Origin of the sequence: Pseudomonas sp. NFACC05-1 (genome assembly GCF_900100135.1) — a bacterium.
In the GTDB taxonomy this organism is placed as follows: Bacteria; Pseudomonadota; Gammaproteobacteria; order Pseudomonadales; family Pseudomonadaceae; genus Aquipseudomonas; species Aquipseudomonas fluorescens_Q.
Window position 1 is genome coordinate 113120 of sequence record NZ_FMTR01000002.1, and the last position, 55295, is coordinate 168414.

A 55295-nucleotide genomic window follows, 5' to 3' on the forward strand; every position below is an offset into this window, starting at 1 on the left:
GCCCATCGCGCTGTATCCTCTTTGGCCTGTCGGGAATTCCCTACATCCCTGGTGAAGTGTCTGCGCGGGCCTGCCTTGAAAGGCCCGAGGGCTTTCCTCTACCGTAACTGCTTGTCTCTTCTGTTACGGAACCGCCATGTCTTTGGCCAGCTCACGCTTCTTGTTTTTCATGGCTTCCATCGCCGCAGCCCTGGCTTTGGGCATTGCCACTTATCTGGAGTATTCGGTCGGCCTGACGCCTTGCAGCCTGTGTGTCTTGCAGCGGTTGTGCCTGACGCTGTTCCTGGTGAACAGCCTTGTGGCATGCGTACACGGTCCAGGCCAAAGAGGCAGTCTCTTCTATGGTGCGGCAGGGTTGGTTTTTGCGACGGGGGGAATGACCCTGGCATGGCGTCAGGTCTTGATGCAAAGCCATTCGTTCGAGCCGTTTCCTGATTGTGTTGCCCAGCCCAAGCTGATGGATTCGTGGTGGTGCGCGTTGCATCGCGTCCTCGACGGCGCGGTCGATTGCGCGAATATCACCTGGACGCTGTTCGACCTGAGTATCCCCGAATGGAGCCTGTTGTTTTTTCTCGCGGTGTCCAGCGCGATGGCCTATCTACTGCTGCGCCTTGCCTGGAGTGCTCTGGTACGACCGCTCAGCGGCGATACGTCGCAGATGCTCCGGGCCGTGGATTAAACACTTGTATGAACTTTATCTCCTGCGTACCTTGAAGCCATTGTCGTGCGGGCATAATCTGGCCCGCACGTGTTATTGGAATTGTGCCGCTCGATCATGTTGTGTCTGGCTTGTCCCTGATCATCAGGCGTGCACAGGCTGCGAGTGGCATGACCCACAAGGGAAGAAATCACCATGCTCGAAAGTTGTCAGAATGCTCAGGAACGCTGGGGTGGGGTGCATCTGCTGATCGATCGCTGGTTGCAGGAGCGTCACGAACTGGTTCGGGCCTACGATGCCCTCGGCGATAAGCCTGAAGCGCTGAGCGAAAGCCGCAAACCCTTGCAGGAGTTCTGCGGTGTGCTGGTCGACTATGTGTCTGCCGGTCATTTCGAGATATACGAACAACTGACGGGCGAGGCCAAGGCCTTCAACGACAAGCGCGGCCTGGAACTGGCCGAGCAGATCTACCCGCGTATCGACGTCATCACCGAAAAGCTGCTGGCGTTCAACGACCTGTGCGATGAAGGCAAGTGCGTAGCGGAAAAATTCAAGGAGCTGGGCGGCTTGCTGCACGAACGTTTCGAACTGGAAGACTGCCTGATCGAAGTGCTGCACAACGCTCACAAGGAAGAAGCCGCGGTCCAGGCCTGAGGGTTTCGCGGTCATGAAAAAACGGTGCGCAGTGCGCACCGTTTTTTATTGAGTCGGCGTCAGGTCGTCGCGCCCAGCAATTCGATTTCAAACACCAGTGGTGTGAACGGCGGGATCACATCTCCCGCCCCTTCGGCGCCATAGGCCAGGGTCGACGGAATCACCAACCGCCATTTTGCGCCTACCGGCATTTGCGGCAATGCACTGCGCCAGCCGTCAATCACGCTGTCGAGGTTGAACCATTGTGCCTGGTGGTTGGAATCGAATACGGTGCCGTCCGGCAATCGACCGGTATACAGCACCTGGACCTTGCCGTGAGGGCCGGCTTTCGCGCCGTGGCCTGGCTTGATCTCGGTCAGCAGGATGCCGTCTGCGAGTTGCTGGACGCCTGGACGGTTCTTTTCTTCATTGAGAAATTTCTGCTCCGTTTTCAACGCGGCTTCGATCTGTGGCGTTGTCGATTGCGAATTCAGTCGTGCCTGGTGCTCGGCCAGGATCTGTTCGATGCGTTCATCCTTGAGGGCCAGCGGCTTGCCCAGGTAGGCCTGTTGCAAGCCTTCGACCAAGGCTTTGATCTGCAGGTCCGGCACGTCCTGGCGCAGGCGTTCGCCGAGGCTTGCGCCCAGGCTGTAAGCCAAATCGTGGGCATCGTTTGCGCTGGTTTTTTCAACGGCCTGGACCGTGGAGCAAACCATGCACAGGAATAAAAACAGGTGACGCGACATGTGTGCTCTCCGGCCTCGAATCGAGGAATTATGCCAGTGCCGATATCTATAGAGGTGGATTGCCAAGGCACTGGCGCAGAAGATTTTTCGTCCCTTGCAACGCAACGTCTTGTGTACTGTCAACATGCCCTAGCGGCGGTTGAAGCAGAGGTCTAGTATGAGCCGCACTCACGTCAGTCAGGAGGTAAACCATGTCGGCCACCAAGAAGCCTGTAAACACTCCGTTGCACTTGCTCCAACAACTCTCGGGCAGCCTGCTCGAACATCTGGAAAATGCCTGCTCCCAAGCCCTGGCTGATGCTGAAAAACTGCTCGCCAAACTTGAAAAACAACGCGGCAAAGCGCAGGAAAAACTGCACAAGTCGCGCACCAAATTGCAAGACGCAGCCACCGCTGGCAAGGCCAAGGCGCAAGCCAAGGCCAAAGATGTCGTGAAAGAACTCGAAGACCTGCTTGATGCCTTGAAGGATCGTCAGTCCGAGACCCGCGCCTACATTCTGCAACTCAAGCGTGATGCCCAGGAAAGCCTGAAACTGGCCCAGGGTGTCGGTCGCGTGCAGGAAGCCGCAGGCAAGGCGCTGACGCTTCGTGCTGCCAAGCCTGCCGCTGTATCGGCCAAGAAGCCGGCGGCTAAACCCGTCGCGGCAAAAGCTCCGGCCAAAGTCGCTGCCAAGCCTGCGGCGAAAGCACCGGCCAAAGCTGCCAGCAAGCCAGCTGCCAAATCGGTCGCTGCCAGTGCTGCAAAACCTGCGGCAAAAAAACCAGTTGTCAAAGCTGCGGCCAAGCCCGCCACAAAAACGGCAGTTGCAAAACCTGCTGCCGCCAAGCCTGCTGTAAAAGCTGCTGCTAAACCGGCCGCTAAACCTGCGGCAAAAGCTGCAGCCAAACCTGCCGCTAAAACCGCCGCCGCAAAACCTGCTGCCAAAGCTGCGGTAAAAGCCACCGCAAAACCTGCTGCCGTTAAGCCTGCTGCCAAACCAGCAGCGAAGCCTGCGGCAACCAAAACGGCTGCGGCCAAGCCCGCTGCGAAAACGGCTGCCAAGCCTGTCGCTGCCAAAGCCCCCGCCAAAGCGGCGGCTAAACCCGCTGCCAAACCGGCTGCGGCCAAGCCTGCTGCGGCGAAGCCAACGGCTGCCAAACCAGCCGTCGCGAAGCCCGCTGCCGCCAAACCAGCCGCCAAGCCGGCAGCGAAACCGGCCGTGAAAAAGCCAGCCGCTGCAAAACCTGCGACTGCGCCAGCCGCCAAGCCAGCGACACCGGCTCCGACCACGGCACCGGCTCCAACCGCCAGCACTCCGGCCGCGGCGACCAGCCCATCCGCCGCCGTTGCGCCGAGCATCAGCAGCACCCCAACCAGCGCTTCCTAAGTGCCGGACACCGCGACGCGCAGCTGATGCAGCGCGTCGCGGCTCGCTGGCCCGGCATTCGCCGCCAGCCCTTGCAGCCATTGCGCTGAATCGTTCTGTTGTGTCCCAGGCCAATCCTTGGCCAGCGCTTCCAATCGCCCCAGCAATTGCCGTTCGGCCGCCAGCTCCAGCTGCTTGACCTGCTCGCGCAGGCCATTGAGTGCCGTGTCCTGGAGGGCGCTGGTTTTCCATTGGCTGCGAAGCGTGCGCAGTGGCCGCACCACCTCGGCATCCCAGGGCTCGGCCAATAGTCGAAGCTGCCGCAGCCTGTGTTCATTGCAGGCCACGCCACGCTGCGCCAGCCACAGGCCACACAGCAGCAGGCAGACGTTGGCGCCGGCGTCTTGTGATGCCAGGCACGCAGGCTCTACGCCAGGCTTGGCATAGAGGTCGAGGGAAAAGCTCCACAGGTCTGGGGACATCGTGCTACTCGCGCCAGTTGCGAGCGAAGCTGGTAGACTCCGCCGCCATTATGATCCGACTTCAGAACCTGACTTTACAGCGTGGCCCGCAACGTCTGCTAGAAGACGCCGAGCTGACCCTGCACGCCGGCCACAAAGCCGGCCTCATCGGTGCCAACGGCGCCGGCAAATCGAGCCTGTTCGCCTTGCTGCGAGGCGAGCTGCACCCGGACTCGGGTGATTGCCTGTTGCCGGCTGATTGGCGCATCGCCCACATGCGCCAGGAGGTCGACACCCTCGAGCGTCTGGCGGTGGACTACGTGCTCGATGGCGACCTGCGCCTACGCCAGGTGCAACGCGACCTGGCGGCGGCCGAAGCGGCCCACGACGGTGCCGCACAGGCCCGTCTGCACGCGGAACTCGACAGTGCCGACGGCTACACCGCCGATGCCCGTGCGCGCAAATTGCTCGCCGGCCTGGGCTTTACCAATGAGCAGATGGATCGTCAGGTCGGGGACTTCTCCGGTGGCTGGCGGATGCGCCTGAACTTGGCCCAGGCCTTGATGTGTCCTTCGGATCTGCTGTTGCTCGATGAGCCGACCAACCACTTGGACCTCGACGCCATCATCTGGCTCGAAGACTGGCTCAAGAGTTACCCGGGCACGCTGCTGCTGATTTCCCACGACCGTGATTTCCTCGACGCGGTGGTGGATCACGTGGCCCATGTCGATCAGCGCAAGCTCACCTTGTACCGTGGCGGCTACAGCGCCTTCGAACGCGCGCGTGCCGAACGCCTGGCCCAGCAACAGCAGGCCTACGAGAAGCAGCAGGCGCAACGTGCGCACATGGAAAGCTACATCGCCCGCTTCAAGGCCCAGGCCACCAAGGCCCGCCAGGCCCAGAGCCGGATCAAGGCATTGGAGCGGATGGAAGAGTTGTCGGCGGCCCACGTCGATTCACCGTTCGATTTTGTCTTCCGCGAATCGACCAAGATTTCCAGCCCGTTGATCGACCTGTCCGACGCGCGCCTGGGGTATGGCGACAAGACCGTGCTGGAGAAGGTCAAGCTGCAACTGACCCCGGGTGCGCGGATTGGTCTGCTGGGCCCCAACGGTGCCGGTAAGTCGACCCTGATCAAGAACCTTTCCGGCGAACTCGAGCCTCTGGCCGGGCGCCTGACCCGGGGCGAGAACACGGTGGTCGGCTACTTCGCCCAGCATCAGCTCGATTCCCTGGACTCCAAGGCCAGCCCGCTGTTGCACCTGCAACGCCTGGCACCGACCGAGCGCGAGCAGACCCTGCGGGATTTCCTCGGCGGTTTCGATTTCCGCGGGGCGCGCATCGACGAGCCGGTGCTGAATTTCTCCGGTGGCGAAAAGGCACGCCTGGCGTTGGCACTGATCGCCTGGGGCCGGCCGAACCTGTTGCTGCTCGACGAACCGACCAACCACCTGGACCTGGAAATGCGCCTGGCCCTGACCATGGCCTTGCAGGAATTCAGTGGCGCGGTGCTGGTGGTGTCCCACGATCGGCATTTGCTCAAGAGCACCACGGATAATTTCTTCCTGGTGGCCGACGGCAAGGTCGAGGAGTTCGACGGCGACCTGGAAGACTACGCCCGTTGGCTGGTGGAATACCGCCAGCGCAACGCGCCGGTCAGCAGCACGCCGGTCAACCCGGACAAGACCGACAAGAAAGCCCAGCGCCAGGCCGCCGCCGCATTGCGCCAGCAACTGGCGCCGCACAAGCGTGAGGCCGACAAACTCGAAGCCGAGTTGGGCAAGCTGCATGAAAAACTGCAAAAGATCGAAACCAGCCTTGGCGACAGTGGTCTCTACGAGGCGGCGCGCAAAGATGAGTTGCGCGACCTGCTGGCCGAGCAGGCCAAGCTGAAAATTCGGGAAGCGGAACTCGAGGAGGCTTGGATGCAAGCGCTGGAACTGCTGGAAAACCTGCAAGCGGAGCTGGAGGCGTTGTCCTGATGGAAGCGTTGGCGTTGCCTATACCCGTCATGTGGATCGAGCCGATCTGGCTGGGTGTGCAAATCCTGCTGATCCTGTTGGTGGGATATGTCGCCCAGCGGTTCGTTGCGCGTGCGCTCACGGGCCTCGGCGAGCGCTACCCACTGCCGACGCAATTGGTGATCATCCTGCGCGGTGTGCTGCGCTGGCTGATCATGGGCAGCGCCGTACTGGTGGCGCTGGAGCGCCTGGGTGTCTCGGCCACGGTACTCTGGACGGCGATCTCGGGTTTCGTGGCGGTGGCGGCGGTGGCGTTCTTCGCCATCTGGAGCGTGCTGTCCAACCTGTTCTGCGCCGTGTTGATCTACACCGTCGGACCGTTTCGCCTGGGCGATGTGGTCGAGCTGGTGGACACCACCGACAAGCCTGGCATCAAAGGACGCGTGGTGGCGATCAATCTGCTGTACACCACGCTGATCGAACCCGAGGAACTCGGCACCGGCAGTGCCATGGTGCAAGTACCCAACAGCCTGTTCTTCCAGCGTTCGGTACGGCGCTGGCGTGGCAGCGAAGCGTTTCCGGTGGGTGGGTTCGTCGAATAATCCGGCTTCGCCGATTGGCTTTTTTTTGCAAAAAAGCGATGGTCAATCCTTCAGCGGCGCATTAGCTTAGTCGTTTTCGACGAATTCGAGCCGAGGTGTGCAATGGTGCTGGAAACATGGCTGGCGTTTTTCGCCGCCTGTTGGGTGATCAGTCTTTCCCCGGGCGCCGGTGCCATTGCATCGATGTCCAGTGGCTTGCGCTACGGGTTTTGGCGCGGTTACTGGAATGCCCTGGGCCTGCAACTGGGCCTGGCGCTGCAAATCGTGATCGTCGCCGCCGGTGTTGGCGCTATCCTCACGGCCTCGGCCACCGCGTTCTATGCGATCAAGTGGTTCGGCGTGGCCTATCTGGTTTACCTGGGTATCAAACAGTGGCGAGCCATCCCTGGCGATATCAGCGATGATTCCGTCGTGCGGCCCATCGGTAACCCTTTGGCGCTGGTGTTTCGTGGCTTCCTGGTCAACATCAGCAACCCCAAGGCGCTGGTGTTCATGCTGGCGGTGTTGCCACAGTTCATCAATCCCCATGCACCATTGATCCAGCAATACCTGATCCTGGGCGTCACCATGATCGTCGTCGACCTCATCGTCATGGCCGGGTACACCGGGTTGGCGTCCAAAGTCCTGCGGCTGTTGCGTACACCGAAGCAGCAACGGCGGATGAACCGCACGTTTGCTGGCCTGTTCATCGGGGCGGCGGGCTTGCTCGCGACGATTCGCAAGGCTGCGGTGTAACCGGCTTATACACAACACCTGTGGCGAGGGAGCTTGCTCCCGCTCGGTTGCGCAGCGACCGCAAGATCTTGGGGCCGCTTCGCGACCCAGCGGGAGCAAGCTCCCTCGCCACAAAAAGCGTCTCTACTATCCAGCGGCGTGGCTCAGCGCAAGATCACCGGCGCCGTATCCCGTGGCAGGTTATTGCGCTGCATCGGCTCGCCGGGCTGTTGATAGCTCGGGCCGCCGAGCTGTTCGCTCAGTTGCCGCGCCACGTCTTCCCCCAGGGCCTTGGACACATCGCGCACCACCCGCGGCCGGTTGAGGCTGATGCGCACGTCCCGGTGGTTCAACAACTTGGTGTCCTGGCCTTCGCCCATGGCCGTAAAGGCCGAGGTGATTTCGTAGGTCTTGGTGTTGATCAGGCTGAAGTCTGCCACCAAGGTCAGCGCCAGTACGGCCGAATAGCTGTCGGTATTGGCCAGCTCGTTGATGTCGCGGGTGAAGTCGATGTCCGACACCGTGCCGAACAGCACATAGTCGGCACCCTTGAAGTTCCCGGCCTTGATGCGCTTGATCACGTCATAGACGTCGCCCTTGGACGACGCGGTGTGCGGGGTGCCCTGCACCAGCTGGAACATCCCGCTGCGCAGGATCTCGCCCTTGATGTCGCCAGTGAACTTGCGCAGTTCGCCCTGCTCGATATAGCTGCTGGTGGCTTCCATCTCGTCGTAGCTCGAGGAAGCGCTGGCGCTGTAAGGGTTCGCCTGGAAGTTGCTCTGCGCTGAGACGGTGTGGATGTATTCCTCCACCCGCTCCTGGTATGCAAGGTCGGTCACTGCGACTTTCGGGGCCGCCTGCGCGCCAAATGCGCAGGCCAGGGCCATGATGCCTATCCATGTGCGCATGGCTTAACGCTCCGTGGTCTTGCGGATTTCTTTTTCGTCCATCCACTCGGCCAGACCGCTTTCGACGTCGATCAATTGCAGGCTGAATTTGTAGAAGACGTCCTTGTAGTCGCTGCTGCGCTTGACGATCGAGCTGATGGAGCCTTCGAGGCGGTACTTGGCAGCGATCATGTTGCCGGTCTTGGCCACGGTGCTTTTCTTGTACAGGCCGCTCTGGTTCTGCAGCTTGAGCTGATCGACCTGGCTGTCCATGGCGGTGTTGTCGCTGGCGAAGCGAGCAGCGCCGGTCTTCATCAGCTGGGTCTTGATGCTGGTGGTGATTTCACGGGTGTCGATGTATTCGCTGGTCTTGTTCTTCACGTCATAGACCTGGACCACCGGGCGACCCTGCAGGATGCCGGACTGGGCCAGGGAGCGGGTCATGGACTCGGCGATCATTTGCAGGTCGGTGGAACCGAACTCGTTGGTCACGGTTTCCACGGCCTTGGTGTCGCCGTAGCTGATGTTCTTGTTGCCCAGGACCGGCGAGTTGTTGGCGCAACCGCTGACCAGCAGGGCGGCGAGGGCGATGGAGGAAATGCGTACGAACATGTGGGTGCTCTCGAAAACTGAATGAAATGGGGCTAAGGCTTGATGCCGATCAGTAAAGGAACTTGTGCCGGCGATCCCCGTGGCGAGGGAGCTTGCTCCCGCTGGGTCGCGAAGCGGCCCCAAGATCTTGCGGTCGCTGCGCAACCGAGCGGGAGCAAGCTCCCTCGCCACAGGTCTGGTGTTGGCTTGACCGACCGGGATCAGGCTCAAGGGGTATTGATTTCCAAACGGAAATCCACCGCCTTGGGGGTCGGTGCGATGGCCGGCAGGAAGCTGGTCTGTTCGCCGTACAGCGTCAGGCTTTTCCAGGTTTCTTCCTCGGCGATCGGAAAGCCTTCCGGCCCGAGCCAGGCAAAGCGGTAATACATCGTCTTGTTGTTGTAGCTGGTATTGCTCAACTGGACATTGACGGTCATGTAGCCGTTTTCCCGGGCCACGCGCATGGCGCCGACCACAATGTTCTTGGTCTTGCCCATCGCCACGACCTTGCTGGCGGCGCTGCCCGGCTCCGGTGGTGGCGGGGTGGCGCAACCGGCCAGCAAGGCCAGGGCGCCGACGGCGATCAGTTTTAAACGCATGTGAACAAGACTCCGTTCTTAAGGTTGCTTGAGGGCAATGGCGGTCGGGTTGGCGCTTGGCATCACCTGGGCCGCCAGGCCACCGGCGAACACCTGATTACCCACCGCACGCAGGCTGATGACCTGGTAGCGCTGGTCGACGGTGACCTTGACCACCGAGCCGCCCACCGCGCTTGGCAAGGTGACCTGGTGCTCGCCTTTCTTCAGGCGCAGGCGCACCACCTGGGTGTAGTCGGGCAGGGTGCGCCAGGTTCGGGTATCGGCACCTTCGAGTACGGCCGAGGTGAGGCCGACGGCCAGGCCGGCCAGGGGATTGGTGTCGTTGATCTGCTTTTGCGCCACGCCACGGGTGACGGCGCGCACGGTGGTGCGCAGGATGATGCCCGGCATGTCGTCGCGCAGGGCCCGACGGGACATGGCGGTGGTGCTGTTGAGTTGGGTCAGGTCCAGCTGGCGGCCGTCGACACCGATCTGGCCGAAGGTGGCCGTGGAAGTGTCGGGCTTGATCAGTGGGAACGACAACGGCGTGATGACCAGGTTGCCGCTGATTGGCAAAGGCAAGGGAATGCGGATCGAGTCCCGGGACGGCGCCAGGCCACTCTGCACCACGATCAGGATGTCGCTGTCGTCGCTCTTGGCGGCGGGCTTGTCGAGGTCACGCAGGGCCTGCTCCAGCAGCGGTGTGTTGGGGCGCAGTTCGGCGGCCTTGCGATAACCCGGTGCGGCCAGGTCCTTTTCACCCAGGGCTTCGTAGACGAAACCGGCCAGGTAATGGCTGAACGCGCTCTGGTAACTGTTCTTGAGGCTGACCACTTCCGGGGCATCGAGGCTGGCCACCGGGTAACCCTGAAGGTCCTTGTATTCGGTCTTGACCCCTTGTTTCTCGGCTTCTTCCTCGCGCTTGAGGTATTCCTTGTCCCGCAGGTCGGCGATCACCGCTTCGCGTTCGTGGGTCTTCTTGATCTGGGTCCGTGCGCCGTCGAAGTCATTCACCGCCAGCAGGTTCAGGGCCATCTGCGTGGTCAGCATGACCTTTTCGTAGTCGTAGCCTTCGTAGCGGCGGACTTTATCGTTGACCAGGAAACTGCCGAACTGGGCCAGGTACTTGGCCGTGTCGAGCTTGACCGCATCTTCCCACTGGGCAACTTGTTGGTCGGCGCTGTTCCAGGCGGTCTGGCTGCCGGACAGGTCGCCCTTGGCGCGCAGCAGCTCACCTTTCTCGAAGTAATACAGCAGGTCCTTGTCCTGGCTGGTGTTGTTCTTTTCCAGCAGCGTCAATGCGGCGTCGACGTTGCCGGAAGCCAGTTGCTGGTTGGTCTGGGCCAATTCGCTGTCGTAGTTGCGAAAGGCCGAACAGCCGGACAACAAGGTGATCGCACCGAGGGCGATCGGAAAAACGGCACGGGATGCCATGAACATTTCTTCCCTGAGAAACAGCCGGGGTGTGCGGGTCGGGCTGGGGCGATCCCACGGACAAGCGTTGGTACGCTGTCGGTTCCTCATAAAAAGAGGAGCTTTTATGCCATCGAATGATAAGAAGGCGGCGGGATTATAAACATGGCTCTTGGCTATGTAATGGCTTTTCAGTGTCTAAATGCCGTTTTTGTGACATCACCTCCAAAGCATGAAAATCCGATGAAAATCGGCTCCCAAGTCATATCCGCCCTTGAGCCGAAGCCATTGGAAGTGAACAATGTGTTACTTCTTATTACCAACTGAGAGTCATTCATGACTGTGCCGTTCCGTTTCCTGGCCTGGCTTCTACTGCCATTGCTCGCTTTGTGCAGCACTGCGCTGCAGGCCGACCCCCTCGAGAGTGCCCCCCAGGCGCTGCATTTGTTGGATTACATCGGGGCGGATTACCCGGCGACGGTCGAGGCGGGCAAGGTCATCGACGAGGCGGAGTACCGCGAGCAGCTGGAATTTACCCAAGCGCTGGAAGGGTTGGTCGCCGGGTGGCCGGCCAAGCCAGAAAAGACTGAGCTGGTCCAAGGCATCGGCACCCTGCGCACGGCGATCACCCAGCGCCAGGACGGCGGCGATGTTGCGCGCCTGGCGCGGCAACTGGGGGCCAAGCTGGCGGTGGCATATGAGGTCAGCCAGGCACCGGTCATCACGCCCGACCCCACCCGCGGCGCGCCGCTGTATGCGCAAAATTGCTCGGTGTGCCACGGAGCCAACGGTGCCGGCGACGGTCCTGCCGGTGTCGGCTTGGAACCGCCGCCCGCCAACATGCGGGACGCCCAGCGCCTGGATCGCCTGAGTCTCTATGCGATCTACAACACCGTCGGCATGGGCATCGAAGGCACGGATATGCCGGCCTTCGCCGATCAGCTCGACGACCGTCAGCGCTGGGACCTGGCGACCTACATCGCCAGCTTCAGCGCGGACCCGGCCGCCGCCAAAAGTGAACAGGTCTTCAACCTCGCTGACCTGGCGCGCCAGACCCCGGCCGAAGTCCTCGCCGCACAAGGCCCGGCAGCGGCGGCGACGTTCCGTGCCCAGCGTGCCCAGCCGCCGCAAGTGCAACGTGGCCCGGCGCAGTTGCTCGACTACACGGCGGCCACCCTGGATAAAAGCATCGCGGCGTACCGTGCCGGTGATCACGACCAGGCCTATGACTTGTCGGTAGCGGCTTACCTGGAAGGTTTCGAGCTGGTGGAAAGCTCGCTGGACAACGTCGATGCCAACGTGCGCAAGGACACCGAAAAGTCCCTGATGGCCTACCGTCAGTCGTTGCAGGACGGTTTGCCGGTGGAGCAGGCGGTACAGCGTCTGGACGCGGCCAAGGCCAAGTTGAAGGAGTCCGCCGGCCTGCTGGGTGGCGATGGCTTGAGCTGGTCGCTGAGCTATATCTCCGGGTTGCTGATCCTGCTGCGTGAAGGATTGGAAGCGATCCTGGTGCTGGCGGCGATCCTGGCGTTCCTGCGCAACACCGGCCAGCAGTCGGCGGTGCGCAGTGTCAACGTCGGTTGGGGGCTGGCGCTGGTGGCCGGCCTGGCGACCTGGGGCCTGGCGGCGTATGTGATTGACGTCAGCGGTGCCCAGCGTGAGCTGCTTGAAGGCGCGACGGCGTTGTTCGCCAGTGTGATGGTGCTGTGGCTGGGTGTGTGGATGCATGACCGTCGCCACGCAGCGGCCTGGCAGGACTACATCAAGAGCAGCCTGGTGGGCGGCGGTGGTCGGTTTGGTTTTGCGATCCTGGCGTTCTTCTCGGTCTATCGCGAACTGTTCGAAGTGATCCTGTTCTACGAAACCCTGTGGTTGCAAGCGGGCCCCGCCGGGCACAACGCGGTGCTGGCCGGCGGCGCGACGGCGCTGGTGTTGTTGGTGGGGTTGGCCTGGGTGATCCTGCGCGGCTCGGCGAAACTGCCCCTGGCGCTGTTTTTCAGTATCAACGCCGGGTTGTTGTGCGCGCTGTCGGTGGTATTCGCCGGTCACGGCGTGAAGGCGTTGCAGGAAGCCGGGATCTTCGGCACCCATCCGGTGGCATTCTTCGAATTCGACTGGCTGGGCATTCATGCCGATGCCTATTCGCTGGCCGCTCAAGTGGTGGCGATCCTGGCGATCATGGTGCTGTATGGGCGCAGTTGGGTGGTGGAGAAGCGTCGGGTTCAGGTTTCCTGAAAAGCGTTCGCTGCGCTCATTATCGCGAGCAAGCTCGCTCCCACAGGATGTAGGCTGTCCTTGTGGGAGCGAGCTTGCTCGCGATGCATTTTAAAGAGGAGCAACCCCAATGCGCGTATGGATCGACGCCGATGCCTGTCCCAAGGCGGCGAAAGAACTGGTGGTCAAGTTCGCCCTGAAGCGCCGGTTCGAGGTGGTGCTGGTGGCCGGTCAGCCGCAGATCAAGCCGGCCCTGGCTTGTGTGAAGCTGATCGTGGTACCCAGTGGCCCTGATGCGGCGGACGATTACCTGGTGGAACATGCCGTGCCGGGTGAGTTGGTGATCTGCAGCGACGTGCCCTTGGCCGACCGGTTGGTGAAGAAGGGCGTCGCGGCCCTGGACCCGCGCGGCAAGGAGTTCGATGCCCAGAACATGGGCGAGCGGCTGGCGGTGCGCAACCTGTTCACTGATCTGCGTGAACAGGGCCACATGGGCGGCGGCCCGGCGGCCTACAGCGAGCGAGACAAGCAGGGGTTTGCCAATGCCCTGGATCGGATCCTGACGCGCCTGACCCGATTGCCTTGAATCATGCCCAAACCTCTGTGGGAGCGAGCTCCCACAGGGTTAGTGGTGGTGGGGTCAGGCGTCGTTCTCGTGCGTCAATTCCAACACCCGATCCACCAGTTTGTTGATGCCGGAAGCCGCTTCGCTGATGTTCTGCGCCAGCATGTAGGCCGGGGTGCTGACCAGTTTGCGCGCTCGGTCTTCAACGATGTCGGTGACGGTGCACTCTTCGTGAGTACCCCCCATTTTGGTCACAGCGGCGGCAGTGTCGACGTCGTTGCCGATGGTGCAGACCACGCCCGGGCCGTAGATTTTCGCCGCCAGGGCCGGGGAGATGCAGATCAGCCCGACCGGTTTGCCGGCCTCGGCAAAGGCCTCGGTCAGCGCGAGGACCTCTGGCTGGACCGTGCAAGCCGCGCCTTCGACGGCAAAGTTGGAGAGGTTTTTCGCCGAGCCAAAACCACCAGGTACGATCAGGGCGTCGAAATCCTCGGCCCTGGCTTCACGCAAGTCCTTCACGTTGCCCCGCGCGATCCGCGCCGATTCCACCAACACGTTGCGGCTCTCGGGCATTTCCTCGCCGGTCAGGTGATTGATCACATGCAACTGGGCAATGTTGGGGGCGAAGCACTGGACGTGAGCCCCACGCTGATCAAGACGCAGCAAGGTGATCACGCTTTCGTGGATCTCGGCGCCGTCATAGACGCCACAGCCGGAAAGGATCACTGCAATTTTTTTGCTCATGGGCTTTTCTCCAGATTCATGGCGTTAAATGTCTACTAATTTGTCACTCGTTGCCATAGGGGGATCGGCCAGCTACACCTAATCTGCCGACTATCTCCCTGCCTCGCATGCCCGGGTTGCGTCATGAACTTCATCCTGTATGCCGTGCCGTTCTTCTTCGTGCTGATCGCCGTCGAGTTGCTGGCCGATCGCTGGCGGGGCGTGAGCCACTACCGTGTGGCCGACGCGATCAACAGCTTGAGCACCGGCGTGCTGTCGACCACAACGGGCCTTTTGACCAAAGGCGTGGGGCTGGTGACCTATGCCTTTGCGTTGAAACACCTGGCTATCATCGAGCTGCCTGCCGACCGGGCCTGGACCTGGGTGGTTGCCTTTGTGCTCTACGACTTCTGCTACTACTGGCTGCACCGCATGGGCCATGAACGCAACATCCTCTGGGCCGCTCATTCGGTGCACCACCAGAGTGAGGACTACAACCTTTCCACGGCATTGCGCCAGACCAGTACCGGGTTCCTGTTGAGCTGGATCTTCTACGTCCCGCTCGCCGTATTGGGTGTGCCACTGGTGGTCTTCGTCAGCGTTGCGGCGTTGAATCTGCTGTACCAGTTTTGGGTCCACACCCAGCACATTCCCAAGCTCGGCTGGCTGGAGTGGTGCTTCGTGACGCCGTCCAATCATCGTGCCCACCATGCACAGAACCCTCTCTACATGGATCGCAACTACGGCGGGGTGTTCATTATTTGGGACCGTCTGTTTGGCACCTTCCAGGAAGAAGACGTCAACGAACCGGTGATTTTCGGCGTGACCACGCCGCTGGAGAGCTGGAATCCGTTGTGGGCCAACCTGCAGTTTTATGCGCAGCTGTGGGCCGATGCCAGGCGGGCCGGGCGTTGGTGGGACAAGCTGCGGATCTGGTTCATGCCCACCGGTTGGCGTCCGGCGGACGTCGCGGCCAGGTACCCGCTGAACAAGTCGGACTTGAGCCAGTTCCGCAAATTCGACGTGCCGTTGGATGTTCGCCAGCAGTGGTACGTGGGGCTGCAGTTCTGCGCCTACATTGCCTTGGGCAGTTATCTGATGAACCTTGAAGCCAGCCTGCCGGTCGTCGCCCTGATGCTGGGTTGGGGCGCGGTGGCGTTCGGTCTGTTCGTGTTGGGCGTGGCCCTGGAGAATCGCCCGTGGGCGTTGCGGCTGGAGCTGTTGCGGCTGGCCTCGAACCTGCCGCTGGTATGGCTGGCGCCACTGGCCGGGTTGTGGCCGGCCAACCCTGTGGCCTGGGCCGGGCTGCTCAGCTACAGCCTGCTCAGCGGCATCGGGCTATATTGCTGCCGTACCCGGTTTACTCGGTTGGCGTCGTAGGTTCGCCGGACCTGGCTTGCTCCAGGCGCTCGGCTTCGAGGACTTTCCTGGCCAGGCGTGCATTCTTGATGCGTCGGCGCAGCCACAAGACCAGGCCCAGCACCAGCAGTGCGCCGAGTACCCACAACTCATACTTCTTGATGCTGCCCAGCATGCCTTCGAGCACTGCGCCAAAGTGGTACGCGGCCGCAGCCAACGCCGTGGCCCAGATCGCCGCACCGATGCCGTTGAGCAGCAGGTAGCGACCCGGCGGATAGCCTGACAGACCGATCGCCACCGGCATCACCGTGCGCAGGCCATAGACGAAACGGAAGCTCAGGACCCAGATGTCCGGATGCCGGCGGATGTGCTCCAGCGCCCGATCCCCCATCAACTGCCAGCGTGGCTTGCGGGCCAGCAGCTTGCGCCCGTGCTTGCGTCCCAGGAAATACCACAGCTGATCGCCCGCGTAGCTGCCGCAGAACGCCACGACGACCACCAGGTTGATGTCCATGTAGCCACGGAACGCCAGGAAACCTGCGAGCACGAGGATAGTTTCGCCTTCGAAGAACGTGCCGATAAACAGGGCCAAGTAGCCGAAGTCATGCAGAAATTGTTGGAGCATTGTCTGGGTGCTGGCGAAATGAACGCGCAGCCTAACCCTTCAGGCACATTCAGGAAAGTATCGAAATGTGTCTCGACGTGAACAATTCCTACAATGACAATAACTGCGACGACAGGACGCAGGTGCACATAACTGTAATGTCTTCGTCATAATGGGCGCTTATAACTGTCACGCTCGCCCGTCAGCACGGGCTCAGGAGTCTGCCGTGAGCTTTACCCCCGCCAATCGTCTGTTCCCTGCTACCCGCCTGCGTCGCAACCGTCGTGATGAGTTCTCTCGTCGGCTGGTACGTGAAAACGTGCTGACCACCAATGACCTGATCCTGCCGGTATTCGTGCTGGACGGTGAGAACCGTCGCGAAGCGGTGGCGTCGATGCCCGGGGTGGAACGCCTGACCATCGACCTGCTGCTCGAAGAGGCCGCCCACTGGGTCGAACTGGGCATTCCGGCGCTGGCGCTGTTCCCGGTCACGCCGCCGACACTCAAGTCCCTGGACGCCGCCGAAGCCTGGAACCCGGAAGGCATCGCCCAGCGCGCGACCCGCGCCTTGCGCGCGCGCTTCCCGGAGCTGGGGGTGATCACCGACGTGGCGCTGGACCCGTTCACCACCCACGGGCAGGACGGTATCCTCGATGAAGAAGGCTACGTGCAGAACGACATTACCGTCGATGCACTGGTCAGGCAGGCCCTGTCCCACGCCGAGGCCGGCGCCCAGGTCGTGGCGCCGTCGGACATGATGGACGGGCGCATCCAGGCGATCCGCGAAGCCCTCGAGGTGGCCGGTCACGTCAACGTGCGGATCATGGCCTACTCGGCCAAGTACGCCAGCGCCTATTACGGTCCGTTCCGCGACGCGGTCGGCTCGGCCCTGAACCTGGGCAAGGCCAACAAGGCCTCTTATCAGATGGACCCGGCCAACAGTCAGGAAGCCTTGCACGAAGTGGCGGCTGACTTGTCAGAAGGGGCAGACATGGTCATGGTCAAGCCTGGCATGCCCTACCTCGACATTCTTTGCCGGGTCAAAGACGAATTCAAAGTGCCGACCTTTGTTTATCAGGTCAGCGGCGAATACGCGATGCACATGGCCGCGATCCAGAACGGCTGGTTGGGCGAAGGGGTGATCCTGGAGTCCTTGACCGCTTTCAAGCGCGCAGGGGCTGATGGCATCCTGACTTACTTTGCCGTGCGCGCCGCCCAATTGTTACGAGAGCAGAAATAGCCTCCCAGGAACTTGCGATGAATACCGAAGGACTCTCCGAAGTTGCCGTAAAAGACGCTCAACCCGTGGTCGAGCAGATTGCCGAGACACCGCCGACGCTGGAGCCTGCTGCCCCAGCTGTCGTCGAGCCCGCACCGGCCCCGGCGATTGTGATTCCCAACCTGGATGACAGCAGCCTGTACATCCATCGGGAGCTGTCGCAACTGCAGTTCAACATCCGCGTGCTGGAGCAGGCGCTGGACGAGTCCTACCCGCTGCTGGAGCGGTTGAAGTTCCTGCTGATCTTTTCCAGCAACCTGGATGAGTTTTTCGAAATCCGCGTCGCCGGGCTGAAGAAGCAGATCACCTTCGCCCGTGAACAGGCCGGTGCCGACGGCCTGCAACCGCACCAGGCCCTGGCGCGCATCAGCGAGCTGGTCCACGGCCATGTGGACCGGCAATACGCGATTCTCAACGATATCCTGTTGCCGGAGCTGGAAAAGCACCAGGTGCGCTTCATCCGCCGGCGCTACTGGAACACCAAGATCAAGACCTGGGTGCGCCGCTATTTCCGCGACGAGATCGCACCGATCATCACGCCGATCGGTCTCGATCCGACGCACCCGTTCCCGCTGCTGGTCAACAAGAGCCTGAACTTCATCGTCGAGCTGGAGGGCATCGACGCCTTCGGTCGCGATTCCGGCCTGGCGATCATTCCGGCGCCACGCCTGCTGCCGCGGATCATCCGCGTGCCGGAGGACGTCGGTGGCCCTGGCGACAATTATGTGTTCCTGTCGTCGATGATCCACGCCCATGCCGATGACCTGTTCCAGGGCATGAAGGTGAAAGGTTGCTACCAGTTCCGCTTGACGCGTAACGCCGACCTCTCGGTGGACACCGAGGACGTCGAAGACCTGGCCCGCGCCCTGCGCGGCGAGCTGTTCTCCCGTCGCTACGGTGATGCGGTGCGCCTGGAGGTGGCCGATACCTGCCCGAAACACCTGTCCGATTACCTGCTCAAGCAGTTCAACCTGCATGAGACCGAGTTGTACCAGGTCAACGGCCCGGTCAACCTGACCCGACTGTTCAGCATCACCGGCCTGGACAGCCATCCGGAGCTGCAATATCTGCCGTTCACGCCGCAGATCCCGAAACTGCTGCAAAACAGCGAGAACATTTTCAGCGTGATCAGCAAGCAGGACATCCTGCTGCTGCACCCGTTCGAGTCGTTCACACCGGTGGTCGACCTGCTGCGCCAGGCCGCCAAGGATCCCCACGTCCTGGCGGTGCGCCAGACCCTGTACCGCAGCGGCGCCAACTCGGAAATCGTCGATGCCCTGGTGGACGCGGCGCGAAACGGCAAGGAAGTCACGGCAGTGATCGAATTGCGCGCGCGCTTCGACGAGGAATCCAACCTGCAACTGGCCAGCCGCCTGCAGGCGGCGGGTGCGGTGGTGATCTATGGCGTAGTCGGCTTCAAGACCCACGCCAAGATGATGCTCATCCTGCGCCGTGAAGCCGGTGAGATCGTGCGTTACGCCCACTTGGGCACCGGCAACTACCACGCTGCCAACGCCCGCCTGTACACCGACTACAGCCTGCTGACCTCTGACGATGCCTTGTGCGAAGACGTCGGCAAGCTGTTCAGCCAGTTGATCGGCATGGGCAAGACCCTGCGCATGAAGAAACTGCTGCATGCGCCGTTCACCCTGAAAAAGGGCATGCTCGACATGATCGCCCGGGAAACGCAGTTCGCCTTGGACGGCAAACCGGCCCACATCATTGCCAAGTTCAACTCGCTAACCGACCCGAAGATCATTCGTGCGTTGTACAAGGCCAGCCAGTCGGGCGTGCGCATCGACCTGGTGGTGCGTGGCATGTGCTGCCTGCGGCCGGGCATTGCGGGGGTGTCCCACAACATCCATGTACGCTCGATCATCGGGCGCTTCCTGGAGCATACGCGGGTGTTCTACTTCCTCAACGGCGGTGAGGAGCAGATGTTCCTGTCCAGTGCCGACTGGATGGAGCGCAACCTCGACAAACGGGTCGAGACCTGCTTCCCGGTGGAAGGCAAGAAGCTGATCCTGCGGGTCAAGAAGGAGCTGGAAAGCTACCTCACCGACAACACCCACAGCTGGAGCCTGCAGTCGGATGGTCGCTACATCCGCAACACCCCGACCGGCAACCAGAACCCGCGCAGTGCCCAGGCGACGTTGCTGGAGCGCTTGAGCAGCCCGGTGTTGGCGGTTCGTTAAGGTTGGGGTGATGCAGTTCTGATGGTTTAAGGATATCTGTGGCGAGGGGATTTATCCCCGCTGGGCTGCGAAGCAGCCCTGAAACCTGCGGGCCAGTTGTGTCAGGTTGATTACCTTCCAACTCTTTGGGGCCGCTTCGCGGCCCAACGGGGATAAATCCCCTCACCACAATAGATCTGGGTTGTGGCGGGGCTTAGTGAATGTTCAGCACAATCCCGACCCGGGTGAGCCAGTCGGCTTCCTGGGCGAAGTCGGCCTGGGTCAGCTGGTTTTCTTCCAGCCATCCGTCGGGGAACATCACGTCCAGTTGATCGCCGTCGGCATGCAGGGCCACCTGGGGCATTTCCTGGGTGCCACGGATGTGATGGAACAGGATCGCGAAGCGCAGCAGCACGCACAGGCGAATCAGCTTGATGCCGTCATCGCCGAACTCGGCAAACTTATCCTTGGGAATATTGCGTCGGTGGCCGCGCACCAATAGCGCGAGCATTTGCTGGTCTTCCCGGGAAAACCCCGCCAGGTCCGAATGCTCGATCAGGTAGGCGCCATGCTTGTGGTAGTGATAGTGGGCGATGTCCAGGCCCACTTCATGGACCTTGGCGGCCCAGCCCAGCAATTCGCGCCAGACTCCGTCGTTAAGGTCCCAATCGTCGGCCACCTGGTCGAAGGCATGCAGTGCCTTGCGTTCGACCCGTGCGGCCTGCTCCAGGTCGACGTGATAACGCTCCATGAGCGAGCCCAGGGTGCGCTCGCGCACGTCTTCGTGATGATGACGCCCCAGTAGGTCATACAACACGCCTTCGCGCAGGGCGCCTTCACAGTGGTCCATGCGGTGCAGTTCGAGGGCGTCGAAAATCGCCTCGAGGATCGCCAGGCCCGCGGGGAAAATCGCCCGGCGGTCGGGCTTGATGCCTTCGAAGTCGATCTTGTCGGCATCGCCGAGCTTGAACACCCGTCGCTTGAGCCAGGCCAAGCCCTCGGCATTGACCTCGCCGGTGCCATGCCCGCCGGCCTTGAGGGCCAGGCCAATGGCGCGAATGGTGCCCGAGGAGCCAATGGCTTCATCCCACGTCAGGCGGTGCAGGGCGTGCTCGATGCTCATGATCTCCAGGCGCGCCGCCGTATAGGCCTGGGCATAGCGGGCCGGGGTGATCTTGCCGTCGCGGAAATAACGCTGGGTGTAGCTCACGCAGCCCATCTGCAGGCTTTCGCGCAGCAGCGGTTCGAAGCGCTGGCCGATGATGAATTCGGTACTGCCGCCACCGATGTCCGCCACCAGGCGCTTGCCTGGGGTGTCGGCCAAGGTATGGGAAACGCCCAGATAGATCAGGCGAGCCTCTTCACGGCCGGAAATGACTTCTACCGGATGCCCGAGGATTTCTTCAGCACGGCGGATGAACTCGCCACGGTTGCGCGCCTCGCGCAGGGCGTTGGTGCCCACGATCCGCACCGCGCCCAAGGGCATACCATTGATCAGTTGGGCAAACCGCTTGAGGCAGTCAAGCCCGCGCTGGATGGATTCTTCGCTCAGCTGGCGTTCTTCGTCGATACCGGCGGCCAGTTGGACTTTCTCGCCGAGCCGCTCAAGAATGCGGATTTCCCCGTTCTGGGCCTTGGCGACGACCATGTGGAAACTGTTGGAGCCCAGGTCTATGGCGGCGATCAGGGACAGATTCTTGGCTTGGGATGGCGGCATGGTCAAAAAGTCTCGGTCGATAACCTTACCATCCTGCCACGATCGACCGCCTACGCCAACGCACCTGAACCAAACCCTTGAGCCAGAGCAGTTCCCTGTGGCGAGGGAGCTTGCTCCCGCTGGGCTGCGAAGCGGCCCCAAAGCCATTCAACGCGGTCCATCAGGAAAACTCGGCTGGCCGGTTTTACGACTGCTGCGCAGCCGAGCGTGAGCAAGCTCCCTCGCCACAAGAGCTTTTTGGCTGAGAAAATCAGGCCGGCTCGACGGTCCCGATAAAGTTCGCCAGCTCCGCCGTCTGCGGATTGGCAAACAATATCTTGGGATCCCCCACCTCATGCACCTTGCCCTGGTGCATGAACACCAGTTTGTCGCCGACCTCCCGGGCAAAACGCATTTCATGGGTGACCATGATCAGCGTCATGCCTTCCTTGGCCAACTGCCGCACCACGCTGAGCACTTCATTGACCAGCTCGGGGTCCAGGGCCGAGGTGATTTCGTCGCACAGCAGCACTTTCGGCGACATCGCCAGCGCCCGGGCGATCGCCACCCGCTGTTGCTGACCACCGGACAAGCGGTCGGGGAAGGCATCGAATTTCTCGCCAAGCCCGACCCGTTCCAGCATCTGCCGCGCCAGCACGGCCGCCTTGGCCTTGGGCACTTTTTGCACTACCTGTGGCGCCAGCATGACGTTCTCGCCGACCGTCAGGTGCGGGAACAGGTTGAACTGCTGGAACACCATCCCGACTTTCTGGCGCAGGCTGCGCAGGTCGGCGCGGGCCGCATCGAGGTATTCGCCGTCGACTTCGATCACGCCATCATTGATCGATTCCAGGCCATTGAGAGTGCGCAGCAAGGTGGATTTGCCCGAGCCGCTGCGGCCGATGATCGCCACCACCTGGCCTTCCTCGACACTCAGGTCGATGCCCTTGAGCACGTGATGATCGCCGTAGTATTTATGCAGGGCGGTAATTCTAAGCAGAGGCATGCAGTCTCCTTTCCAGGTAGCGCGCACTGAGGGACAAGGGGTAGCAGAGCAGGAAATAACCGAGGGCGACCAGGCCATAGACCATGAACGGCTCGAACGTGGCATTGGCGAGCATGCCGCCGGTCTTGGTCAGTTCGGTAAAGCCGATGATCGACGTCACGGCCGTGCCCTTGACCACTTGCACCGAAAAGCCCACGGTCGGCGCCACGGCGATGCGCAGGGCCTGGGGCAGGATGACGTAGCGCAACTGCTCCAGCGGGTTGAGGGCCAGGCTCGCCGAGGCTTCCCACTGGCCGTGGGAGATCGAGTCGACACAACCGCGCCAGATCTCCGCCAGATAGGCGCTGGTAAACAGCGTCAAGGCAATCGCCGCCGCCATCCACGGCGAAATCTCTACCCCGGCCAGGGCCACGCCGAAGAACACCAGGAACAGCTGCATCAACAGCGGTGTGCCTTGGAACAGCTCAATGTAGGTCCGGGCGATGTTGCGGGGCAGGGCGCTCTTGGAGATGCGCAACACCATGATCAGCAAACCGATCACGCCGCCACCGATAAACGCCACCAGCGACAACGCCAGGGTCCATTGCAGGCCGGTGAGCAGGTTGCGCACCACGTCCCAGAAAGTGAAATCGCTCATCGGCCGCTCCCGTTGCTGCTCTTGTACAGGCAGCGGCGGCCCACCCAGTTCAGGAACTGGCGGATCAACAGCGCCATGCACAAGTAGATGAGCGTGGTCAGCGCATAGGTTTCGAAGGCGCGGAAGTTACGTGACTGGATGAAGTTGGCGGCAAAGCTCAACTCCTCGGTGGCGATCTGCGAACACACCGCCGAGCCGAGCATCACAATGATGATCTGGCTGCTCAACGCCGGCCAGACCTTGCCCAATGCCGGCAGCAGCACAACGTGGCGGAAGGCCTCGAAGCGGCTCATCGCCAGGGCCGCGGCCGCTTCCAGTTGCCCCCGCGGGATCGCCTGGATGCCGGCGCGGATGATCTCGGTGGAATAGGCGCCGAGGTTGATCACCATCGCCAGCACCGCCGCCTGCCATTCGGAAATCTGCAGGCCCAGGGACGGCAAACCGAAGAAGATGAAAAACAGCTGCACCAGGAACGGCGTGTTGCGGATCAACTCCACGTATACGCCGAAGATCGCCGCGAACGGGCGAATGTTCCACGCCCGCACCACGGCCCCGACGATGCCTAGGCTGACCCCGAGCAACGTACCGATGGCCGTCAGTTCCAGGGTGAACAGCGCGCCGCGCAACAGCAGCTCGGTGTTTTGCACCACCGGCAGAAAATCGAACTGATAAGCCATGCTCAGCCTCTCAAGCGACGGTCAGAGATCGGCCGGCAGCGGCTGCTTGAGCCAGGTCTGGGAATTTTTCTCCAGGCTGCCATCGGTCTTGGCGGTGGCGAGGATCTGGTTGACCTTGTCCAGCAGCGCCGGCTCGTTCTTGTTCACGCCCACGTACACCGGCGAGTCCTTGAGTTTCACCTTCAGGGCCGGAACACGCTTGGGGTTGCGTTCGCTGATGGCGACCATCACCACGTTGCCACTGGCGATCAGGTCCACCTGACCGGCCAGGTAGGCGGCGATGGTCGAGTTGTTGTCTTCGAAGCGCTTGATGGTGGTGCCTTCGGGGGCGACCTTGGTCAGCTCGATGTCTTCGATGGCGCCACGGGTGACGCTGATGGTCTTGCCCTTGAGGTCGTCCAGGTTGTTGATGGCGGCGTCAGGCGGACCGAACACGGCCAGGTAGAACGGTGCGTAGGCGCTGGAGAAGTCGATGACTTTTTCCCGCTCCGGGTTCTTGCCCAGGCTGGAAATCACCAGGTCGACCTTGCCGGTGGTCAGGAAGGGGATGCGGTTGGTGCTGTTGACCGGTGTCAGTTCAAGCTTGACCTTGAGCTGGTCGGCCAGCAGTTTTGCGGTGTCGATGTCCAGGCCGCGGGGTTTCATGTCCGGGCCTACCGAACCGAATGGCGGGAAGTCCTGGGGCACGGCGACCTTGAGGGTGCCACGCTTGACCACGTCTTCCAGGCCATCGGCGTGGGCGGGTAGCTGACAGAGCATCAGGCTGGCAAACAGAGCTGTGAGCAGGGCGCTGCAACGCTGAATCATGGCGAATCTCCGCAATCGGTGATGTGATTTCTGCGTTCGGACAGAGCACAGGCCATGCCAAGGCGACTTTTCAGCGGCCCAAGCCGCGGTTTTGCTGGCGGAGGGCGGTCTTACTGGTCTGAACAGTCGCGGCGTTTTTCGCACCGTTATCGGGCGTCGGTATTTGTCGCCGAACCCTGCTGGGGCACGACTTGCCGGGCGCGGCGAATAGCTTTACAACTAGCCGCTCACTGGCCCGGTTCGTCTAAAAAATCATGAATTCCATCGCTCGCGCCGTTCCTGAAGTGGCCCTGCAAGCCATTCGCAAACTGATCGTCGATGAAGGCTTCGGCCCGGGCGATGCGCTGCCGTCGCAACGGGACCTGGCGCTGCAACTGGGGGTGAGTCGGGCGTCGTTGCGCGAGGCGCTGTCATCGTTGAGCGCCTTGGGGATGATCAGCGTGCAGCCGGGTAAAGGGGTCTTCGTGCAGGCACCGGTAGAGGCTCCACGCAGCGAATCGGCGCCGGGCTGGCCGTTCGCGGCCCAGGCCTCGCCAGTGGATATCTTCCAGTTGCGCTACGCCCTGGAGGGTTTCGCGGCGGGGTTGGCGGCGGTGACGCTCAGCGCCGATGAGCTGGACATGCTGCAAGACAATGTCGAAGCCATGCGACGGGAATTGAAGATCGGCGACTTCGACGCCGCCGCGCGGCTGGATTTCGAATTTCATCGGCGCATCCTGCTGGCCAGCGGTAATCAGGCGATGCTGAGCATTCTCACCGCCAGCGCCGAGATCTTCCTGGAAAGCCAGAAACTACCGTTCATCAGGGCGGAGCGGGCGATGGAAACGTGGCAGGAGCATCGCAAGATCCTCCGCGCCTTGGCTCGCCGCGCTTCGGGCGCTGCGCAAAAAGCCATGCAGGAACATGTACGTAACGCGGCGTTGCGTACCGGGATTGCCTTCGTCGCCCCCGTCGCTTCGTGAGTTGAGCCATACCCAAATACGTCTTTCGTCATAGCGAGACTCAATCAACTGCGGCTTCCTGAACCCCGGAAGGGCCGCTATCATGGGCCACGTTTTTTTGCTGACAACCCCGGAGATTTCCATGAGCAGCGATCTGATCAAACACGTTACCGACGATAACTTCGACGAAGAAGTACTCAAGGCGGAAGGCCCGGTACTGGTCGACTATTGGGCAGAGTGGTGCGGTCCGTGCAAAATGATCGCCCCGGTCCTGGACGAAATCGCTACCACTTATGAAGGCAAGCTGACCGTTGCCAAGCTGAACATCGACGAAAACCAGGAGACTCCGGCCAAGCACGGCGTACGCGGTATCCCGACCCTGATGCTGTTCAAGAACGGCAACGTCGAAGCCACCAAGGTCGGTGCGTTGTCGAAGTCGCAACTGGCTGCTTTCCTCGACGCCAACATCTAAGCGCCGAATGCCACTGAAAAAGCCCCGCAAATCGCGGGGCTTTTTCGTTATTCAGGGCTAGACGCTTGTAAACCCAGGTGGTACATTCGGCCCCGCACTGGTTTCTCCATTGCCCCCTGCAAGCCGTCGCCGACGCTCTCCTTTCGAATAAGTACGCGATCCTGTCGCCTTCTCCGCGGCGCGGCCTCATTAAGCCAAAAGCTTAATTTCCCCCCTCCATAAATGATTACGTCATTCCTATATGAATCTGACTGAACTCAAGCAAAAGCCGATTACCGAACTGCTCGAATTGGCCGAACAGATGGGCATAGAAAATATGGCCCGTTCGCGCAAGCAGGACGTGATTTTCTCCCTGCTCAAGAAGCACGCGAAAAGCGGCGAGGAAATCTCCGGTGATGGCGTGCTGGAGATTCTCCAGGACGGCTTCGGCTTCCTTCGCTCCGCAGACGCTTCCTATCTCGCCGGCCCGGACGATATCTACGTCTCGCCGAGCCAGATCCGTCGCTTCAACTTGCGCACCGGTGACACCATCGTTGGCAAGATCCGCCCTCCGAAGGAAGGCGAGCGTTACTTCGCCCTGCTCAAGGTCGACACGATCAACTTCGACCGTCCGGAAAACGCGAAGAACAAGATTCTCTTCGAGAACCTGACCCCGCTATTCCCGACCGTGCGCATGAAGATGGAAGCCGGCAACGGTTCCACCGAAGACCTCACCGGTCGAGTCATCGACCTGTGCGCACCCATTGGCAAAGGCCAGCGTGGCTTGATCGTGGCGCCGCCGAAAGCGGGCAAGACGATCATGCTGCAGAACATCGCGGCCAACATCGCCCGTAACAACCCTGAAGTTCATCTGATCGTGCTGCTGATCGACGAGCGTCCGGAAGAAGTGACCGAGATGCAGCGCACCGTGCGCGGCGAAGTGGTCGCCTCGACGTTCGACGAGCCGCCGACCCGCCACGTGCAGGTTGCCGAAATGGTGATCGAGAAGGCCAAGCGCCTGGTCGAACACAAGAAGGACGTGGTGATCCTGCTGGACTCCATCACTCGTCTGGCCCGTGCCTACAACACCGTCATCCCGAGCTCTGGCAAGGTGCTGACCGGTGGTGTCGATGCCCACGCGCTGGAAAAACCGAAGCGTTTCTTCGGCGCCGCGCGAAACATCGAGGAAGGCGGTTCGCTGACCATCATCGCCACCGCGCTGGTTGAAACCGGCTCGAAGATGGACGAAGTGATCTACGAGGAATTCAAGGGCACCGGCAACATGGAGCTGCCTCTGGATCGTCGTATCGCCGAGAAACGTGTCTTCCCGGCCATCAACATCAACCGTTCCGGCACACGCCGCGAAGAGTTGCTGACCGCCGATGACGAATTGCAGCGCATGTGGATCCTGCGCAAGCTGCTGCATCCGATGGATGAAGTCGCCGCCATCGAGTTCCTGGTCGACAAGCTGAAGACGACCAAGACCAACGACGAGTTCTTCCTGTCGATGAAACGCAAGTAACACCCAGCATGTTTCAAAAAAAGGACGCCCCGAACAGGGGCGCCCTTTTTTTTTCGTGGCTTTGTATCAAAAAAGACAACTTTACCAAGCCGGTAGTGTCCGTGCTTGCATCATCTTGTAAAACGACAAGGATCGTTATGCGCACGTTCGGCAGCCGCCGTGACATCGACGGTTTGAGGGCCCTGGCCGTTATTCCTGTGGTGCTGTTTCACTTCGGCTTCAGCACATTCAGTGGTGGCTTTGTCGGTGTTGACGTTTTTTTCGTCATTTCCGGTTTCTTGATAACCAGCATCCTGTTTCGCGAGATCAGTGCGCAGCGTTTCAGCTTCGTCGATTTTTGGGCGCGCCGTGCCCGGCGAATCATTCCGGCCTTGAGCGTGGTGCTGGTGGCAACGCTGGCCCTGGGCTGGTTGCTGCTGACGGCCAAGGATTTTTCGGAGCTGGGTAGGGCGGTTCGTTATCAGGCGCTGTTCATTTCCAATATCTTGTTCATGCGTGAGGACGGTTACTTCGAGCCCGCGTCGGACCTCAAGCCCTTGCTCCACACCTGGTCCCTGGCGGTTGAAGAGCAGTACTACATCTTCTTTCCGCTGTTGATGGTGTTGTTGATGCGCCACGTTCGCCATTGGCGCTGGATGCTGTTTGCCGTGCTGCTGGTTTCTTTCGGACTGAATGTCGCCTCTATCGACCGCAAGCCTGACTTCGTCTTCTTTTCGCTGCCGACTCGGGCCTGGGAATTGTTAAGCGGCGCAATGCTCGCGGTGTGGCCTGCATCGAAACAGCCGGTGAGACCATGGCTCTGTCAGCTCGCGGGTGTGGCCGGGCTGGCTGCTGTCCTGGTGGCGGTTTTCACTTTTGACAAGGCCACTCGATTTCCGGGTTGGGCCGCCTTGCTGCCGGTGCTTGGCACCACTGCGCTGATCTGGTCCGGTGCCCAGGGTTCGACCTGGGTGGCTCAGGCACTCAGTGCCAGGGTGCTCGTCTGGGTTGGCCTGCTGTCCTATTCCTTTTATCTGTGGCATTGGCCGGTCTATGTCTATGCCAATGCCATTTCGATCGACGGTATCCAGGCTTGGGAGGCGGCGGGCTGGATTCTGCTGGCGCTGGGCCTGGCCTGGTTGAGCTGGCGTTTCGTCGAGCTTCCGTTTCGTGAAAAGCGTGTGCTGGTCGCACGCAAGCCGATGCTGGCCGCCGGTTTGCTGGCGATGGTTGCCCTGGCGGTGACGGGGTCAGTGGTGCGCTCGGCCGATGGTTTTCCCCAGCGCCTTACGGGCAAGGCCCTGGAATATGCTCAGGCGCGAGAGTGGCGGGCCGGGCAAATGAAATGCATGTCAGCGAATTCGGACAAGAACCTGGACAAGGCGTGCTTGATCGGCAGGAACAAAGAGGCGCCGGCGACTCAACTGTTTTGGGGCGACAGCCATGCCGCCGCATTGTTGCCGGCGATTGAAACCGGTGCTGCCCCCGAAGGGCGCCCGGTATGGCTCTACAGCTTGAGCGGTTGCCCGCCGATCCTGAGCGACGCCCCCCGACAGCGATGCAAGGACTTTAACGAACGGACCATGGATCAGGTTCGTCGCCTGCAGATCAGCGACGTGGTGCTCGCGTCCAACTGGAGTCTTTACGTCTACGGTCGTGAGAACGGTGATAAAGAGTTGTTGCTCAACCCTCGCGACAATACCGCCGAGGCCGAAACACGTCTGGCCGCGGCGCTCAAGGCGCGAGTGGCAGCGATAAGGGCAGCAGGCGCGCAAGTCTGGTTGTTCAAGGAGGTACCGTTGCAGCACAAGGGCGTTGTCAGCCGGTTGGTGAGCCTGGCCCGGGTCGGGCGTTCGACCGAGGGCTTGGGGCGCCCGCTTCAGGAGCACTTGTCCCGCCAGCGTTTCCTGAGTGGGTTGTTCGACTCGATGAGCGCCGCCGACCCCGGCGTGCATGTCATCGACCCTACCCCGCTGATGTGTGCGGGCCAAGTCTGCAGCATCGTGGTTGGTGGGTATATGCAATACAAGGACGAGGATCATCTGTCTGACATCGGCAGTGCCCGGCTGAGCCCATTGTTTGCGCCGGTGCTGGTGGGTACAACCGACAATTGATCGCTGCTGCGCACGCACGGGCTGCTGTTTGGGCGTTAGAGCAGGTAGGATGTACGCCTATTTTCGGGGTGGCATCTCAATGAAATTCAAGGATCTTCGGGATTTCGTGCAGCAACTGGAGCAGCGCGGCGAGTTGAAACGCATCCAGATTCCCATCTCTCCAGTGCTGGAGATGACGGAGGTCTGCGACCGCACGCTTCGGGCCAAAGGCCCGGCGTTGTTGTTCGAAAACCCCACGGGCTACGACATTCCGGTGCTGGGCAACCTGTTCGGCACGCCGGAGCGCGTGGCTCTGGGCATGGGCGCCGAAGCGGTCAGCGAACTGCGCGAAATCGGCAAGCTGCTGGCGTTCCTCAAGGAACCCGAGCCGCCGAAAGGCCTGAAGGACGCTTGGTCCAAGCTGCCGATTTTCCGCAAGATCATTTCCATGGCGCCGAAAGTCGTCAAGGACGCTATCTGTCAGGAAGTGGTGATCGAGGGCGACGATGTCGACCTGGCCATGCTCCCTGTGCAGACCTGCTGGCCGGGCGACGTAGGACCACTGATCACCTGGGGCCTGACCGTCACCAAGGGCCCGAACAAGGATCGCCAGAACCTGGGCATCTATCGTCAGCAGGTAATTGGTCGCAACAAGGTCATCATGCGCTGGCTGAGCCATCGGGGCGGAGCACTGGACTACCGTGAGTGGTGTGAAAAACACCCCGGCCAGCCATTCCCGGTGTCGGTGGCCCTGGGTGCGGACCCGGCGACCATCCTCGGCGCGGTCACGCCCGTGCCCGACAGCCTTTCCGAATATGCGTTCGCCGGCCTGTTGCGCGGCAACCGCACCGAACTGGTGAAGTGCCGCGGCAACGACCTGCAAGTGCCGGCCACCGCCGAGATCATCCTTGAAGGGGTGATCCATCCTGGCGAAATGGCCGATGAAGGGCCGTACGGCGACCACACCGGTTACTACAACGAAGTCGACAGCTTCCCGGTGTTTACCGTCGAGCGCATCACCCATCGGATCAAGCCGATTTACCACAGCACCTATACTGGCCGTCCGCCCGATGAGCCGGCCATTCTCGGCGTGGCGCTGAACGAAGTGTTCGTGCCCATCCTGCAAAAGCAGTTTCCGGAAATCACCGATTTCTATTTGCCCCCGGAAGGCTGTTCGTATCGCATGGCCGTGGTGACCATGAAGAAGTCGTATCCGGGGCACGCCAAGCGGGTGATGCTCGGTGTCTGGTCGTTTTTGCGACAGTTCATGTACACCAAGTTCGTTATCGTCACCGACGACGATATCAACGCACGGGACTGGAACGACGTGATCTGGGCCATTACCACGCGCATGGACCCCAAGCGCGACACGGTGATGATCGAGAATACGCCGATCGACTACCTCGACTTCGCCTCGCCAGTGTCCGGCCTGGGGTCGAAAATGGGGCTCGATGCCACGCATAAATGGCCCGGTGAAACCACTCGTGAGTGGGGCCGGGTTATCGTCAAGGATGAAGCCGTTACCCAACGGATCGATGCCATCTGGAATCAGTTAGGAATAGATTGATGCGTGTAACCTTGCAGCCTTCCGGGGCGGTGCTGGAGATCCGGCCCGCCGAGCGGATTCTCGATGGCGCGCGGCGCCTGGGCTATGAATGCCCGCAAAGTTGCCGCAACGGCAACTGCCACGTCTGCGGCGCGTTGTTGGTGGAGGGCCGTGTGGAACAGGCGGGCGAGGTGCGCGATCACGGTGAGATCTTCACCTGCATCGCCGAGCCGCTGGAGGACTGCGTGGTGTTGTGGGATGGCGTGCTGTCGCCGGGTGAGCTACCGGTACGCAACCTGGCGTGCCAGGTGGTCGAGTGCGCCGACGTGGGGGGCGATGTCTGGCGAGTGCGCCTGCGTGCGCCGGCCGGCAAGCCGCCGCGCTATCACGCCGGGCAGTACCTGATGATCGAACGGGAAAACGGCGAAAAATCGGCCTTCTCCCTGGCCTCGGCGCCGCATTCGGGGCGCGAGCTGCAATTGCACGTGTTGGTGCGCGAAAGCAGTGCACAAGCCCTGCTGGAGCAACTGCGGCGCAACCCCAGCGTGCGTATCGAGATGCCTTTTGGCGACACGCATTTGTCCGAACTGCCCGACGGCCCGTTGGTACTGATCGCCGCCGGAACCGGCATGGCGCAGATGCACAGCCTGATCGAGCATTGCCGGGCGGCGGGTTTCAAGCACCCGGTGCACCTGTATTGGGGCGTGCGGCGGCCGGAAGATTTCTATGAAATCGAGCACTGGGACGAATGGAAAAAACTGCCGAACCTGTTCCTGCACAAAGTCGTCAGCGACTTGTGCGGCTGGGAAGGGCGCTGCGGCATGCTCCATGAAGCGGTATGCGAGGACATCAGCGATCTATCCGGCGTGCACGTCTACGCCAGCGGCTCGCCGGCCATGATCTACGCCACGCTCGATGCACTGGTCGAAGCCGGAATGGACGCCCATCAAATGCGTGCGGATGTCTTCGCCTATGCGCCGCGTACTTAAAAACTCACCCGAATCCCGTGGCGAGGGAGCTTGCTCCCGCTCGGTTGCGCAGCGACCGCAAGTTTTTTAGGGCTGCTTCGCAGCCCAGCGGGAGCAAGCTCCCTCGCCACGGGTCATATATCGCCCGATATACCTATTCGATATTTAACCCATGAGCCAGATGCCGCTATGGTATATGCCAGCGCCCCGAGCATTCATGGCATCTAATTTGCCTTGGTTCTGCCAAGCGTCAGTGTCATGACGGCGCACCATCCAGCTTGATGAATTGCGAGGAGCCCTACGCTATCGGCCATGACCGCTATCGAATCCGCCATTACCTGTGCCTTGTACCCGCCAAGGCTCGACCTGGGCCCGCAACTGACCCGTGAGCAATTGCTCGCCTCGATGCAATTGACCATGAGTCTCCACCAGGGCGGTCCGGTCTGGCTGTTCGCATACGGTTCATTGATCTGGCGGCCCGAATGCACGGCGGTGGAGCGGATGCGCGGCCGGGTCCATGGTTACCATCGCGGTTTGTACCTGTGGTCCCACGAGCATCGCGGTACACCGGAGTTGCCGGGGCTGGTGTTCGGGCTGGATCACGGCGGCTCGTGCAGCGGTTTCGCCTACCGATTGCCGGAGGAGAATCTCGAGGATTCGCTGTTTGCCCTGTGGCAACGCGAGATGCCGGTCCCGTCCTATCGCCCGCATTGGCTCAGTTGCCGTCTCGAGGATGGCAGCCGGGTGCAAGCCTTGGGGTTTGTACTGGAGCGACACCTGCCCAGCTATGCCGGCAACCTGCCGGACCATGTGCTGAGCCAGGTATTTGAAAGCGCCTGTGGGCGTTATGGCACCACTCGCGATTATGTCGAGCAGACCATCCACGCCCTGCGCAGCCACGCCATGCCAGACCGGAATCTGGAGGCGCGGCTCAAGCGCTGTAAATCAGCGCTGGATCAGGCGACCGCTTCGCGGCTCTGACTGGCGATTTGCTTGTGCCACAGGGTTGGCGCGAGGAAGGCCATCGCCAGCAGGCAAGCACCGATCAACAACACAAAACCGCCGTCCCAGCCAAAATGGTCCACGGTATAACCCATGGCGGCACTGGCCGCGACCGAACCACCCAGGTAACCAAACAAGCCGGTGAAGCCTGCGGCGGTACCGGCGGCTTTTTTCGGGGCCAGTTCCAGTGCCTGCAAACCGATCAGCATCACCGGGCCGTAGATCAGGAAACCGATGGAAACCAGGGCGATCATGTCGACGGTCGGGTTGCCGGCCGGGTTCAGCCAGTACACCAGCGTCGCTACGGTCACCAGGGCCATGAACACCATGCCGGTCAGGCCACGGTTGCCACGGAAGATCTTGTCCGACATCCAGCCGCACAGCAGCGTGCCGGGAATGCCCGCCCACTCGTAGAAGAAATAGGCCCAGGAGCTCTTGTCCACAGTGAAGCCCTTGGCTTCCTTGAGGTAGGTCGGCGCCCAGTCCAGCACGCCGTAGCGCAGCAGGTAGACAAACACGTTGGCCATGGCGATGTACCAGAGCATTTTGTTGCGCAGCACGTATTTGACGAAGATTTCCTTGGCGCTGAATTCGTTCTCGTGACTGGCGTCGTAGCCTTCCGGGTAGTCGTTCTTGTATTTCTCGATCGGCGGCAGGCCCACCGATTGTGGGGTATCGCGCATGGTCACGAAGGCGAACACTGCAACGGCAAGCGCTACTGCAGCCGGCACATAGAATGCCGCGTGCCAGTCATTGAACCAGCCCATCCCCAGCAGGAACAACGGGCCGATCAGGCCGCCGCCGACGTTGTGCGCCACGTTCCACACCGACACCACGCCGCCGCGTTCTTTCTGCGACCACCAATGCACCATGGTCCGTCCGCTGGGTGGCCAGCCCATGCCCTGGGCCCAGCCGTTGATGAACAGCAGGATGAACATCATGGTCACGCTTGACGTTGCCCAAGGCGCGAAACCGAACACGAACATCACCCCCGCCGAGACCAGCAAGCCGAAGGGCAGGAAGTAACGTGGGTTGGACCGGTCGGACACCAGGCCCATCAGGAACTTCGACAGCCCATAGGCGATGGCGATGGCCGACATGGCCAGGCCCAACTGACCACGGGTGTAACCTTCGTCGATCAGGTACGGCACGGCCAGGGAGAAGTTCTTGCGCAACAGGTAATAGCCGGCGTAGCCAATGAAGATCCCGGCGAAGATCTGCCAGCGCAGGCGTCGGTAGGTGCTGTCTATTTTTTCTTCAGGCAGGGACGCCTGATGAGCGGCAGGGCGAAAGAAAGCAAACATTCAAGGGCTCCAGGTTCTTGTTATGACTGCGGATGCGAATGTTACAGTTTCGTTACCGAAAATATCATTGGTTCTTATCGTTTAAACAGCGAAATTTTTCTGATCGAATGTTCTTAAACGAACATGTCGCTCAGGTATTGGCGAAAGCTGTTGTAGGAAATGTCGCCACAGGCTTTTTTCATGCGGTGCATCGGTGGCTAGGGGGCAGGACAGTGGGAAAGGTCCTTCACCCAAATGGGAAGTCTCGCTATTTAGCCCCAGGGCCGCGCCCTCTACCCTCTATGTCTTTGCCAGGTCTGGCATTCAGGTGAGGGGTAGGGCATGAGGTGGTGTGTCGTGATGCTGTTGTTGTGCTTGTCCGCTACGAGCGGGGCGACGGATGTGTTGTTGGTGCCCGAGCACAATCCCAAGCCGGACTACCCGACGGCCCTGCACCGGAAGGGCGTCATGGGTGTGGTCCGGGTCGGCTTCACGGTGCATGCCGATGGTCGTGTCGATGAAGTCGCGATCCTGCGCAGCGATCATCCGGATTTCGCCGAGGCCGCACGGAAGGCCGTGAGGCAATGGCGCTTCAGGCCGTGGACGGTGGACCACGAGCATCCGGCGCAGACGCACGTCGTAGCGCCCTTCGAGTTCCGCCTGGATGGCTTGCCACTGGATGCCAACAAGTGGATCAAGACCTGGAAATGCTCGGTCATCAATTCGCATGCCAGGGGACAGCCGTGGGTAGAGGATTTACTCCCGTTCCGTTACACCCGCAGTTACTTGTCCAATGTGTTTTTTGTGAAACAGCTGCCGGATGTGGAGCGTTTGGCCTTGATCGCCCGGTTCAACAGGCTCCTGCCTACGATCGTGCAGCGTTGCGGGAGTTTTCCTGCGGCACGGTATGTGCGGATGCTGCCGCAGGAGATTCGCGAGTTGCTTTAGTGCGGCTCAATAGCGGTCCGGCGCTTGAGGTCCTGACCGCTTTGACGCATTCAACGCACCTGCACAACCACCTTCCCCACCGCCTTGCGCTGCCCCAGGTCATTGATCGCCTGCGCCGCATTGCTCAGCGGGTACACCTGCGACACCAGCGGCTTGAGCTTGCCTTCGGCGAACCAACCGAACAATTGCTGGAAGTTGGCGGCGTTGTCCTGGGGCTGGCGCTGGGCGAAGGAGCCCCAGAACACGCCCACCACGGCGGCGCCCTTGAGCAGGGCCAGGTTCACCGGTAACTCGGGGATGCGTCCGCTGGCAAAGCCCACCACCAGCAACCGGCCGTTCCAGGCGATGGCGCGGATGGCCTGGTCGAACAGGTCGCCACCCACCGGATCGTAGATCACATCGGCGCCCTGGCCGTCGGTGAGGCGCTTGATTTCATCCTTCAGGCTGGTTTCGTTGTAGTTGATCAATTCGTCGGCGCCGGCCGCCTTCGCCACGGCGAGTTTTTCGGCGCTACTGGCAGCCGCGATTACCCGGGCGCCCATGGCCTTGCCGATCTCCACCGCCGCCAGGCCGACACCACCGGATGCGCCGAGCACCAGCAGGGTTTCGCCGGCTTGCAGGTTGGCCCGTTGCTTGAGGGCATGCATTGAGGTGCCATACGTCATGCTGAAGGCGGCCGCGGTGTTGAAGTCCATGGACGCAGGGATCGGCAACACGTTGTAGCCAGGTACCGCCACCTGTTCGGCAAAGCTGCCCCAGCCAGTCAGCGCCATCACCCGGTCGCCGACCTTCAAGTGGCTGACTTTCTCTCCCACGTCGCTGACGACGCCCGCCGCTTCGCCGCCGGGGGAGAACGGGAAGGGTGGCTTGAATTGGTATTTGCCCTCGATGATCAGCGTGTCAGGGAAGTTCACCCCGGCGGCATGCACGTCCAGCAGCACTTCGTTCTTCTTGGCGATGGGGCTGGCGACGTCTTCCAGCACCAGCGATTCGGCGGGGCCGAATTCTTTGCACAGCACGGCTTTCATCAGGGCTATTCCTTTGGGAGTGATGGCCGATAAGTGTAGGTGTGAGAGACAACGGGTCAACGAGCATGCCCTGCCCTGATAGCCGGCCATAAGCTTGTGCTTGAACGGCGGGGCGGTATGCTGGGCCGCAAACCGGATGAGGAATCAATTGTGAAAGCGTGGATCATGTTGATGCTGGCCCTGTCGTTGCCTGTGGCAGCGATGGCCGAAGAGGGCAAGGAAGCGAAGGAGGGTGAGGCGCCGAAGGTCAGCTACATCACCCTCAGCCCGCCCTTTGTCGGCAACTATGGGCTCGACGGTTCGGCGAAGTTGAGGGTCTACAAGGCCGATGTGGCCCTGCGCGTGACAGGAGATGCCGCAGCAGCGGCGGTCAAGGCCAATGAGCCGTTGATTCGCAACCAGTTGGTGGCGCTGTTCGCCCAGCAGACCACCGAGACCATGAACAACCTTGAGGCCAAGGAAAAGCTGCGTCAGGAAGCGTTGAAGCAGACCCAGCAGGTGATGAACGACGAAACCGGCAAGCCGATGGTCGATGACCTGTTGTTCAACAACCTGATCATTCAGTAAACCGGCTCGATCGCAGCCTTTGGCAGTGCCCGGATCTCCTGGCGCTGCCCAAGGCTGCTTTTTTTCGTCAAGACGCCAGGCTCTTCCGAAACCGGGCCAGGGCGATTGCAAAGAACAAAAGTCCGATGGCCGCCAGTGCCAGCAGGTCCGGCCAGATCACCCCAGGGCCGGCATCTCGGAACAGGATCGCCGCGCTGAGGCTGACGTAATGCGTCGAGGGCGAGCCTTGCATCACCCATTGCAACCATTGCGGCATGCTGTCCAGCGGTGTACTGCCGCCCGACAACAGCAGCATCGGAATGATAACCGGGATCGCCAGCAGGCCGAATTGCGGCGTCGAACGGGCGAGGGTGGCGAGGAAGATGCCCAGTGAGGTGCTGGCGAACAGGTAGAGTGCGGTCACCAGCAGGAAGAGCACCATGGAGCCGGCGAGTGGAACCCCCAAGGCGAACTTGACGATGATTTCCAGCGATGCCCAGGTGCACAGCACCACCACCAGCAGGTTGCTCCAGATTTTCGCCAGCATGATTTCCAGTGCCGTCAGCGGCAGCACCAGCAAGTGGTCGAGGGTGCCGTGCTCGCGCTCGCGCAGCAGCGCGGTCCCCGTCAGGATGATGGCCAGGATCGTGATGTTGTTGACGATCTGGATCACCGCCAGGAACCAGCCACCTTCCAGATTGGTATTGAACAGCGAACGCGTGGTCAGCCTCACGGGCGTTGCTTCGCTCGTTTGTGCCTGGCCGGCGTAGGTGGTCAGTTCCTGTTGGAAAATCCGTCCGATGTAGCCGGCGCCCATGAACGCCTGGCTCATGGCCGTGGCGTCGACGTTGAGTTGCAGCGTCGGTTCGCGCCCTGCGAGCAGGTCGGCCTGGAAGTTGGCGGGCACGTTGATGACAAAGGTGTAGCGGCCACTGTCCATGACCTTGTCCAGTTCGGCATAGGGCAAGGCCACTGGGTTCTGGAACTCCGGCGGTTGCAGGAGCTGGGCCAATTGGCGCGAAAGATGGCTCTGGTCTTCGTCCACTATTGCAACACTGGCGTTGTGGACGCCGATTACCGAACCTGCGGCCGGCATGTAGATCGCCACGGTGAAGGCGTAGCCCAAAAACAGCAGCAGAACGGAGTCGTACCGCAGGCTGGTCAGTTCCTTGAGCCCCAGACGCCAGATATGTGAAAGCGTGTGCATCAGGCCTCCTGCTTTTTCAGCATGATCAGGCTGAGCCCGGTGAAACCCAGGAAAAAACCGCCCAGCGCCAGGCATTGCGGCCATAGCTGGCGCAGATCCAGGGCCTTGGTGAAGGTGCCGACGGCGATATCCAGGAAGTAACCGGCGGGAAACAACTGGCCCATCACCGCAGCGGCACCCTCCAGGGACGAACGCGGCACGATCAACCCCGAAAACTGGATGGTCGGCAGGCTGGTGATAATCATGGTGCCGAGGATCGCCGCGATCTGGGTGCGGGTGAACGCCGAGATCAGCAGCCCCATGCTGGTGGTCGCCAGTACATAGAGCAGGCCGCCGATCGCTAGCGTCAGGCCGCTGCCCTTGAACGGCACACCGAACAGCCAGCGGTTCATCGCTGTCAGCAGGGCGAGGTTGATCAGGCTGACCGCCAGGTAGGGCACTTGTTTGCCGAGCAGGAACTCCAGTCGGGTCAGCGGCGTGGCGTAGAAGTTGGTGATCGAGCCCAGCTCCTTCTCCCGCACGATGCCCAGCGCCGTCAACATGGCCGGAATGAACGCCAGGATCAGCGCCATGACCCCAGGACCGATGGCGTTGACGCTGACCACGTCCTGGTTGTAACGAAAGCGCGTTTCCAGCGTTGCGCCGGGTTGTCGATTGGGCGCACGGCTGCTGAGTTCAGCCAGTTGCTCAAGGTTGGCCTGGTGCACCGCCTGGACGTAGTTGCGACTGGTCTCGGCTCGAAACGGTATGCCGCCATCCAGCCAGGCGCCCACCGTCGGTTGGCGGCCGGCGTAAAGGTCACGCCCGAAACCGGGGGGGATTTCCAGGGCCAGCTTGATCTCCGAGCGCTGCAAGCGTCGATGCAGCTCCTTCGCGTCGCTGATGATCGGTTGCTCTTCGAAGTAGCGCGAGCTACGGAACGCTTCCAGGTAGGCACGGCTTTGCGGGCTCTGATCCTGGTCATACGCGGCGAAGGCCAGTTTCTCCACATCGAGGGAAATACCGAAGCCGAAGACCACCATCATGAACAAGGCGCCCAGCAAGGCGAATGCCATCCGCACCTTGTCGCGCAGCAGCTCCTTGCCTTCCCGGCTGGCGACGGCCCACAGGCGACCGAGGCTCAGGCCGCGCCGGTCCCGGGGGGCGTCGGCACTGTCGAGGGGCACGGGGGCGGCGTCTTGCTGCGTCTCGCCCTGGGCTTTCTCCAGGCAGGTGACGAACGCGGCTTCCAGCGTCTGGCCGTTGAACTGCGCCTGCAAGGCTGCCGGCGTGTCACAAGCCAGGACCTTGCCGGCGTGCATCAGCGAAATACGATCGCAGCGCTGGGCCTCGTTCATGAAGTGCGTGGAAAGAAAAATCGTCACGTCCTGTTCGCGAGACAGCTCGATCAGCAGTCGCCAGAAATCATCCCGCGCAGCCGGGTCGACACCCGAGGTCGGTTCATCGAGGATCAGCACTTCCGGGCGATGCAACACCGCCACCGCCAGGGACAAACGCTGGCGCAGGCCCAGTGGCAGGGCGCCGGAAGGCTGGTCCGCCAGCGCTTGGAGATTGAAGCGCTGAATCAGTTCGTCGATGCGCTGGCGACTGTCCGTCGTGGGCAGGTCGAAGAGTTTGGCGTGCAGTTCCAGGTTCTGGCGCGCACTCAGTTCGCCGTACAGCGAAAAGCTCTGGGACATGAAACCCACCCGCTTGCGGGTGGCGAGATCCTTGGCGTTGACCGGGTTGCCCAGGAGCCGGGCACTGCCTTCGCTGGCGGGGATCAGCCCGGTCAGCACCTTCATGGTGGTGGTCTTGCCGCAGCCGTTGGAACCCAGGAACCCAAAGATTTCACCGCGACCAATCGCGAAACTGACCTTGTCGACGGCGGTGAAATCACCGAAGCGCAAGGTGAGGTCGTGGGCTTCGATGGCAATGTCGGCGGTGTTGGCGCTCCTGGGGGGGATCACCAGCGGCTCGACATCGCGGCCGCTGTCGCCCTGGAAATGGGTGAAGGCCGAATCGAGCTTGCCGTCTGGCGTGACTGTAGCCAGCTCGGCACTCAAACCCTTGGCGATCAAGCGACCGTTGTCGAGCATCAGGCAATGCTCGAATTGTTCGGCCTCTTCCATGTACGCGGTGGCGACCAGGAGGGTCAGTTGCGGGCGTTGCCGACGCACGTCTTCTATCAGTTCCCAGAAGCGACGCCGGGACAGCGGGTCCACGCCGGTGGTGGGTTCGTCGAGAATCAGCAGGTCCGGTTCATGGATCAGTGCGCAACACAGGCCGAGCTTCTGTTTCATGCCGCCGGACAGTTTGCCCGCCGGGCGATCGGCAAAACGCTGCAGATCGGTGGCCAGCAGCAATGTGCCCATGCGCTGTTCGCAGTCTGCCCGGGATAACCCGAACAGCGTGCCGAAGAAGCGAATGTTCTCGCGTATCGACAGGTCCGGGTAAAGGTTGCCCCCCAACCCTTGGGGCATGAAGGCAATGCGTCGGTAGAGGGTGTTGCGATGGCGTCGGTCGTCGATCGAGGCGCCGAGTACGTCCAGTTGGCCGTGCTGGAGTTTCTTCACCCCGGCAATCAGCCCCAGCAGGCTCGACTTGCCGGCACCGTCCGGGCCGATCAGGCCGCAGCGAGTGCCGGCGGGCAGGCTGAAGGCGATATCGCTCAGCGCCACCTGCTGGCCGTAGCGGTGTTCCAGGCCCGAGGCACGCAATGCCTCGCCGGCGGGGGCGCTCATTGCAAGTTGGCCGGCCAGTCGATGGGGGCGGTGCGTACATAGCCGGCGCCTGGCATGCCGGGTTTGGCCTGGGGCACTTCGCCGGGGCGGGTCAGGCGTACTTTGACGCGGAACACCAGTTTCTGGCGCTCATCACGGGTTTCGACTTCTTTCGGGGTGAACTGGGATTTGGCCGCGACGAAACTGACCTTGGCGGGTAGAGGTCGCTCGGGCAGGGCGTCGAGCAACAGTCGCGCTTCATCGCCCACCGCCAGTTTCCCCGCCACCGACGCCGGCAGGTAGAGGTTCATGTATTGGTCGTTCGGATCGATCATCAGCAACACTCGACCGCCGGCGCCCAGCACTTCACCTGGCTCGGCCAGGCGCAACTGGATCACGCCGTCGAGCGGTGCCCGCAACGTGCTGTCATCTATTTCACTGGTGAGTTGGGCCACTTGGGCCAGGGTCGCGCCGATGGCCGCATTCGCCGCCGATACCTGGGCCCGGGCGGCGTTGACCGCGGCGTTGGCGGTGTCGACGCGGGCTTGCTGCTGGTCGATGACCTGGCCGCTGGCGTAACCGCGCTTGAACAGTTCCTGGGTCCGCTTCAGCTCCTGGTGAGCGAGCAATTGTTCGCTCTGGCGCAACTGCACGTTGGCTTCGGTGGCGGCAAGGTTCTGCCGGGCCCGAGCGACTTCGGCCTCGGCCTGGTTGCGCTGGGCCTCCAGGGTGCGGGTGTCCATGCGTGCCAGCACCTGGCCCTTGATGACGTTGTCGCCTTCGTCGACCTGAACTTCGGCCAGGCGTCCGGGGGTCTTGCTGGCGATCTGGACCTCGGTGGCCTCAAGGCGACCGTTGCCCATGCTCAAGCCTTCCGGCAGGCGATCGTGGCGCGATTTCCAATAGCCGAAACCGCCGGCGGCCAGCAAAACAGTCATCAAGGCGAGGGCAAAAAAGCGAGAAGTACGATGGTTTGTCGACATGTCCGGCATCCTGCGGCTATAGCATTGAAGTCTGCCTGATCAGCGAACGACCCCGCTTGATATCCATCAACTCATTGGCGATCAGCGCAGCGCCATGACCGCTGCCCATTGTTCGGGTGTGACGGGCATCACCGACAGTCGCGAGCCTCTTTGCACCAGTGGCATTTCAGCCAGGGCGGCCTGTTGCTTGAGGTAGTCGAGCTTCAGCACGTGGGGAAACGTTTCGACGTGGGCCACGTCGATCGCGGTCCAGGGGTTTTTTTCCGGACCGGCCTTGGGGTCGAAGTAATGGCTGTCGGGTTCCAGCGCCGTTGGGTCAGGGTAGGCGGCACGGACAATCCGGCCGATCCCGGCAATGCCTGGCTCGGGGCAACTGGAGTGATAGAAAAAGAACATGTCGCCCACCGCCATGGTTCGCAGAAAGTTACGCGCCTGGTAGTTGCGAACCCCGTCCCAGCGTGCCTGGCCGAGCTTTTCCAAACCTTGGATGGATAATTCGTCGGGCTCGGATTTCATCAGCCAATAGGCCATGATTGCTACTCCTTGGCGGTGTTGAAAAAATAGTTCAGCGATTTTATGACAAACCGACAGTCGGTTGACGCCAGAGTTTGCGTGTCGGGGCCGGTTGCCGCAAAATGCCGGCCTTCCAAGCTTGACGCTGCTGCACGGCCAATAAGAAAACCGCTGCTGTCATCGTGTGTGATATGCCTTGAGGGGGGCAATCGATGAAACGCAAACCGGATTTGTTGTGGATCCTGGTCATTCTGTTCGGTCTGGGTGTCGTGACCACGGGTTACGCCCAAAGCCTGTGGGCCAACAAGACCGACGCGCCGGTGGAAATCACCCAACCCGCGGCATCGTTCAAACGCTGAACCCGCTTTCCTGGCGCCGCTGATGATCGCGGCGTCTACCCCGCGATATACCAATGCCTGTCGCTGACCGTTCCCTGCAGCGGTACGTCCCAGCTTGCCTGCGCCAATCGTTCGACTTTCTGGCATTCATGGGCCAGCCCCAGCAGCGTTGGCTTGCGCCACTGCTTGCGTCGCGCCAGATACGCCAGGCTGCGGTCATAAAAGCCGCCGCCCATGCCCAGTCGACCCCCCGCATCGTCAAACCCCACCAATGGCAACAACACCAGGTCCAGCGTCCAGACCTTGCGTTGCCGGGCGATGTTCTTGCGCGGCTCAGGAATACGAAACCGGTTGGGCTGCATTTTTTCGCCGGGGTGGATGCGCTGGAACACCATCTTGGTCTGCGGCCATGGGCTGAGCACAGGCAGGTAAGTGGCCTTGCCCCGGCGTTGGGCTTCGCGCAGCAGCAGGCGCGGATCGATCTCGCCGTCGTTGGGCAGGTAGAGGGCGATGTGCTGCGCACGGCGAAACAGCGGATGCTGGGCCAGTTGCTTGAACAGCCCGTGGGCGGCTTGCCGTTGCTGGGCGGGCGTCAGGGCGCGACGGGCCTGGCGCAGCAGGCGTCGAAGTTGCGGGCGGGGCAGCAGCGCAGGTTCGGTCATATCAATGCTTCACGCAGTGGCGATGCCACAGCGTAACCGCAAAACAGGCTGCTCAGAAATGCCTGCGCCAGAAACGACAATGCCAGTCCATATGGACTGGCATTGCCTGGAGTCAGGCTCCCCGGATGAACCGCTGTCGGCTTAGCCCTTGAACCCGAAAGTTCAAGGTGGAAGTTGCAGGGGGCGTTAAGGCTTTCCGTCAAGCGGACATGCACACCGGCCCCAACGTGCAACCCCCGTGGTTGTGCGTATCGGCTCAGGGACATCACCAACTGGCAAGCACCCCAGGGAGTGAGGCGAGTATACCCCAGGCAGCCTCGCGAATCAGCCCTTGCTGACGTCTGGATCGGTGGCGAGCACCAGATCCACCCGATCGAGCAGGTCGCGCACCTGTTCACGGGTCGAGCCGCTGACCTGCAGGTCCGGCGTATCCTGGCGATGCAGCAGGTCGTGGGTGATGTTCAAGGCGGCCATTACGGCGATGCGGTCGGCGCCGATGACTTTGCCGCTGCTGCGGATCTCGCGCATCTTGCCATCCAGGTAACGGGCGGCGCTCACCAGGTTGCTACGCTCTTCCTGGGGGCAGATGATTGAATATTCTTTGTCGAGGATCTGCACGGTAACGCTATTGCTTGAACTCATGAGTCTTGCTCCAGGGCCTTGAGGCGCGAAATCATCGATTCGACCTTACGCCGGGCGATTTCGTTTTTTTCAATGAGGTGCGCGCGTTCCTCGCGCCAGGTTTTTTCCTGAGCTAATAGGAGTCCGTTTTGGCTCTTAAGTTGCTCGACCCGGTCAATTAGCAGTTCGAGTCTGGCCATCAGCGCTTGCAGGTCGGTGTCTTCCATTGTGTCCACTGAAGATTGTGTCTGATGGAGGGTATGAGTCGCACAGCCTCTGATAGTCTTGGCGAGTCTGTCGATGTAGGATACAAGGCCTCCATTCTAGACATAGCGCCGTCTGGCGCCTAGCTGCCCATGCCCATTCAGAATTCCCCGTATCAAGCATTCGCCACCCTGCTGAGCACCAGCGGTCATCCTGTCTCGCCTGCCGAACTGCATGGCCTGCTGCTCGGTCGCAGTTGCGCCGGCGCCGGGTTCGATGCCGACGGCTGGTTGGCCGACGCCGCAGAACTGCTGGAAGGCGAGCCGGCGGACAACGTCCGCAACGCGCTTATCGGCCTGCAGGAAATGGTCAAGGGCGAGCTGACCAGTGACGACATGACCGTCGTCCTGCTGCTGCCCACTGACGACGCGCCCTTGGCTGAACGCGCCGCGGCGCTGGGCCAGTGGTGCCAGGGCTTCCTCGCCGGCTTCGGCCTGACCCGCCGCGAATACGCACTGAGCGAAGAGGCGAAGGAAGTGTTGCAGGACTTGGCCGCGATCTCCCAGGTCCAGGATGCCCTGGAAGAATCCGATGACGGCGAAAGCGACTACATGGAAGTGATGGAGTACCTGCGGGTCGCGCCATTGCTGCTGTTCACCGAGACCAAGAAAACCGATGCAGCGGCCGCCAAGCCGTCCTTGCATTAATTTTTAGAGGGAACACCGTCTGCCCATGATTCATATCCCGAAATCGGAATACAGCCGTCGCCGCAAGGCCCTGATGGCGCAGATGGAACCCAACAGCATCGCAATCCTGCCCGCCGCCGCTGTTGCGATCCGCAACCGCGACGTCGAGCACGTCTACCGCCAGGACAGCGACTTCCAGTACCTCAGCGGCTTTCCCGAGCCGCAAGCGGTGCTGGTGCTGATGCCGGGCCGCGCCCATGGCGAATACATCCTCTTTTGCCGCGAGCGCAACGCCGAACGTGAGTTGTGGGATGGCCTGCGCGCCGGCCAGGAAGGGGCGATCCGTGACTACGGTGCCGACGACGCGTTTCCCATCACCGATATCGACGACATCCTGCCGGGCCTGATCGAAGGGCGCGACCGGGTGTATTCGGCCATGGGCAGCAACCCGGAATTCGACCGGCACCTGATGGAGTGGATCAACGTGATTCGCTCCAAGGCCCACCTCGGCGCCCAGCCGCCGAACGAATTCGTTGCCCTGGATCACTTGCTGCATGACATGCGCCTGTATAAATCGGCGGCAGAAGTGAAAGTGATGCGCGAAGCGGCGCGGATTTCCGCCCAGGCGCACATTCGGGCGATGCAGGCGGCGCGTCCGGGGCTGCATGAGTTCAGCCTGGAAGCCGAGCTGGACTATGAGTTTCGCAAGGGCGGGGCAAAAATGCCGGCCTATGGCTCGATCGTCGCGGCGGGGCGCAACAGCTGCATCCTGCACTACCAGCAGAACGACGCGCTGCTCAAGGACGGCGACCTGGTGCTGATCGACGCCGGCTGTGAAATCGACTGCTACGCCAGCGATATCACCCGTACCTGGCCGGTCAGTGGCAAGTTTTCACCCGAGCAGAAGGCGATCTACGAAGTGGTGCTGGCTGCCCAGGAAGCCGCGTTTGCCCAGATCGCGCCGGACAAACACTGGAACCAGGCCCACGAAGCGACGGTGCGGGTGATTACAGAGGGGCTGGTGCGCCTTGGGCTGCTGGAGGGTGAGGTGGATGCGTTGATCGCCAGCGAAGCCTACCGGGCGTTCTACATGCATCGCGCTGGCCACTGGCTGGGCATGGACGTGCATGACGTGGGTGAATACCGCGTTGGTGGCGAGTGGCGGGTGCTTGAGGTCGGCATGACGCTGACGGTGGAGCCGGGCATCTACATCAGCCCGAACAACCGCAGCGTCGCGAAAAAATGGCGCGGCATTGGCGTGCGCATCGAGGATGACGTGGTAGTGACCAGAACCGGTTGTGAAATCCTGAGCCACGGCGTACCGAAGACGGTCGCCGACATCGAGGCCCTGATGGCCGCTGCCCGGACGCAAGCGGCATGAGCCGGGTCAATCTGGCGATCGTCGGCGGCGGCCTGGTCGGCGCGAGCCTGGCGCTGGCCCTGCAGGCCGGTGCCAAGGCCCGGGGCTGGAAGATCATGCTGATCGAGCCCTTCGCTCCCGGCAACGCCTGGCAACCGAGCTACGACGCCCGGTCCTCGGCATTGTCCTACGGTGCCCGGCAGATTTATCAACGCTTGGGTGTCTGGCAGGAGATTTCCCGCCGCGCCGAACCGATCAAACAGATCCATGTATCCGACCGCGGGCGGTTTTCCACCGCGCGTCTGTCGGCTATGGAGGAGGGCGTGCCGGCGCTGGGCTACGTGGTGGAAAACGCCTGGCTCGGCCAGTGCCTGTGGCAAGGCCTGGACCCTGAGGTGGTCAGTTGGCGCTGCCCGGCGCAGGTCACCGGCATGGAACCGCTGGTCGGCGGTTATCGCCTGACCCTCGACGACGAAACCACCCTGGAATGCGACCTTGCCGTACTGGCCGATGGCGGCCGCTCCGGCCTGCGTGAACAGTTGGGTATCGGCGTGCGCAGCCGACCCTACGACCAGAGTGCCTTGATCGCCAACATCACCCCCAGCGAAGCCCACAATGGCATGGCCTTCGAACGTTTCACCGATGACGGCCCGATGGCCTTGTTGCCGCTGCCGGAGAATCGTTGCGCGCTGGTCTGGACCCGCCAGGGCATGGACGCACAACGGCTGGCGGCCCTCGACGAGCGCAGTTTCCTCAGCGAATTGCAGGGCGTGTTCGGCTATCGCCTGGGCACCCTGAAACAGGTGGGCGTGCGACATCTGTACCCGCTGGCGCTGGTGGAGGCCGAAGAACAGGTCCGTCCGCACCTGGCGATCCTGGGCAACGCCGCCCACAGCCTGCACCCGATTGCCGGGCAGGGGTTCAACCTGTCCCTGCGTGATGCCCAGGCCCTTGCCGATGCCCTGCTCGACAGTGAAAGCGAGCCAGGGGATTTTGCCGTGTTGCAAGCCTATCGCGAGCGCCAGCGAATGGATCAGGTCCTTACCGTGGGCTTCTCCGACCAAGTCACGCGGCTGTTCGCCAGCAACCTGCCGTTGGTGTCCCTGGGCCGTAACCTCGGCCTGTTGGGTCTCGACTTGCTGCCGCCGGCCAAGCGTTGGTTCGCCCGTCAGGCCATGGGGCTGGGGACACGTCCCGATGCTTGAGGCCGGGGCTGTCACTTCTTTTCAAGGGCGACCGATGTCGCCAGCAAAACAGGCTTAGAGCATGGAATTGCGTGCAGATCTGCTGATTGTCGGCGCCGGTATGGTCGGCAGCGCCCTGGCGCTGGCGTTGCAGGACAGTGGCCTGCAAGTGCTGTTGCTCGACGGCAGCCCGATGAGCGTCAAACCCTTCGATCCCCAGGCCGCGTTCGAGCCCCGAGTCAGTGCCTTGTCGACGGCCAGCCAGCGGATCCTCGATCGCCTGGGCGTCTGGGACGGCATCACCGCCCGACGCGCCAGCCCCTATACCGACATGCACGTCTGGGACGGCAGCGGCACCGGGCAGATCCATTTCTCGGCCGCCAGCCTGCACGCCGAGGCGCTTGGGCACATCGTTGAAAACCGCGTTGTGCAGGACGCCTTGCTGGATCGACTGCATGACTGCGACCTGGGCCTGCTGGCCAATGCCCGGCTGGAGCAGATGCGTCGTTCCGGTGACGACTGGCTGCTGACCTTGGCCGATGGCCGCACGTTGCGCGCGCCCCTGGTCATCGCGGCTGACGGCGCGAATTCCGCTGTGCGCCGCCTGACTGGCGTTGCCACGCGCGAATGGGATTACCTGCACCACGCCATCGTCACCAGCGTGCGCAGCGCCCGGTCGCATCGAATGACGGCCTGGCAGCGTTTCACCGACAACGGTCCGCTGGCGTTCCTGCCACTTGAGCGTGACGGTCAGCACGATTGGTGCTCGATTGTCTGGTCCACCACCCCCGGTGAAGCGCAGCGCTTGATGGCGCTCGATGAAACTGAATTCTGCAGCGAACTGGAACGAGCCTTCGAAGGCCAGCTCGGTACGGTACTGAGTGCCGACCCACGCCTGTGCGTGCCGCTGCGCCAACGACATGCCAAGCGCTATGTGGCCGAAGGGCTGGCGTTGATCGGCGACGCAGCCCATACCATTCATCCGTTGGCCGGGCAGGGCGTGAACCTGGGCTTCCTCGACGCCGCCGTGCTGGCCGAAGTGCTGTTGCAGGCGGCCGGGCGTGGCGAGCGACTGGCGGACGTGAAGGTGCTGAGCCGCTACGAGCGGCGACGCATGCCCCATAACCTGGCGTTGATGGCGGCGATGGAAGGTTTCGAGCGGTTGTTCCAGGCCGATCCATTGCCAGTGCGCTGGTTGCGTAACACCGGGCTGAAACTGGTAGACCGCATGCCTGAGGCCAAGGCGTTGTTCGTGCGCGAGGCGCTGGGGTTGATTGGGGATTTGCCGGATCTGGCCAAGGCCTGAGATGTGGGTTGGGGCTCATGGCCCTGTCGCGGGCAAGCCTTGCTCCCACAGGTGTGCAACTTGGGACGAGCTTTGTGGGAGCAAGGCTTGCCCGCGATGACGGACGCAAAAACACTGCGCATCTCAAAGTTGCAACATTTGGAAATGTGTCCACCCACTGTTCGATTGAGTTGCCAAATGTGAGTCCTTATCATTTGCGCTTCGTTCACAATCCAGAGACCGCTACCATGTTGGCAACCAAGCGCCTGCTGTCCGCCCTCGCCTTGACCCTGATCGGCTCCACTGCCGTACAGGCCGCCGATGAGGTGGTGGTCTACTCCTCGCGTATCGACGAACTGATCAAACCGGTCTTCGATACCTACACCAAGGAAACTGGCGTGTCGGTGAAGTTCATTACCGACAAGGAAGCGCCGCTGATGCAGCGGATCAAGGCCGAAGGCGAGAACGCCACTGCCGACCTGCTGCTCACCGTCGATGCCGGCAACCTCTGGCAGGCCGAGCAAATGGGCATTCTCCAGCCGTTCACGTCGCCGGTGATCGACGCCAACATCCCGTCCCAATATCGCGCCTCTTCCCACGCCTGGACCGGCTTGAGCCTGCGGGCGCGAACCATTGTCTACTCCACCGAGCGGGTCAAACCCAGCGAATTGACCACCTACGAAGCGCTGGCTGGCAAAGAGTGGGAAGGCCGCCTGTGCCTGCGGACCTCGAAGAAGGTCTACAACCAGTCGCTGACCGCCACGCTGATCGAAACCCACGGTGCGGAAAAAACCGAGGAGATCCTCAAGGGCTGGGTCCGGAACCTGTCCACCGACGTCTTCTCCGATGACACCGCCCTGCTTGAGGCAATCAACGCTGGGCAATGCGACGTCGGCATCGTCAATACCTATTACTATGGCCGCCTGCACCAGCAGAAGCCGGACCTGAAGGTGAAGCTGTTCTGGCCGAACCAGGCCGACCGTGGGGTGCACATCAACCTCTCGGGGATTGGCTTGACCAAGCATGCACCGCATCCGGACGCCGCGAAGAAGCTGGTGGAGTGGATGACCACGCCGCAAGCGCAAAGCATCTTCGCCGACGTGAACCAGGAATTCCCGGCCAACCCGAAAGTCGAGCCGTCCAAGGAAGTAGCGGCCTGGGGCAAGTTCAAGGCTGATACCCTGCCCGTGGAAGTGGCGGGTAAACGCCAGGCCGAAGCCATCCGCATGATGGATCGCGCTGGCTGGAATTAAGACGAGCTTGTGCTCCTGATGGTATGTGGCGAGGGAGCTTGCTCCCGCTGGAGGGCGAAGCCCTCCCAGAAGATCTGCAGGGATCTATCTCAAGGGCCATGATCCAGGGCCTGGGGCTACTTCGTAGCCCAGCGGGAGCAAGCTCCCTCGCCACAGGGGCAATTTGTCAGCGATGATATTTGGGCACACATTGCGCGGCACAATCATTTAAACGAGAGCTCCCCTTGGCCCACCCCGTCCAACGCCGCTGGTATCCCCTGGTCTTCGCCATCGCCGCGCTGGTCCTGCTGCCCCTTAGCGTCTTGCTGTTGTCCTGGCAGAGCATCGACCAACAGATATGGTCCCACCTGTGGGATACGCAGATGCCGCGCTTGTTGGGCAACACCCTCACGTTGATCCTTGGCGTGGGTGTCGGGGTGACGTTGCTGGGTGTCAGTCTCGCCTGGCTCACCAGCCTGTGTGAGTTCCCCGGGCGACGCTGGCTCGACTGGGCGTTGATGCTGCCGTTTGCGATACCGGCCTACGTGTTGGCGTTTGTCTTCGTTGGCCTGCTGGACTTTGCCGGCCCCGTACAGACGCTCATGCGCGAATGGTTCGGCAGCGGCCTGCGCCTGCCCCGGGTCCGTTCCACCGGTGGGGTGATCCTGGTGCTGGTGCTGGTTTTTTACCCTTACGTCTATCTGCTGGCGCGCAGTGCATTCCTGGCCCAGGGCAAGGGCTTGATGGAAGCGGCGCGGGTGCTCGGGCAGTCGCCGTGGCAGGCTTTCTGGCGTGTGGCGCTGCCGATGGCCCGGCCGGCCATCGGTGCGGGCGTGGCGTTGGCGCTGATGGAAACCCTGGCGGATTTTGGCGCGGTGTCGGTGTTCAACTTCGACACCTTTACCACCGCGATCTACAAGACCTGGTATGGCTTCTTCAGTCTCTCCAGTGCTGCCCAACTGGCCAGCCTGCTGTTGCTGGCGGTGATGCTGGTGGTCTACGGCGAACGCCGGGCTCGTGGTGCCCACCGAGCCAGTAACGAACGTCCCCGAGCCAAGGCTTTGTATACGTTGCGCGGTCTGAAGGCCGCGGCAGCCAGCAGTTGGTGTTTCCTGGTGTTCGCCTGTGCCTTTGTCATTCCGGTGCTGCAATTGGTTGTGTGGTTCTGGCAACGCGGTCGTTTCGACCTGGACGAACGTTATGCCGGGTTGATCGTCCACACCCTCTACCTGGGCGGCCTGGCCGCGCTGATCACCGTTTGCGTGGCCTTGCTGTTGGCGTTCGCCCGACGGCTGGCGCCAACCCGTCCGATTCGTGCCGGCGTCGGCCTGGCGAACCTGGGCTATGCCTTGCCCGGTTCGGTGCTCGCGGTGTCGATCATGCTTGCGTTCAGCTACCTGGACCGTGAGCTGGTCATCCCGCTGTCGACCTGGCTCGGAGGGGCAGGCAAACCGTTGTTGCTGGGTAGCCTGTCGGCGCTGTTGCTGGCGTATCTGGTGCGCTTTTTGGCGGTGGCCTACGGTCCGTTGGAGAGCAGCCTGGCGCGCATTCGTCCGTCTTTGCCCGAGGCTGCACGCAGCCTTGGGGTCAGTGGGCCACGACTGTTTTTCAAAGTGTATCTGCCCTTGCTGTTGCCCGGCACTTTGAGCGCGGCGTTGCTGGTGTTCGTCGACGTGCTCAAGGAAATGCCCGCGACACTGCTGATGCGTCCGTTCGGCTGGGACACGCTGGCGGTGCGGATCTTCGAGATGACCAGCGAAGGGGAGTGGGCCCGGGCCGCGCTGCCTGCGCTGACGTTGGTACTGGTGGGGTTGTTGCCAGTCATCGGATTGATACGACGTTCGGCCCATCGAAACAGCTAGGTGCCAGTCCCACCTCATGCGGCTACAATGCGCGGCATTCGGTGCGGTCCGTCTGTCGGACCGGGCAACTGAGAACGTCAGAAAACTCCTTTTTTCAGATGTTCGCGCTATGCAGTGCCCGTCCGCACCTTCGCCAAGCCCGGAAGGAGAAACCCATGGGACAGCGTACGCCTCTGTATGACCTTCATCTCGCCCTCGGCGCGAAGATGGTCGATTTTGGCGGTTGGGATATGCCTTTGCATTACGGCTCGCAAGTCGAAGAACACCATCAGGTGCGTCGCGACTGCGGAGTGTTCGATGTATCCCACATGACCGTGATCGATGTCGACGGCCCCCAGGCCAAGGTTTGGCTGCAGCGTTTGCTGGCCAATGACGTCGATCGCTTGCAGGACACAGGCAGTGCCCTGTACAGCGCGATGCTCAATGAGCGCGGCGGCATCGTCGACGACATGATTATCTACCGTGTCGAGGACGGTTATCGATTGGTCTTCAACGCCTCGACTCGTGATCAGGATCTGGCCTGGATGCAGGCACAGCTCGGTGGCTACGACGTGCAGCTGCATGAGCGCCCCGAACTGGCGATGCTGGCGATCCAAGGCCCCCAGGCCCGGCAGAAGATTGCCGAACTGGTGACGCAACCGCGTGGGCAAATCATCCAGCAACTCAAGCCTTTCGAAGGGCGCGCCGACGGCGAATGGTTCATCGCCCGGACCGGCTACACCGGCGAAGATGGCCTGGAAATCGTCTTGCCTGCCCAGGAGGCCCCGAGTTTCTTCAACGACCTGGTAGGGGCCGGCATTTCGCCAATTGGCCTCGGCGCCCGCGACACCTTGCGCCTGGAGGCCGGCATGAACCTCTACGGCCAGGACATCAATCAAGACGTTTCGCCCCTGGCCTCGAACATGGCCTGGAGCATCGCCTGGGAACCGGCGAGCCGTCCGTTCATCGGGCGCAGTGCGCTGGAAGCCGAGCTTGCCAGCGGTGTACAGCACAAACTGGTCGGGCTGGTGCTGGAAGAGCGGGGTGTTTTGCGCGCCCATCAGGTGGTTCGCATCGCCAATGTTGGCGAAGGGGAGATCACCAGTGGTAGTTTTTCTCCTACGCTTAGCAAGTCGATCGCCCTGGCACGTGTTCCGATGGCAACCGCCGACCGTGCCGAGGTAGAAATTCGTGGTAAGTGGTACCCGGTACGGGTGGTCAAGCCGACCTTCGTCCGCCATGGCAAAACCCTGATCTAACCTTTTTGCGGCGGGCCGCTGGCCGCTGACACTTTCTATTGAGGACACAGAATATGAGTGATATCCCTGCCGAACTGCGTTTTGCCGAAAGCCATGAGTGGGCACGCCTGGAAGCTGACGGTACCGTCACCGTGGGCATCAGCGATCATGCGCAGGAAGCCCTGGGCGATGTGGTCTTTGTCGAGCTGACTGAAGTCGGTAAGGTCTTTGGCGCAGGTGACCAGGCCGGTGTGGTTGAGTCGGTCAAGGCTGCTTCCGACATCTATTCCCCGATTGCGGGTGAAGTGATCGCGATCAACGAAGAGTTGAGCGCCTCGCCTGAGCTGCTGAACTCCGATCCGTACGGCGCCTGGATCTTCAAGCTCAAGCCAAGCGACAAGGCCGAGGTGGGCAAGTTGCTTGATGCGGCAGGCTACAAGTCCGTTATCGGCGAATAAGGGACGACTGCACCTGTGGGAGCGAGCTTGCTCGCGATAGCGGTGGATCGATCGTTCCGCGTTCCGCTTCTGGAAGGTGACGCAGAGCGTCACGGGATGCATTCCCAGGCAGCGTGGGGACGATCAGCTTCAAGCCAATCCATGGGTTGTCTGGGCTGACGCCTTCGCGAGCAAGCTCGCTCCCACAGGGGGTTGGGACAGCCTTGGGATTTTCACCGGGCAAAAAAATGCCGCTCATCGAGCGGCATTTTTTATTGGCCGGGAGTCAGTCCTGGGCGACGGCGTTTTTCGCCAGGATAGCGTTGGCCAGTTCCATGTCGGTGGCTTGCAGGCCTGGGTTGTCAGCACGCACTTTCTGCATCGCCGCTTCCAGGTAAGGGCCACGAATACCGCCGTCACTGGCGACGAAGCTGCCGGCATCATCCTGGGCGGCGACGATCAGCTTGTGATCCTTGAAAGTCAGGTAGGTGGAACCGGTGGTTGCACCGGATGAGATGACGTTACGCCAAAACGTGTCGGCCATTGCCGAGCCAACAGGAAGAGACAGCAAGGCTAGGGTAGCGACAGCAAGTTTGAGACGCATGATAGGTGACTCCACTGGGTTAACTATGACGTTGGATTACCCGCGCCTCTATTCAGTTCCATGACTTCTCAGTCAGCCCGTTCCACCTGCAGCACCGCCCCTTCCTGCGCCACCACCCTGACTCGCGTGCCCACGGACGACTCGGGCCCCTTGGCCAGCCAGACGCTGTCGGCCACCTTGATCTTGCCACGGCCATCGACAATCGCTTCATGAACCTGGAAGACCTTGCCGATCAGCTCTTGCCCGCGCAGGTTCAGGTGCGGTTGATCGCTTTGGCGCACCGCGCTGCGCTGGCGCTGCCACCAGTACAGTGCCGTTGCGATGGCGAACAGGCCGAACAACAGGAACTGCAGCTCCCACGGCATCTGCGGCAGGATGAACGTGAGCACGCCAACTGCCGCGGCGGCCATGCCGATCCACAGCAAGTAGCCGCCGGCACCGAACACTTCGAGGATCAGCAGGATGACGCCCAGCGCCAGCCAGTCCCAGTACGACAGGTGTTGCAGGAACATCCACATAGGCGTGCCTCAGGTTTTCTTGCTATCGAAGGTGGCCTTGACGATCTCGCCAATGCCGCCGACCGCACCGATGACCTGGCTGGCTTCCAGTGGCATCAGGATCACCTTGCTGTTGTTGGCCGAAGCCAGTTTGCCCAGCGCATCGATGTATTTCTGCGCGACGAAGTAGTTCACGGCCTGGACGTTGCCGTCGGCAATCGCCTGGGACACCACTTGGGTGGCCAGCGCTTCGGCTTGCGCCTGGCGCTCGCGGGCTTCGGACTCCAGGAACGCGGCTTGACGGCTGCCCTCGGCCTCGAGGATTTGCGCCTGCTTCTTGCCTTCGGCGGTGAGAATCGCCGACGCTCGCAGGCCCTCGGCTTCGAGGATCTGGGCACGCTTGATACGTTCGGCTTTCATCTGCCCCGACATGGCGGCCATCAGGTCGGCCGGCGGGCTGATGTCCTTGATCTCGATCCGGGTGATCTTGATGCCCCACGGCGCTGTGGCTTCATCGACGGTGCGCAGCAGTTTTTCATTGATACCGTCGCGCTGGCTCAGCATCGCGTCCAGCTCCATGGACCCCAGCACGGTACGGATATTGGTTTGCAGCAGGTTGCGGATGGCGTGCTCGAGGTTGTTCACCTCGTAGGCCGCCTGGGCCGTATTGACCACTTGGAAGAAGCACACGGCGTCGATCTGCACCGTGGCGTTGTCGGCGGTAATGACCTCCTGGGGCGGGATGTCCAGTACGCTTTCCATGACATTGATCTTGCGCCCGATGCGATCCATCACCGGGATGATGATGTTCAGGCCGGGCTTGAGCGTGTTGGTGTAGCGCCCGAACCGCTCGACGGTCCATTGGTAGCCTTGGGGCACGACCTTGAACCCCATGAACAGGATGGCGACCACGAGGCCGATGAAAAGTAAAAGTACGCTACCGATCTGCATGACGGTTCCCTGTGCGAATTGAGATGGACCTGCGAGCCCTGAGTGTAGGGCACGCGGCCAGTATCTTCGCTATGGTCCGTTCCGCTTTGTTTGTGGGATCTTTCTGCCCCTG

General features: G+C 61.6%; 54 protein-coding genes and 1 other RNA gene. 29 read left to right on the forward strand and 26 right to left on the reverse strand.

Annotation, left to right across the window (positions count from 1 at the left end; all coding sequences use genetic code 11):
- Window positions 1-136: 136 nt before the first annotated feature.
- Window positions 137-679 (forward strand): disulfide bond formation protein B, encoded by a 543-nt coding sequence (locus BLO97_RS04665; protein ID WP_092148226.1) that lies wholly within the window; start codon window positions 137-139, stop codon window positions 677-679.
- A 174-nt stretch (window positions 680-853) separates the two neighbouring features.
- A complete protein-coding gene (locus tag BLO97_RS04670) occupies window positions 854-1312 on the forward strand; it encodes an Rsd/AlgQ family anti-sigma factor (RefSeq protein WP_003206770.1) in 459 nt (152 codons plus the stop codon).
- Window positions 1313-1371: 59 nt separating this feature from the next.
- On the opposite strand, the gene BLO97_RS04675 is transcribed toward BLO97_RS04670, so the two are convergent.
- A complete protein-coding gene (locus BLO97_RS04675) occupies window positions 1372-2037 on the reverse strand; it encodes an FKBP-type peptidyl-prolyl cis-trans isomerase (RefSeq protein WP_092148223.1) in 666 nt (221 codons plus the stop codon).
- Between the two features lie 191 nt (window positions 2038-2228).
- On the opposite strand from BLO97_RS04675, the gene BLO97_RS04680 reads away from it, so the two are divergent.
- A complete protein-coding gene (locus BLO97_RS04680; RefSeq protein ID WP_092345166.1) occupies window positions 2229-3404 on the forward strand; it encodes an AlgP family protein in 1176 nt (391 codons plus the stop codon).
- On the opposite strand, the gene BLO97_RS04685 is transcribed toward BLO97_RS04680, so the two are convergent.
- Window positions 3401-3865, reverse strand: coding sequence for a TIGR02444 family protein (locus BLO97_RS04685; RefSeq protein ID WP_092345168.1), 465 nt, complete (start codon window positions 3863-3865; stop codon window positions 3401-3403). The genes BLO97_RS04680 and BLO97_RS04685 overlap by 4 nt on opposite strands.
- Before the next feature lie 50 nt (window positions 3866-3915).
- On the opposite strand from BLO97_RS04685, the gene BLO97_RS04690 reads away from it, so the two are divergent.
- From BLO97_RS04690 to rhtB, 3 genes are all read left to right on the forward strand, one after another.
- Window positions 3916-5826: an ATP-binding cassette domain-containing protein gene (locus tag BLO97_RS04690; RefSeq protein WP_092148217.1), complete on the forward strand. Its 1911-nt coding sequence runs from the start codon at window positions 3916-3918 to the stop codon at window positions 5824-5826.
- Complete coding sequence (locus BLO97_RS04695) at window positions 5826-6407, forward strand: mechanosensitive ion channel family protein (protein WP_092148214.1); 582 nt, start codon at window positions 5826-5828, stop codon at window positions 6405-6407. The genes BLO97_RS04690 and BLO97_RS04695 overlap by 1 nt, the downstream gene beginning before the upstream one ends.
- A gap of 102 nt (window positions 6408-6509) precedes the next feature.
- Window positions 6510-7142 carry a homoserine/homoserine lactone efflux protein gene (gene rhtB / locus BLO97_RS04700; RefSeq protein WP_092148211.1) on the forward strand — a complete coding sequence of 211 codons (633 nt, stop codon included), beginning with the start codon at window positions 6510-6512 and terminating at the stop codon, window positions 7140-7142.
- 143 nt (window positions 7143-7285) lie between these two features.
- Here rhtB and BLO97_RS04705 read toward each other — a convergent pair whose 3' ends face one another.
- From BLO97_RS04705 to BLO97_RS04720, 4 genes are all read right to left on the reverse strand, one after another.
- Complete coding sequence (locus tag BLO97_RS04705) at window positions 7286-8029, reverse strand: penicillin-binding protein activator LpoB (RefSeq protein ID WP_092151245.1); 744 nt, start codon at window positions 8027-8029, stop codon at window positions 7286-7288.
- Between the two features lie 3 nt (window positions 8030-8032).
- Window positions 8033-8620 carry a penicillin-binding protein activator LpoB gene (lpoB, locus tag BLO97_RS04710; protein WP_072343012.1) on the reverse strand — a complete coding sequence of 196 codons (588 nt, stop codon included), beginning with the start codon at window positions 8618-8620 and terminating at the stop codon, window positions 8033-8035.
- 206 nt (window positions 8621-8826) lie between these two features.
- Window positions 8827-9198 (reverse strand): YcfL family putative periplasmic lipoprotein, encoded by a 372-nt coding sequence (locus tag BLO97_RS04715; protein ID WP_003206754.1) that lies wholly within the window; start codon window positions 9196-9198, stop codon window positions 8827-8829.
- A gap of 18 nt (window positions 9199-9216) precedes the next feature.
- Entirely contained in the window at window positions 9217-10611 is a 1395-nt protein-coding gene (locus tag BLO97_RS04720; RefSeq protein WP_092345340.1) for a COG3014 family protein, read from the reverse strand.
- A gap of 315 nt (window positions 10612-10926) precedes the next feature.
- Between BLO97_RS04720 and BLO97_RS04725 the strand changes: the two genes are divergently transcribed.
- Window positions 10927-12825, forward strand: a complete 1899-nt coding sequence (locus BLO97_RS04725; RefSeq protein WP_092149198.1) for a cytochrome c/FTR1 family iron permease — start codon at window positions 10927-10929, stop codon at window positions 12823-12825.
- A gap of 109 nt (window positions 12826-12934) precedes the next feature.
- Window positions 12935-13390, forward strand: coding sequence for a YaiI/YqxD family protein (locus tag BLO97_RS04730; protein WP_060740113.1), 456 nt, complete (start codon window positions 12935-12937; stop codon window positions 13388-13390).
- 54 nt (window positions 13391-13444) lie between these two features.
- On the opposite strand, the gene elbB is transcribed toward BLO97_RS04730, so the two are convergent.
- Window positions 13445-14113, reverse strand: coding sequence for an isoprenoid biosynthesis glyoxalase ElbB (gene elbB / locus BLO97_RS04735; RefSeq protein ID WP_092149195.1), 669 nt, complete (start codon window positions 14111-14113; stop codon window positions 13445-13447).
- A 123-nt stretch (window positions 14114-14236) separates the two neighbouring features.
- Between elbB and BLO97_RS04740 the strand changes: the two genes are divergently transcribed.
- On the forward strand, window positions 14237-15472 hold the full coding sequence (locus tag BLO97_RS04740; protein WP_092221294.1) for a sterol desaturase family protein: 1236 nt from the start codon (window positions 14237-14239) through the stop codon (window positions 15470-15472).
- Here BLO97_RS04740 and BLO97_RS04745 read toward each other — a convergent pair.
- Window positions 15453-16076: a DedA family protein gene (locus BLO97_RS04745; RefSeq protein ID WP_003206742.1), complete on the reverse strand. Its 624-nt coding sequence runs from the start codon at window positions 16074-16076 to the stop codon at window positions 15453-15455. The two genes, BLO97_RS04740 and BLO97_RS04745, sit on opposite strands and share 20 nt — an antisense overlap.
- A 205-nt stretch (window positions 16077-16281) precedes the next feature.
- Here BLO97_RS04745 and hemB point away from each other — a divergent pair, with 205 nt between their 5' ends.
- Both hemB and ppk1 read left to right on the forward strand, forming a co-directional pair.
- Window positions 16282-17295: a porphobilinogen synthase gene (gene hemB / locus BLO97_RS04750; RefSeq protein WP_063323855.1), complete on the forward strand. Its 1014-nt coding sequence runs from the start codon at window positions 16282-16284 to the stop codon at window positions 17293-17295.
- A 17-nt stretch (window positions 17296-17312) separates the two neighbouring features.
- Complete coding sequence (ppk1, locus tag BLO97_RS04755; RefSeq protein ID WP_063323856.1) at window positions 17313-19529, forward strand: polyphosphate kinase 1; 2217 nt, start codon at window positions 17313-17315, stop codon at window positions 19527-19529.
- A 193-nt stretch (window positions 19530-19722) separates the two neighbouring features.
- On the opposite strand, the gene ppx is transcribed toward ppk1, so the two are convergent.
- From ppx to BLO97_RS04780, 5 genes are all read right to left on the reverse strand, one after another.
- Window positions 19723-21225 carry an exopolyphosphatase gene (gene ppx / locus BLO97_RS04760; RefSeq protein WP_092149189.1) on the reverse strand — a complete coding sequence of 501 codons (1503 nt, stop codon included), beginning with the start codon at window positions 21223-21225 and terminating at the stop codon, window positions 19723-19725.
- Between the two features lie 250 nt (window positions 21226-21475).
- Window positions 21476-22210, reverse strand: coding sequence for an amino acid ABC transporter ATP-binding protein (locus BLO97_RS04765; protein ID WP_092221301.1), 735 nt, complete (start codon window positions 22208-22210; stop codon window positions 21476-21478).
- Complete coding sequence (locus tag BLO97_RS04770) at window positions 22197-22847, reverse strand: amino acid ABC transporter permease (protein ID WP_003206735.1); 651 nt, start codon at window positions 22845-22847, stop codon at window positions 22197-22199. Before BLO97_RS04770 ends, BLO97_RS04765 begins: the two co-directional genes overlap by 14 nt.
- Window positions 22844-23524 (reverse strand): amino acid ABC transporter permease, encoded by a 681-nt coding sequence (locus BLO97_RS04775; RefSeq protein WP_003206733.1) that lies wholly within the window; start codon window positions 23522-23524, stop codon window positions 22844-22846. The genes BLO97_RS04770 and BLO97_RS04775 overlap by 4 nt, the downstream gene beginning before the upstream one ends.
- Window positions 23525-23545: 21 nt before the next feature.
- The gene (locus tag BLO97_RS04780) at window positions 23546-24331 is read right to left on the reverse strand and encodes a transporter substrate-binding domain-containing protein (RefSeq protein WP_014340791.1); all 786 of its coding nucleotides are present in this window, start codon (window positions 24329-24331) and stop codon (window positions 23546-23548) included.
- Between the two features lie 254 nt (window positions 24332-24585).
- Between BLO97_RS04780 and BLO97_RS04785 the strand changes: the two genes are divergently transcribed.
- From BLO97_RS04785 to BLO97_RS04815, 7 genes are all read left to right on the forward strand, one after another.
- On the forward strand, window positions 24586-25293 hold the full coding sequence (locus BLO97_RS04785) for a FadR/GntR family transcriptional regulator (protein ID WP_092149182.1): 708 nt from the start codon (window positions 24586-24588) through the stop codon (window positions 25291-25293).
- Window positions 25294-25414: 121 nt separating this feature from the next.
- On the forward strand, window positions 25415-25744 hold the full coding sequence (gene trxA / locus BLO97_RS04790; protein WP_092221303.1) for a thioredoxin TrxA: 330 nt from the start codon (window positions 25415-25417) through the stop codon (window positions 25742-25744).
- Between the two features lie 241 nt (window positions 25745-25985).
- Window positions 25986-27245 (forward strand): transcription termination factor Rho, encoded by a 1260-nt coding sequence (rho, locus tag BLO97_RS04795; protein WP_003206716.1) that lies wholly within the window; start codon window positions 25986-25988, stop codon window positions 27243-27245.
- A 137-nt stretch (window positions 27246-27382) separates the two neighbouring features.
- Entirely contained in the window at window positions 27383-29338 is a 1956-nt protein-coding gene (locus BLO97_RS04800) for an acyltransferase family protein (protein ID WP_092345170.1), read from the forward strand.
- Between the two features lie 79 nt (window positions 29339-29417).
- The gene (gene ubiD / locus BLO97_RS04805; RefSeq protein ID WP_063325203.1) at window positions 29418-30884 is read left to right on the forward strand and encodes a 4-hydroxy-3-polyprenylbenzoate decarboxylase; all 1467 of its coding nucleotides are present in this window, start codon (window positions 29418-29420) and stop codon (window positions 30882-30884) included.
- Window positions 30884-31852 carry a CDP-6-deoxy-delta-3,4-glucoseen reductase gene (locus BLO97_RS04810; protein ID WP_092149175.1) on the forward strand — a complete coding sequence of 323 codons (969 nt, stop codon included), beginning with the start codon at window positions 30884-30886 and terminating at the stop codon, window positions 31850-31852. The genes ubiD and BLO97_RS04810 overlap by 1 nt, the downstream gene beginning before the upstream one ends.
- Before the next feature lie 291 nt (window positions 31853-32143).
- Entirely contained in the window at window positions 32144-32812 is a 669-nt protein-coding gene (locus BLO97_RS04815; protein WP_092221307.1) for a gamma-glutamylcyclotransferase, read from the forward strand.
- Here BLO97_RS04815 and glpT read toward each other — a convergent pair.
- A complete protein-coding gene (glpT, locus tag BLO97_RS04820) occupies window positions 32788-34137 on the reverse strand; it encodes a glycerol-3-phosphate transporter (protein WP_092221309.1) in 1350 nt (449 codons plus the stop codon). The genes BLO97_RS04815 and glpT overlap by 25 nt on opposite strands.
- Before the next feature lie 339 nt (window positions 34138-34476).
- Here glpT and BLO97_RS04825 point away from each other — a divergent pair, with 339 nt between their 5' ends.
- Entirely contained in the window at window positions 34477-35064 is a 588-nt protein-coding gene (locus BLO97_RS04825; RefSeq protein WP_256571680.1) for an energy transducer TonB, read from the forward strand.
- A 50-nt stretch (window positions 35065-35114) separates the two neighbouring features.
- Here BLO97_RS04825 and BLO97_RS04830 read toward each other — a convergent pair whose 3' ends face one another.
- On the reverse strand, window positions 35115-36092 hold the full coding sequence (locus BLO97_RS04830) for an NADPH:quinone oxidoreductase family protein (RefSeq protein ID WP_063323866.1): 978 nt from the start codon (window positions 36090-36092) through the stop codon (window positions 35115-35117).
- Between the two features lie 150 nt (window positions 36093-36242).
- Between BLO97_RS04830 and BLO97_RS04835 the strand changes: the two genes are divergently transcribed.
- Window positions 36243-36659 (forward strand): flagellar basal body-associated protein FliL, encoded by a 417-nt coding sequence (locus BLO97_RS04835; RefSeq protein ID WP_063325204.1) that lies wholly within the window; start codon window positions 36243-36245, stop codon window positions 36657-36659.
- Window positions 36660-36726: 67 nt separating this feature from the next.
- Here BLO97_RS04835 and BLO97_RS04840 read toward each other — a convergent pair whose 3' ends face one another.
- From BLO97_RS04840 to BLO97_RS04855, 4 genes are all read right to left on the reverse strand, one after another.
- Window positions 36727-37845, reverse strand: a complete 1119-nt coding sequence (locus BLO97_RS04840) for an ABC transporter permease (RefSeq protein ID WP_063323867.1) — start codon at window positions 37843-37845, stop codon at window positions 36727-36729.
- Window positions 37845-40568, reverse strand: a complete 2724-nt coding sequence (rbbA, locus tag BLO97_RS04845; protein ID WP_092345172.1) for a ribosome-associated ATPase/putative transporter RbbA — start codon at window positions 40566-40568, stop codon at window positions 37845-37847. Before rbbA ends, BLO97_RS04840 begins: the two co-directional genes overlap by 1 nt.
- Window positions 40565-41530: an HlyD family secretion protein gene (locus BLO97_RS04850; RefSeq protein ID WP_092149160.1), complete on the reverse strand. Its 966-nt coding sequence runs from the start codon at window positions 41528-41530 to the stop codon at window positions 40565-40567. The genes rbbA and BLO97_RS04850 overlap by 4 nt, the downstream gene beginning before the upstream one ends.
- A gap of 81 nt (window positions 41531-41611) precedes the next feature.
- On the reverse strand, window positions 41612-42061 hold the full coding sequence (locus tag BLO97_RS04855; RefSeq protein WP_092221313.1) for an EVE domain-containing protein: 450 nt from the start codon (window positions 42059-42061) through the stop codon (window positions 41612-41614).
- A gap of 194 nt (window positions 42062-42255) precedes the next feature.
- Here BLO97_RS04855 and BLO97_RS31555 point away from each other — a divergent pair, with 194 nt between their 5' ends.
- Window positions 42256-42402, forward strand: a complete 147-nt coding sequence (locus BLO97_RS31555) for a hypothetical protein (RefSeq protein ID WP_092149156.1) — start codon at window positions 42256-42258, stop codon at window positions 42400-42402.
- A gap of 35 nt (window positions 42403-42437) precedes the next feature.
- Here the strand turns inward: BLO97_RS31555 and BLO97_RS04865 are convergent, their stop codons facing one another.
- The 4 genes from BLO97_RS04865 to BLO97_RS04880 all read right to left on the reverse strand — a co-directional run bounded on the left by BLO97_RS04865 (window position 42438) and on the right by BLO97_RS04880 (window position 43891).
- Entirely contained in the window at window positions 42438-43043 is a 606-nt protein-coding gene (locus tag BLO97_RS04865; protein ID WP_063323871.1) for a 5-formyltetrahydrofolate cyclo-ligase, read from the reverse strand.
- Window positions 43044-43157: 114 nt separating this feature from the next.
- Window positions 43158-43337: non-coding RNA, 6S RNA (gene ssrS / locus BLO97_RS04870), on the reverse strand.
- A 30-nt stretch (window positions 43338-43367) separates the two neighbouring features.
- Window positions 43368-43685, reverse strand: a complete 318-nt coding sequence (locus BLO97_RS04875; RefSeq protein ID WP_003177364.1) for a cell division protein ZapA — start codon at window positions 43683-43685, stop codon at window positions 43368-43370.
- Window positions 43682-43891 carry a TIGR02449 family protein gene (locus tag BLO97_RS04880; protein ID WP_003177365.1) on the reverse strand — a complete coding sequence of 70 codons (210 nt, stop codon included), beginning with the start codon at window positions 43889-43891 and terminating at the stop codon, window positions 43682-43684. The genes BLO97_RS04875 and BLO97_RS04880 overlap by 4 nt, the downstream gene beginning before the upstream one ends.
- Before the next feature lie 129 nt (window positions 43892-44020).
- Between BLO97_RS04880 and BLO97_RS04885 the strand changes: the two genes are divergently transcribed.
- The 8 genes from BLO97_RS04885 (at window position 44021) to gcvH (ending at window position 53152) form a co-directional block, all read left to right on the forward strand.
- Window positions 44021-44575: a YecA/YgfB family protein gene (locus BLO97_RS04885; protein WP_072342955.1), complete on the forward strand. Its 555-nt coding sequence runs from the start codon at window positions 44021-44023 to the stop codon at window positions 44573-44575.
- A gap of 25 nt (window positions 44576-44600) precedes the next feature.
- On the forward strand, window positions 44601-45935 hold the full coding sequence (gene pepP / locus BLO97_RS04890; protein ID WP_063323873.1) for a Xaa-Pro aminopeptidase: 1335 nt from the start codon (window positions 44601-44603) through the stop codon (window positions 45933-45935).
- Window positions 45932-47119, forward strand: coding sequence for a 2-octaprenyl-6-methoxyphenyl hydroxylase (gene ubiH, locus BLO97_RS04895; RefSeq protein ID WP_063323874.1), 1188 nt, complete (start codon window positions 45932-45934; stop codon window positions 47117-47119). The genes pepP and ubiH overlap by 4 nt, the downstream gene beginning before the upstream one ends.
- A gap of 67 nt (window positions 47120-47186) precedes the next feature.
- Window positions 47187-48404 carry a 2-octaprenyl-3-methyl-6-methoxy-1,4-benzoquinol hydroxylase gene (locus BLO97_RS04900; protein WP_170862060.1) on the forward strand — a complete coding sequence of 406 codons (1218 nt, stop codon included), beginning with the start codon at window positions 47187-47189 and terminating at the stop codon, window positions 48402-48404.
- Between the two features lie 227 nt (window positions 48405-48631).
- Window positions 48632-49636, forward strand: coding sequence for an extracellular solute-binding protein (locus tag BLO97_RS04905; RefSeq protein WP_063323876.1), 1005 nt, complete (start codon window positions 48632-48634; stop codon window positions 49634-49636).
- Between the two features lie 224 nt (window positions 49637-49860).
- A complete protein-coding gene (locus tag BLO97_RS04910; protein ID WP_063323877.1) occupies window positions 49861-51477 on the forward strand; it encodes an ABC transporter permease in 1617 nt (538 codons plus the stop codon).
- Window positions 51478-51632: 155 nt separating this feature from the next.
- On the forward strand, window positions 51633-52715 hold the full coding sequence (gcvT, locus tag BLO97_RS04915; RefSeq protein WP_063323878.1) for a glycine cleavage system aminomethyltransferase GcvT: 1083 nt from the start codon (window positions 51633-51635) through the stop codon (window positions 52713-52715).
- A 53-nt stretch (window positions 52716-52768) separates the two neighbouring features.
- Window positions 52769-53152, forward strand: a complete 384-nt coding sequence (gene gcvH / locus BLO97_RS04920; protein ID WP_092345175.1) for a glycine cleavage system protein GcvH — start codon at window positions 52769-52771, stop codon at window positions 53150-53152.
- 265 nt (window positions 53153-53417) lie between these two features.
- Here gcvH and BLO97_RS04925 read toward each other — a convergent pair whose 3' ends face one another.
- The 3 genes from BLO97_RS04925 to BLO97_RS04935 form a co-directional block, all read right to left on the reverse strand.
- Complete coding sequence (locus tag BLO97_RS04925; RefSeq protein ID WP_170846005.1) at window positions 53418-53738, reverse strand: DUF2388 domain-containing protein; 321 nt, start codon at window positions 53736-53738, stop codon at window positions 53418-53420.
- A 65-nt stretch (window positions 53739-53803) separates the two neighbouring features.
- Window positions 53804-54253 (reverse strand): NfeD family protein, encoded by a 450-nt coding sequence (locus BLO97_RS04930; RefSeq protein ID WP_063323881.1) that lies wholly within the window; start codon window positions 54251-54253, stop codon window positions 53804-53806.
- A 9-nt stretch (window positions 54254-54262) separates the two neighbouring features.
- On the reverse strand, window positions 54263-55183 hold the full coding sequence (locus BLO97_RS04935) for an SPFH domain-containing protein (protein WP_063323882.1): 921 nt from the start codon (window positions 55181-55183) through the stop codon (window positions 54263-54265).
- Between the last annotated feature and the right edge of the window lie 112 nt (window positions 55184-55295).

What these genes read in the sequence shown, in the direction of transcription:
- BLO97_RS04665 (WP_092148226.1), top strand. Translation starts at nt 137, where the DNA reads ATGTCTTTGGCCAGCTCACGCTTCTTGTTTTTCATGGCTTCCATCGCC.
- BLO97_RS04785 (WP_092149182.1), top strand. Translation starts at nt 24,586, where the DNA reads ATGAATTCCATCGCTCGCGCCGTTCCTGAAGTGGCCCTGCAAGCCATT.
- BLO97_RS04695 (WP_092148214.1), top strand. Translation starts at nt 5,826, where the DNA reads ATGGAAGCGTTGGCGTTGCCTATACCCGTCATGTGGATCGAGCCGATC.
- BLO97_RS04825 (WP_256571680.1), top strand. Translation starts at nt 34,477, where the DNA reads ATGCTGTTGTTGTGCTTGTCCGCTACGAGCGGGGCGACGGATGTGTTG.
- trxA (WP_092221303.1), top strand. Translation starts at nt 25,415, where the DNA reads ATGAGCAGCGATCTGATCAAACACGTTACCGACGATAACTTCGACGAA.
- glpT (WP_092221309.1), bottom strand. Translation starts at nt 34,137, where the DNA reads ATGTTTGCTTTCTTTCGCCCTGCCGCTCATCAGGCGTCCCTGCCTGAA.
- BLO97_RS04865 (WP_063323871.1), bottom strand. Translation starts at nt 43,043, where the DNA reads ATGACCGAACCTGCGCTGCTGCCCCGCCCGCAACTTCGACGCCTGCTG.
- BLO97_RS04885 (WP_072342955.1), top strand. Translation starts at nt 44,021, where the DNA reads ATGCCCATTCAGAATTCCCCGTATCAAGCATTCGCCACCCTGCTGAGC.
- BLO97_RS04770 (WP_003206735.1), bottom strand. Translation starts at nt 22,847, where the DNA reads ATGAGCGATTTCACTTTCTGGGACGTGGTGCGCAACCTGCTCACCGGC.
- rbbA (WP_092345172.1), bottom strand. Translation starts at nt 40,568, where the DNA reads ATGAGCGCCCCCGCCGGCGAGGCATTGCGTGCCTCGGGCCTGGAACAC.
- BLO97_RS04935 (WP_063323882.1), bottom strand. Translation starts at nt 55,183, where the DNA reads ATGCAGATCGGTAGCGTACTTTTACTTTTCATCGGCCTCGTGGTCGCC.
- pepP (WP_063323873.1), top strand. Translation starts at nt 44,601, where the DNA reads ATGATTCATATCCCGAAATCGGAATACAGCCGTCGCCGCAAGGCCCTG.
- BLO97_RS04815 (WP_092221307.1), top strand. Translation starts at nt 32,144, where the DNA reads ATGACCGCTATCGAATCCGCCATTACCTGTGCCTTGTACCCGCCAAGG.
- BLO97_RS04705 (WP_092151245.1), bottom strand. Translation starts at nt 8,029, where the DNA reads ATGCGCACATGGATAGGCATCATGGCCCTGGCCTGCGCATTTGGCGCG.
- BLO97_RS04745 (WP_003206742.1), bottom strand. Translation starts at nt 16,076, where the DNA reads ATGCTCCAACAATTTCTGCATGACTTCGGCTACTTGGCCCTGTTTATC.
- BLO97_RS04730 (WP_060740113.1), top strand. Translation starts at nt 12,935, where the DNA reads ATGCGCGTATGGATCGACGCCGATGCCTGTCCCAAGGCGGCGAAAGAA.
- BLO97_RS04905 (WP_063323876.1), top strand. Translation starts at nt 48,632, where the DNA reads ATGTTGGCAACCAAGCGCCTGCTGTCCGCCCTCGCCTTGACCCTGATC.
- BLO97_RS04780 (WP_014340791.1), bottom strand. Translation starts at nt 24,331, where the DNA reads ATGATTCAGCGTTGCAGCGCCCTGCTCACAGCTCTGTTTGCCAGCCTG.
- BLO97_RS31555 (WP_092149156.1), top strand. Translation starts at nt 42,256, where the DNA reads ATGAAACGCAAACCGGATTTGTTGTGGATCCTGGTCATTCTGTTCGGT.
- BLO97_RS04775 (WP_003206733.1), bottom strand. Translation starts at nt 23,524, where the DNA reads ATGGCTTATCAGTTCGATTTTCTGCCGGTGGTGCAAAACACCGAGCTG.
- ppk1 (WP_063323856.1), top strand. Translation starts at nt 17,313, where the DNA reads ATGAATACCGAAGGACTCTCCGAAGTTGCCGTAAAAGACGCTCAACCC.
- BLO97_RS04765 (WP_092221301.1), bottom strand. Translation starts at nt 22,210, where the DNA reads ATGCCTCTGCTTAGAATTACCGCCCTGCATAAATACTACGGCGATCAT.
- BLO97_RS04880 (WP_003177365.1), bottom strand. Translation starts at nt 43,891, where the DNA reads ATGGAAGACACCGACCTGCAAGCGCTGATGGCCAGACTCGAACTGCTA.
- BLO97_RS04810 (WP_092149175.1), top strand. Translation starts at nt 30,884, where the DNA reads ATGCGTGTAACCTTGCAGCCTTCCGGGGCGGTGCTGGAGATCCGGCCC.
- gcvT (WP_063323878.1), top strand. Translation starts at nt 51,633, where the DNA reads ATGGGACAGCGTACGCCTCTGTATGACCTTCATCTCGCCCTCGGCGCG.
- ubiD (WP_063325203.1), top strand. Translation starts at nt 29,418, where the DNA reads ATGAAATTCAAGGATCTTCGGGATTTCGTGCAGCAACTGGAGCAGCGC.
- BLO97_RS04725 (WP_092149198.1), top strand. Translation starts at nt 10,927, where the DNA reads ATGACTGTGCCGTTCCGTTTCCTGGCCTGGCTTCTACTGCCATTGCTC.
- gcvH (WP_092345175.1), top strand. Translation starts at nt 52,769, where the DNA reads ATGAGTGATATCCCTGCCGAACTGCGTTTTGCCGAAAGCCATGAGTGG.
- elbB (WP_092149195.1), bottom strand. Translation starts at nt 14,113, where the DNA reads ATGAGCAAAAAAATTGCAGTGATCCTTTCCGGCTGTGGCGTCTATGAC.
- BLO97_RS04830 (WP_063323866.1), bottom strand. Translation starts at nt 36,092, where the DNA reads ATGAAAGCCGTGCTGTGCAAAGAATTCGGCCCCGCCGAATCGCTGGTG.
- ubiH (WP_063323874.1), top strand. Translation starts at nt 45,932, where the DNA reads ATGAGCCGGGTCAATCTGGCGATCGTCGGCGGCGGCCTGGTCGGCGCG.
- lpoB (WP_072343012.1), bottom strand. Translation starts at nt 8,620, where the DNA reads ATGTTCGTACGCATTTCCTCCATCGCCCTCGCCGCCCTGCTGGTCAGC.
- BLO97_RS04800 (WP_092345170.1), top strand. Translation starts at nt 27,383, where the DNA reads ATGCGCACGTTCGGCAGCCGCCGTGACATCGACGGTTTGAGGGCCCTG.
- ppx (WP_092149189.1), bottom strand. Translation starts at nt 21,225, where the DNA reads ATGCCGCCATCCCAAGCCAAGAATCTGTCCCTGATCGCCGCCATAGAC.
- BLO97_RS04685 (WP_092345168.1), bottom strand. Translation starts at nt 3,865, where the DNA reads ATGTCCCCAGACCTGTGGAGCTTTTCCCTCGACCTCTATGCCAAGCCT.
- rho (WP_003206716.1), top strand. Translation starts at nt 25,986, where the DNA reads ATGAATCTGACTGAACTCAAGCAAAAGCCGATTACCGAACTGCTCGAA.
- rhtB (WP_092148211.1), top strand. Translation starts at nt 6,510, where the DNA reads ATGGTGCTGGAAACATGGCTGGCGTTTTTCGCCGCCTGTTGGGTGATC.
- BLO97_RS04875 (WP_003177364.1), bottom strand. Translation starts at nt 43,685, where the DNA reads ATGAGTTCAAGCAATAGCGTTACCGTGCAGATCCTCGACAAAGAATAT.
- BLO97_RS04740 (WP_092221294.1), top strand. Translation starts at nt 14,237, where the DNA reads ATGAACTTCATCCTGTATGCCGTGCCGTTCTTCTTCGTGCTGATCGCC.
- BLO97_RS04840 (WP_063323867.1), bottom strand. Translation starts at nt 37,845, where the DNA reads ATGCACACGCTTTCACATATCTGGCGTCTGGGGCTCAAGGAACTGACC.
- BLO97_RS04715 (WP_003206754.1), bottom strand. Translation starts at nt 9,198, where the DNA reads ATGCGTTTAAAACTGATCGCCGTCGGCGCCCTGGCCTTGCTGGCCGGT.
- BLO97_RS04675 (WP_092148223.1), bottom strand. Translation starts at nt 2,037, where the DNA reads ATGTCGCGTCACCTGTTTTTATTCCTGTGCATGGTTTGCTCCACGGTC.
- BLO97_RS04855 (WP_092221313.1), bottom strand. Translation starts at nt 42,061, where the DNA reads ATGGCCTATTGGCTGATGAAATCCGAGCCCGACGAATTATCCATCCAA.
- BLO97_RS04670 (WP_003206770.1), top strand. Translation starts at nt 854, where the DNA reads ATGCTCGAAAGTTGTCAGAATGCTCAGGAACGCTGGGGTGGGGTGCAT.
- BLO97_RS04680 (WP_092345166.1), top strand. Translation starts at nt 2,229, where the DNA reads ATGTCGGCCACCAAGAAGCCTGTAAACACTCCGTTGCACTTGCTCCAA.
- BLO97_RS04850 (WP_092149160.1), bottom strand. Translation starts at nt 41,530, where the DNA reads ATGTCGACAAACCATCGTACTTCTCGCTTTTTTGCCCTCGCCTTGATG.
- BLO97_RS04930 (WP_063323881.1), bottom strand. Translation starts at nt 54,253, where the DNA reads ATGTGGATGTTCCTGCAACACCTGTCGTACTGGGACTGGCTGGCGCTG.
- BLO97_RS04720 (WP_092345340.1), bottom strand. Translation starts at nt 10,611, where the DNA reads ATGGCATCCCGTGCCGTTTTTCCGATCGCCCTCGGTGCGATCACCTTG.
- BLO97_RS04690 (WP_092148217.1), top strand. Translation starts at nt 3,916, where the DNA reads ATGATCCGACTTCAGAACCTGACTTTACAGCGTGGCCCGCAACGTCTG.